General features: G+C 74.1%; 47 protein-coding genes and 1 tRNA gene. 25 read left to right on the forward strand and 23 right to left on the reverse strand.

The features are described 5' to 3' along the window. Window positions 1-24 precede the first annotated feature (24 nt). The 4 genes from ACH9D2_RS07840 to ACH9D2_RS07855 form a co-directional block, all read right to left on the reverse strand. Window positions 25-1,005, reverse strand: coding sequence for a ribose-phosphate diphosphokinase (locus ACH9D2_RS07840; RefSeq protein ID WP_396362278.1), 981 nt, complete (start codon window positions 1,003-1,005; stop codon window positions 25-27). Window positions 1,006-1,007: 2 nt separating this feature from the next. Next, window positions 1,008-2,579, reverse strand: a complete 1,572-nt coding sequence (gene glmU / locus ACH9D2_RS07845; RefSeq protein WP_396362279.1) for a bifunctional UDP-N-acetylglucosamine diphosphorylase/glucosamine-1-phosphate N-acetyltransferase GlmU — start codon at window positions 2,577-2,579, stop codon at window positions 1,008-1,010. A gap of 126 nt (window positions 2,580-2,705) precedes the next feature. Beyond that, a tRNA-Gln gene (locus ACH9D2_RS07850) sits at window positions 2,706-2,778 on the reverse strand. 62 nt (window positions 2,779-2,840) lie between these two features. Continuing rightward, the gene (locus tag ACH9D2_RS07855) at window positions 2,841-3,608 is read right to left on the reverse strand and encodes a hypothetical protein (protein WP_396362280.1); all 768 of its coding nucleotides are present in this window, start codon (window positions 3,606-3,608) and stop codon (window positions 2,841-2,843) included. Window positions 3,609-3,948: 340 nt separating this feature from the next. On the opposite strand from ACH9D2_RS07855, the gene ACH9D2_RS07860 reads away from it, so the two are divergent. Both ACH9D2_RS07860 and ACH9D2_RS07865 read left to right on the forward strand, forming a co-directional pair. After that, window positions 3,949-5,790: an ATP-binding cassette domain-containing protein gene (locus ACH9D2_RS07860; protein ID WP_396362281.1), complete on the forward strand. Its 1,842-nt coding sequence runs from the start codon at window positions 3,949-3,951 to the stop codon at window positions 5,788-5,790. A gap of 4 nt (window positions 5,791-5,794) precedes the next feature. Continuing rightward, the gene (locus tag ACH9D2_RS07865) at window positions 5,795-7,039 is read left to right on the forward strand and encodes an aminoglycoside phosphotransferase family protein (RefSeq protein WP_396362282.1); all 1,245 of its coding nucleotides are present in this window, start codon (window positions 5,795-5,797) and stop codon (window positions 7,037-7,039) included. Window positions 7,040-7,129: 90 nt separating this feature from the next. On the opposite strand, the gene ACH9D2_RS07870 is transcribed toward ACH9D2_RS07865, so the two are convergent. Together ACH9D2_RS07870 and ACH9D2_RS07875 are read right to left on the reverse strand one after the other, a co-directional pair. Next, on the reverse strand, window positions 7,130-7,258 hold the full coding sequence (locus ACH9D2_RS07870) for a hypothetical protein (RefSeq protein ID WP_396362283.1): 129 nt from the start codon (window positions 7,256-7,258) through the stop codon (window positions 7,130-7,132). Further along, complete coding sequence (locus ACH9D2_RS07875) at window positions 7,255-8,406, reverse strand: ScyD/ScyE family protein (protein WP_396362284.1); 1,152 nt, start codon at window positions 8,404-8,406, stop codon at window positions 7,255-7,257. The genes ACH9D2_RS07870 and ACH9D2_RS07875 overlap by 4 nt, the downstream gene beginning before the upstream one ends. A gap of 191 nt (window positions 8,407-8,597) precedes the next feature. Between ACH9D2_RS07875 and ACH9D2_RS07880 the strand changes: the two genes are divergently transcribed. Continuing rightward, window positions 8,598-10,208, forward strand: a complete 1,611-nt coding sequence (locus tag ACH9D2_RS07880; RefSeq protein WP_396362285.1) for a hypothetical protein — start codon at window positions 8,598-8,600, stop codon at window positions 10,206-10,208. A gap of 3 nt (window positions 10,209-10,211) precedes the next feature. On the opposite strand, the gene ACH9D2_RS07885 is transcribed toward ACH9D2_RS07880, so the two are convergent. Together ACH9D2_RS07885 and ACH9D2_RS07890 are read right to left on the reverse strand one after the other, a co-directional pair. Beyond that, a complete protein-coding gene (locus ACH9D2_RS07885) occupies window positions 10,212-10,658 on the reverse strand; it encodes an adenylyltransferase/cytidyltransferase family protein (RefSeq protein WP_396362286.1) in 447 nt (148 codons plus the stop codon). A 167-nt stretch (window positions 10,659-10,825) separates the two neighbouring features. Then, complete coding sequence (locus ACH9D2_RS07890) at window positions 10,826-12,049, reverse strand: acyltransferase family protein (RefSeq protein ID WP_396362287.1); 1,224 nt, start codon at window positions 12,047-12,049, stop codon at window positions 10,826-10,828. A gap of 398 nt (window positions 12,050-12,447) precedes the next feature. Here ACH9D2_RS07890 and ACH9D2_RS07895 point away from each other — a divergent pair, with 398 nt between their 5' ends. From ACH9D2_RS07895 to ACH9D2_RS07925, 7 genes are all read left to right on the forward strand, one after another. After that, window positions 12,448-13,161: a hypothetical protein gene (locus ACH9D2_RS07895; protein ID WP_396362288.1), complete on the forward strand. Its 714-nt coding sequence runs from the start codon at window positions 12,448-12,450 to the stop codon at window positions 13,159-13,161. Window positions 13,162-13,194: 33 nt separating this feature from the next. Then, window positions 13,195-17,325 (forward strand): fibrinogen-like YCDxxxxGGGW domain-containing protein, encoded by a 4,131-nt coding sequence (locus ACH9D2_RS07900; protein ID WP_396362289.1) that lies wholly within the window; start codon window positions 13,195-13,197, stop codon window positions 17,323-17,325. Next, window positions 17,322-18,146 (forward strand): CDP-alcohol phosphatidyltransferase family protein, encoded by an 825-nt coding sequence (locus tag ACH9D2_RS07905; RefSeq protein ID WP_396362290.1) that lies wholly within the window; start codon window positions 17,322-17,324, stop codon window positions 18,144-18,146. Before ACH9D2_RS07900 ends, ACH9D2_RS07905 begins: the two co-directional genes overlap by 4 nt. Then, the gene (locus ACH9D2_RS07910) at window positions 18,136-19,101 is read left to right on the forward strand and encodes a glycosyltransferase (protein WP_396362291.1); all 966 of its coding nucleotides are present in this window, start codon (window positions 18,136-18,138) and stop codon (window positions 19,099-19,101) included. Before ACH9D2_RS07905 ends, ACH9D2_RS07910 begins: the two co-directional genes overlap by 11 nt. Window positions 19,102-19,108: 7 nt before the next feature. Further along, complete coding sequence (locus ACH9D2_RS07915; protein WP_396362292.1) at window positions 19,109-20,383, forward strand: O-antigen ligase family protein; 1,275 nt, start codon at window positions 19,109-19,111, stop codon at window positions 20,381-20,383. Then, window positions 20,380-21,906: a lipopolysaccharide biosynthesis protein gene (locus tag ACH9D2_RS07920; RefSeq protein ID WP_396362293.1), complete on the forward strand. Its 1,527-nt coding sequence runs from the start codon at window positions 20,380-20,382 to the stop codon at window positions 21,904-21,906. Before ACH9D2_RS07915 ends, ACH9D2_RS07920 begins: the two co-directional genes overlap by 4 nt. Before the next feature lie 169 nt (window positions 21,907-22,075). Beyond that, window positions 22,076-23,437 carry a hypothetical protein gene (locus ACH9D2_RS07925; protein WP_396362294.1) on the forward strand — a complete coding sequence of 454 codons (1,362 nt, stop codon included), beginning with the start codon at window positions 22,076-22,078 and terminating at the stop codon, window positions 23,435-23,437. Between the two features lie 70 nt (window positions 23,438-23,507). Here the strand turns inward: ACH9D2_RS07925 and ACH9D2_RS07930 are convergent, their stop codons facing one another. Together ACH9D2_RS07930 and rsmA are read right to left on the reverse strand one after the other, a co-directional pair. Continuing rightward, entirely contained in the window at window positions 23,508-24,455 is a 948-nt protein-coding gene (locus ACH9D2_RS07930; RefSeq protein WP_396362295.1) for a 4-(cytidine 5'-diphospho)-2-C-methyl-D-erythritol kinase, read from the reverse strand. Continuing rightward, window positions 24,452-25,354 (reverse strand): 16S rRNA (adenine(1518)-N(6)/adenine(1519)-N(6))-dimethyltransferase RsmA, encoded by a 903-nt coding sequence (gene rsmA, locus ACH9D2_RS07935; RefSeq protein ID WP_396362296.1) that lies wholly within the window; start codon window positions 25,352-25,354, stop codon window positions 24,452-24,454. The genes ACH9D2_RS07930 and rsmA overlap by 4 nt, the downstream gene beginning before the upstream one ends. Before the next feature lie 271 nt (window positions 25,355-25,625). Between rsmA and ACH9D2_RS07940 the strand changes: the two genes are divergently transcribed. Beyond that, window positions 25,626-26,522 (forward strand): DUF559 domain-containing protein, encoded by an 897-nt coding sequence (locus ACH9D2_RS07940; protein WP_396362297.1) that lies wholly within the window; start codon window positions 25,626-25,628, stop codon window positions 26,520-26,522. Window positions 26,523-26,725: 203 nt separating this feature from the next. Here the strand turns inward: ACH9D2_RS07940 and ACH9D2_RS07945 are convergent, their stop codons facing one another. After that, the gene (locus tag ACH9D2_RS07945) at window positions 26,726-27,739 is read right to left on the reverse strand and encodes a TatD family hydrolase (RefSeq protein WP_396362298.1); all 1,014 of its coding nucleotides are present in this window, start codon (window positions 27,737-27,739) and stop codon (window positions 26,726-26,728) included. A 123-nt stretch (window positions 27,740-27,862) separates the two neighbouring features. Here ACH9D2_RS07945 and ACH9D2_RS07950 point away from each other — a divergent pair, with 123 nt between their 5' ends. The 3 genes from ACH9D2_RS07950 to ACH9D2_RS07960 are packed head-to-tail and all read left to right on the forward strand — an operon-like array spanning window position 27,863 to window position 32,573. Next, entirely contained in the window at window positions 27,863-28,813 is a 951-nt protein-coding gene (locus ACH9D2_RS07950) for an AAA family ATPase (RefSeq protein ID WP_396362299.1), read from the forward strand. After that, window positions 28,810-30,174 carry a DUF58 domain-containing protein gene (locus tag ACH9D2_RS07955; RefSeq protein ID WP_396362300.1) on the forward strand — a complete coding sequence of 455 codons (1,365 nt, stop codon included), beginning with the start codon at window positions 28,810-28,812 and terminating at the stop codon, window positions 30,172-30,174. The genes ACH9D2_RS07950 and ACH9D2_RS07955 overlap by 4 nt, the downstream gene beginning before the upstream one ends. Next, the gene (locus tag ACH9D2_RS07960; RefSeq protein ID WP_396362301.1) at window positions 30,171-32,573 is read left to right on the forward strand and encodes a transglutaminaseTgpA domain-containing protein; all 2,403 of its coding nucleotides are present in this window, start codon (window positions 30,171-30,173) and stop codon (window positions 32,571-32,573) included. Before ACH9D2_RS07955 ends, ACH9D2_RS07960 begins: the two co-directional genes overlap by 4 nt. A 102-nt stretch (window positions 32,574-32,675) precedes the next feature. Here the strand turns inward: ACH9D2_RS07960 and ACH9D2_RS07965 are convergent, their stop codons facing one another. Then, window positions 32,676-33,518: a formate/nitrite transporter family protein gene (locus ACH9D2_RS07965; RefSeq protein ID WP_396362302.1), complete on the reverse strand. Its 843-nt coding sequence runs from the start codon at window positions 33,516-33,518 to the stop codon at window positions 32,676-32,678. 641 nt (window positions 33,519-34,159) lie between these two features. On the opposite strand from ACH9D2_RS07965, the gene ACH9D2_RS07970 reads away from it, so the two are divergent. Together ACH9D2_RS07970 and ACH9D2_RS07975 are read left to right on the forward strand one after the other, a co-directional pair. Next, window positions 34,160-34,924 (forward strand): lysyl oxidase family protein, encoded by a 765-nt coding sequence (locus ACH9D2_RS07970; RefSeq protein WP_396362303.1) that lies wholly within the window; start codon window positions 34,160-34,162, stop codon window positions 34,922-34,924. Next, complete coding sequence (locus ACH9D2_RS07975) at window positions 34,918-35,958, forward strand: hypothetical protein (protein ID WP_396362304.1); 1,041 nt, start codon at window positions 34,918-34,920, stop codon at window positions 35,956-35,958. Before ACH9D2_RS07970 ends, ACH9D2_RS07975 begins: the two co-directional genes overlap by 7 nt. A gap of 356 nt (window positions 35,959-36,314) precedes the next feature. Here ACH9D2_RS07975 and rsmI read toward each other — a convergent pair whose 3' ends face one another. Further along, complete coding sequence (rsmI, locus tag ACH9D2_RS07980) at window positions 36,315-37,232, reverse strand: 16S rRNA (cytidine(1402)-2'-O)-methyltransferase (RefSeq protein WP_396362305.1); 918 nt, start codon at window positions 37,230-37,232, stop codon at window positions 36,315-36,317. A 78-nt stretch (window positions 37,233-37,310) separates the two neighbouring features. On the opposite strand from rsmI, the gene ACH9D2_RS07985 reads away from it, so the two are divergent. Further along, complete coding sequence (locus tag ACH9D2_RS07985) at window positions 37,311-38,954, forward strand: phospholipid carrier-dependent glycosyltransferase (RefSeq protein ID WP_396362306.1); 1,644 nt, start codon at window positions 37,311-37,313, stop codon at window positions 38,952-38,954. A gap of 88 nt (window positions 38,955-39,042) precedes the next feature. Here the strand turns inward: ACH9D2_RS07985 and ACH9D2_RS07990 are convergent, their stop codons facing one another. From ACH9D2_RS07990 to ACH9D2_RS08010, 5 genes are all read right to left on the reverse strand, one after another. Continuing rightward, window positions 39,043-40,077 carry a TIGR01906 family membrane protein gene (locus ACH9D2_RS07990; protein WP_396362307.1) on the reverse strand — a complete coding sequence of 345 codons (1,035 nt, stop codon included), beginning with the start codon at window positions 40,075-40,077 and terminating at the stop codon, window positions 39,043-39,045. 221 nt (window positions 40,078-40,298) lie between these two features. Next, window positions 40,299-41,690, reverse strand: coding sequence for a L,D-transpeptidase (locus ACH9D2_RS07995; protein WP_396362308.1), 1,392 nt, complete (start codon window positions 41,688-41,690; stop codon window positions 40,299-40,301). 91 nt (window positions 41,691-41,781) lie between these two features. Continuing rightward, the gene (locus ACH9D2_RS08000; RefSeq protein ID WP_396362309.1) at window positions 41,782-42,099 is read right to left on the reverse strand and encodes a hypothetical protein; all 318 of its coding nucleotides are present in this window, start codon (window positions 42,097-42,099) and stop codon (window positions 41,782-41,784) included. Between the two features lie 116 nt (window positions 42,100-42,215). Beyond that, window positions 42,216-42,851, reverse strand: coding sequence for a DUF3499 family protein (locus tag ACH9D2_RS08005; protein ID WP_396362310.1), 636 nt, complete (start codon window positions 42,849-42,851; stop codon window positions 42,216-42,218). Window positions 42,852-42,865: 14 nt separating this feature from the next. Further along, entirely contained in the window at window positions 42,866-43,396 is a 531-nt protein-coding gene (locus tag ACH9D2_RS08010) for a WhiB family transcriptional regulator (RefSeq protein ID WP_396362311.1), read from the reverse strand. A gap of 355 nt (window positions 43,397-43,751) precedes the next feature. On the opposite strand from ACH9D2_RS08010, the gene ACH9D2_RS08015 reads away from it, so the two are divergent. Beyond that, a complete protein-coding gene (locus ACH9D2_RS08015) occupies window positions 43,752-44,495 on the forward strand; it encodes a TIGR03089 family protein (RefSeq protein WP_396362312.1) in 744 nt (247 codons plus the stop codon). Window positions 44,496-44,505: 10 nt separating this feature from the next. Here ACH9D2_RS08015 and ACH9D2_RS08020 read toward each other — a convergent pair whose 3' ends face one another. After that, window positions 44,506-45,144 (reverse strand): GtrA family protein, encoded by a 639-nt coding sequence (locus tag ACH9D2_RS08020; protein ID WP_396362313.1) that lies wholly within the window; start codon window positions 45,142-45,144, stop codon window positions 44,506-44,508. Window positions 45,145-45,476: 332 nt separating this feature from the next. Between ACH9D2_RS08020 and ACH9D2_RS08025 the strand changes: the two genes are divergently transcribed. From ACH9D2_RS08025 to ACH9D2_RS08040, 4 genes are all read left to right on the forward strand, one after another. Further along, window positions 45,477-46,592 carry a 5-(carboxyamino)imidazole ribonucleotide synthase gene (locus ACH9D2_RS08025; RefSeq protein WP_396362341.1) on the forward strand — a complete coding sequence of 372 codons (1,116 nt, stop codon included), beginning with the start codon at window positions 45,477-45,479 and terminating at the stop codon, window positions 46,590-46,592. 136 nt (window positions 46,593-46,728) lie between these two features. Beyond that, window positions 46,729-47,214 (forward strand): 5-(carboxyamino)imidazole ribonucleotide mutase, encoded by a 486-nt coding sequence (purE, locus tag ACH9D2_RS08030; RefSeq protein ID WP_396362342.1) that lies wholly within the window; start codon window positions 46,729-46,731, stop codon window positions 47,212-47,214. A 64-nt stretch (window positions 47,215-47,278) separates the two neighbouring features. Further along, window positions 47,279-48,892 (forward strand): LCP family glycopolymer transferase, encoded by a 1,614-nt coding sequence (locus tag ACH9D2_RS08035; protein WP_396362314.1) that lies wholly within the window; start codon window positions 47,279-47,281, stop codon window positions 48,890-48,892. Between the two features lie 55 nt (window positions 48,893-48,947). Next, window positions 48,948-49,967: a peptidoglycan bridge formation glycyltransferase FemA/FemB family protein gene (locus tag ACH9D2_RS08040; RefSeq protein WP_396362315.1), complete on the forward strand. Its 1,020-nt coding sequence runs from the start codon at window positions 48,948-48,950 to the stop codon at window positions 49,965-49,967. 93 nt (window positions 49,968-50,060) lie between these two features. On the opposite strand, the gene ACH9D2_RS08045 is transcribed toward ACH9D2_RS08040, so the two are convergent. Together ACH9D2_RS08045 and glpX are read right to left on the reverse strand one after the other, a co-directional pair. Next, a complete protein-coding gene (locus ACH9D2_RS08045) occupies window positions 50,061-51,236 on the reverse strand; it encodes a hypothetical protein (protein WP_396362316.1) in 1,176 nt (391 codons plus the stop codon). A 212-nt stretch (window positions 51,237-51,448) separates the two neighbouring features. Beyond that, window positions 51,449-52,396 (reverse strand): class II fructose-bisphosphatase, encoded by a 948-nt coding sequence (gene glpX / locus ACH9D2_RS08050; protein ID WP_396362343.1) that lies wholly within the window; start codon window positions 52,394-52,396, stop codon window positions 51,449-51,451. 263 nt (window positions 52,397-52,659) lie between these two features. Between glpX and ACH9D2_RS08055 the strand changes: the two genes are divergently transcribed. From ACH9D2_RS08055 to ACH9D2_RS08065, 3 genes are all read left to right on the forward strand, one after another. Beyond that, a complete protein-coding gene (locus tag ACH9D2_RS08055; RefSeq protein WP_396362317.1) occupies window positions 52,660-53,361 on the forward strand; it encodes a DUF4245 domain-containing protein in 702 nt (233 codons plus the stop codon). After that, complete coding sequence (locus ACH9D2_RS08060; protein ID WP_396362318.1) at window positions 53,358-54,008, forward strand: carbonic anhydrase; 651 nt, start codon at window positions 53,358-53,360, stop codon at window positions 54,006-54,008. The genes ACH9D2_RS08055 and ACH9D2_RS08060 overlap by 4 nt, the downstream gene beginning before the upstream one ends. Window positions 54,009-54,086: 78 nt before the next feature. Further along, window positions 54,087-55,508 (forward strand): aspartate ammonia-lyase, encoded by a 1,422-nt coding sequence (locus ACH9D2_RS08065; RefSeq protein WP_396362319.1) that lies wholly within the window; start codon window positions 54,087-54,089, stop codon window positions 55,506-55,508. A gap of 124 nt (window positions 55,509-55,632) precedes the next feature. On the opposite strand, the gene ACH9D2_RS08070 is transcribed toward ACH9D2_RS08065, so the two are convergent. Next, window positions 55,633-55,878, reverse strand: coding sequence for an acyl carrier protein (locus tag ACH9D2_RS08070; RefSeq protein WP_396362320.1), 246 nt, complete (start codon window positions 55,876-55,878; stop codon window positions 55,633-55,635). Between the two features lie 155 nt (window positions 55,879-56,033). Beyond that, the gene (locus tag ACH9D2_RS08075) at window positions 56,034-57,209 is read right to left on the reverse strand and encodes an MFS transporter (protein WP_396362321.1); all 1,176 of its coding nucleotides are present in this window, start codon (window positions 57,207-57,209) and stop codon (window positions 56,034-56,036) included. Between the last annotated feature and the right edge of the window lie 10 nt (window positions 57,210-57,219).

Here is a 57,219-nt window from a genome sequence, read left to right on the forward strand (position 1 = left end):
CGTCGGCCGGGGCTCCGGACCGGTTCAGGACCTGCCGTCGAAGAGGCTGGTCACGGAGCCGTCCTCGAAGACCTCCTGGATGGCGCGGGCGATGAGCGGGGCGATCGAGAGGACCGTGAGGTTCTCGAACTGGTGCTCCGGCGGCACGGGCAGGGTGTCCGTGACGACCACCTCGATGGCGCCGCACGTGGACAGCCGCTCCACGGCGGGATCGGAGAACACGGCGTGGGTCGCGGCGATGATGACGTCCTTGGCGCCCTTCTCGCGCAGCACCTGCACGGCGCCGGAGATGGTCCCGCCGGTGTCGATCATGTCGTCGATCAGCACGCAGGTGCGGCCCTCGATCTGCCCCACGACCTCCTTGGAGGTGGCCTGGTTGGGCCGGGTGATGTCGCGGGTCTTGTGCACGAACGCGAGCGGGCACCCGCCCAGCAGCTCGGTCCACTGCTCCGCGACGCGCACGCGGCCGGTGTCCGGGGAGACCACGGTGACGTTGTCGACGTCGACGACGGAGCGCACGTGGTTGGCCAGCAGCGGGATGGCCATGAGGTGGTCCACGGGACCGTCGAAGAAGCCCTGGATCTGCGCGGTGTGCAGGTCCACGGACATCAGCCGGTCCGCGCCGGCGGTCTTGTAGAGGTCCGAGATGAGGCGGGCCGAGATGGGCTCGCGGCCGCGGTGCTTCTTGTCCTGCCGGGCGTAGGGGTAGAACGGGGACACCACGGTGATCGACTTCGCCGAGGCCCGCTTGAGGGAGTCGATCATGAGCAGCTGCTCCATGATCCACTGGTTGATCGGGGCCGGGTGGGACTGGATGAGGAAGGCGTCCGTGCCGCGCACCGAGTCACCGAACCGCACGTAGGTCTCGCCGTTGGCGAAGTCGTAGGCGTCCGTGGGCACCAGCTCCGTGCCGAGCTCCGAGGCGATGCGCTCGGCGAGCTCCGGGTGGGCGCGCCCCGAGACCAGGACCAGCTGCTTGGCACCTGCGTTGGTGATGGCGGTCATTGTTACTCGCTTTCCTCAGTGGTGTCCCCGGCCGTGGCGTGCGCCGTGGTGTCCGCGCCGGTTCCTGCGCTGGAGTGCCCGGGAGTCCCGGGGCCGGTCGCGGCGCCGTTGCCCAGGGCGCGCGCGGCGGCCTCGGCCGCGGCGGTGCCGGGACGGTGCTCCACGACCCAGTTCTCGACGACGCGCTGCGCGCCCTCGGTCAGGGCCAGGGCCCCGGGCGGCACGTCCTTGCGGATCGTGGTGCCCGCCCCGGAGTACGCGCCGTCGCCGATGTGCACGGGGGCCACGTACATGTTGTCGGAGCCCATCCGGACGTGGTCGCCGATCACGGTGCGGTGCTTGCGCACGCCGTCGTAGTTGACGAAGACCGAGGCCGCCCCGATGTTGGAGTGCTCGCCGATCGTGGCGTCGCCCACGTAGGACAGGTGCGGGACCTTCGAGCCGGTGCCGATCCGGGAGTTCTTGGTCTCCACGAACGTGCCGATCTTGCCCTCGTCCGCGAGCACCGTGCCGGGGCGCAGGTAGGCGAAGGGGCCCACGCTCGCGCGGGGGCCGATCACGGAGCCGGAGCCGTGCGTGCGCACCACGTGGGCGCCGGGGCCGACCTCCACGTCCGTGAGGGTGGTGTCCGGGCCGACGACGGCGTCCTCGCCCACCCGGGTGCCCCCGTGCAGCTGGGTCCCCGGCAGGATCGTGGCGTCCGCGGCGATGCGCACCTGCACGTCGATCCAGGTGCTGGCGGGGTCCACGACGGTCACGCCGTTGCGCATGTGCGCCTCGAGGATCCGGCGGTTGAGGTGGGCGCCGAGCTGGGCGAGCTGCACGCGGTCGTTGGCGCCCTCGACCTCCCAGCGGTCCTCGATCTTCAGCGCGTCCACGGCGTGGCCGGCCTCGCGGGCCAGCAGCGGGACGTCGGTCAGGTACATCTCGCCCTGGGCGTTGTCCGAGGTGACCTTCGCGAGGCTGTCCCGCAGGACGTCGGCGTCGAAGGCGAAGATGCCGGAGTTGATCTCGGCGACCGCCAGCTCGGCCTCGGTGGCGTCCTTGGCCTCCTTGATCTCGCGGAACGAGCCGTCGGCGTCCCGCAGGATCCGGCCGTAGCCGCCGGGCTGCTCGTGGTCCGCGGTCAGCACGGTCACCGCGTTGCCGCGCTCCTCGTGGTGGGCGACCAGCGTCCGCAGGACCTCCGGGGTCAGCAGGGGGACGTCGCCGTAGGTGACCACCACGGTGCCGGCCAGCCGCTCCTGGGCGTCGAGCGCCTCCACGGCGGCCTGGACCGCGCGGCCCGTGCCGGGGACCTCGTCCTGGTCCACGATCAGCGCCTCGGGGTCCTGCTCGAGGACGTGCGGGGCCACCAGGTCCCGCTCGAAGCGCACCACGGCGGCCAGCCGCCGGGGGTGCAGGCTCCGGGCGGCGACCAGGCAGTGCCCGACCATGGAACGACCCCCGATCCGGTGCAGGATCTTGGGGGTCTTGGACTTCATGCGCGTGCCCTTGCCGGCGGCCAGGACGATGACGGCGGCGGGCCCGACGGCCGCCCCCGGACGGTTCGCAGGGGTCTGGGGGGTGCTCACGGCGGGATGCAGCTCCTCGGTCGTCGATCGTAGAGAGGAGCCGGTGGGCTCACCGGCTCCGTCTCTGTTCCGTCTCACTAGCTCTCGGGCTCTTCGGCTTTCGAGCGTCCTGGCGGGATGCGGACGTTCCGCCTCTAGGACTCGAACCTAGACTCCACGGCTCCAAAGGCCGGGGTGCTGCCGATTACACCAAGGCGGAGCACCGCCGTGGAACGGCAGTGGTGCACGCGGTGCACAGGCAGTCACCCTACCACTCGGGCGTCAGGCCCCGGCCGCTCCGGGACGGCCCAGGATCACGATGATCCGTGCCGTGGCGGCGGCCTCCCGCAGCTCCGGGACGGCGGAGAACAGCTCCTCGACCGTGTCCTCGTCCACGCCGGAGACGATCAGCGGGGCGAGGTCCAGCAGGGGCCGCATCCGCTCGAACGCGGCCGCCGGCCCCTCCCCCGCCTCCGAGGACGCCGCCACGTTCCAGGCCACGGACGCCAGGTAGTGCGAGTCCACGTCCAGGGCCCCTGCCTCGCGGGCGCGCTCCAGGTACTGGACCAGCTCGACCTCGTCCGCGGTGGCGCCCTCCGTCTCGAGCAGCAGGTGCACCCGGTGGCCCGAGGCGGCCTCGGCGAGCGCGGCGAGCATCGAGTAGATGCGGTCCTCGCTGCGGCCCCGTCCGCTGACGCCGGCCCGCGGTACCACGAGGTACTCGGCACCCACGCCCGAGGCCAGCGAGAGGTGGTCGTCGAGGACCGCGATGACGCCCTCGTCCGGGATGTCCTCGTCGATCGAGATGTCCGCCCGGATCATCAGGGGGTCGGCGCCCGCTGCGCGCAGGGCCTCCCCCACCTGCCGCTGCGGCACCGAGCCGAGGTGGCGTCCGACCAGCTGGCCGGGTCCTGCCGGGATCTCCACCGGCCCGGGGTGCTCCGTCACGGCGCGGACGGCGGCCTCCAGGTCCGGAATGCCGTCCAGCCGGGTGCCCAGGGGACGCGTGCTCGGGATCGAGGAGGATCGCTCCGTCGGGTTCTGCTCCATGGCCTCATGTTCTCACCCGCGGTTGGGTCGCCGCTGAAAAATTTCTGTTCGCACACCCACCGTCCCGCCGCCGAGCCCCCAACTTTTGTGCCCTCCGTCCGCCGAGTCCCCAACCACGCCGCAGATCCCCACGATCATTCCTGGGGATCCGCGGCACGAGTGGGGACTCGGCGCAAAAGCACTCGGAGGCTTGGGTGCTCGGCGCACCAGGAGCTCGGGCGAGTGGGGGCTCGGCGCACCAGGAGCTCGAGCGAGTGGGGGATCGGCGCACCACGGGCCCAACAGGGTGGAGGTCGGGGCAGCGGGTGAGCGCGGGCGGGCACGCGAGTACCCTTGACGGGTGGCACATCTACTCGGCGGCGAGAACCTGCATCTGGAATTCCCCACCAAGACGGTCTTCGACGCCGTCAGTCTCGGCATCGACGAGGGCGACCGGATCGGCATCGTGGGCCGCAACGGCGACGGCAAGTCCACGCTCATGAAGCTGCTCGCCGGACGGCTGAAGCCGGACGGGGGCCGCGTGACCGTGCGCTCGGGCGTGCAGGTCGGCATGCTCGACCAGGCCGACGTGCTGGACCCGGAGCTGACCGTGGGGCACGCCGTCGTCGGCGACAGCGAGGAGCACGAGTGGGCCGGGGACGCGAAGGTGCGGGACGTGCTCGGCGGGCTGGTCAAGGACCTCGACTGGGACGCGAAGCTCGGCGAGCTCTCCGGCGGGCAGAAGCGCCGCGTGGCGCTCGCCGCCCTGCTGGCCGGGGACTGGGACGTCATCTTCCTCGACGAGCCCACCAACCACCTCGACGTGGACGGCATCACCTGGCTGGCCCGCCACCTCAACAACCGCTGGCCCAAGAACCAGGGCGGCCTGGCCGTGGTCACCCACGACCGGTGGTTCCTGGACGCCGTGTGCACCGACACCTGGGAGGTGCACGACCGGACGGTCGAGCCCTTCGAGGGCGGCTACGCGGCGTACGTCCTGCAGCGCGTGGAGCGGGACCGGCAGGCCGCCACCGTGGAGTCCAAGCGGCAGAACCTCATGAAGAAGGAGCTGGCGTGGCTGCGCCGCGGCGCGCCCGCCCGCACGGCCAAGCCCAAGTTCCGCATCGAGGCCGCGAACCAGCTGATCGACGACGTCCCGCCGCCGCGCGACACCGTGGCGCTGTCCCAGCTCGCGGTCTCCCGGCTGGGCAAGGACGTGGTGGACCTCGAGAAGGTCTCCGTCTCCTACCCCACCGAGGACGACGGTCCCCGGGAGGTGCTCCGCGACGTCACGTGGCTGATCGCCCCCGGGGAGCGCACCGGCATCCTGGGCGTCAACGGCGCGGGCAAGTCCACGCTGCTGGGACTGGTCACCGGCGAGGTGCAGCCCACGAGCGGACGGGTCAAGCGCGGGAAGACCGTGCGGATCGCGACCCTGACCCAGCAGCTGTCCGAGCTGGAGGACGTGGCCGAGGACCGGGTCTCGGACGTGGTCGCGTCCAAGCGCACCACCTATCTGGCCGACGGCAAGGAGATGACGCCGGGCCAGCTGCTGGAGCGGCTCGGCTTCACCAACGAGCAGCTCGCCACCCCGGTCAAGGACCTCTCCGGCGGGCAGAAGCGGCGCCTCCAGCTGCTGATGATCCTGCTCGACGAGCCCAACGTGCTCATCCTCGACGAGCCGTCCAACGACCTCGACACCGACATGCTCACCGCCATGGAGGACCTGCTCGACACCTGGCCGGGCACCCTGCTCGTGGTCTCCCACGACCGCTACCTCCTGGAGCGGGTCACCGACCAGCAGTACGCCGTGATCGACGGCCGCTTCCGGCACCTGCCCCGCGGCGTGGAGCAGTACCTGGAGCTCGCCTCCCAGTCCCGCACCGGCACCGCCGCCGGCTCCGCGAGCGCCACGAACCCGATGGCGGCCACGGGGGCGGCGTCCTCGAACGGGACGACGACGGAGGGCGGGCCCAAGCTCTCCGGCGCACAGACCCGTGCCGCGCAGAAGGAGGTGGGCGCGATCGAGCGGAAGCTGGAGAAGCTCACCCAGAAGGTCGACACCCTGCACGCGGAGATGGCCGCGCACGACCAGTCCGACTACACCGGGCTGGGCAGGATCACCGCCCGGCTGACCGCGGTCCAGGACGAGATCGAGGAGCTCGAGCTGCGCTGGCTCGAGCTGTCCGAGGACCTGGTCTAGACCCGTGGCGGGCCCGGAGCAGGTGGCAGTGGCCCTGCTCACGGGCTCCGGGATGGGCCCGGTCCTCGCGGACGCGCTGCGCCCGGCCGGTCTGTCCGTGCAGCGCTGGACCCGGCGGCGCGTCCACCACCGTCCGGGCGCCGGGGTCACCGCGGTCTACGACGTCGTGGCCCTGGCCGGTGCGCGGCGGGCCGCCGAGGTCGTCTGCGTGGGCACCGCCGCCCCGCCCGAGCGCTCCTCCACCGCCGCGGTGCGGATCCGGCACGAGGGCGTGGAGCTCGTCGCGTGGCGGCACCCGCACGACCCCTGGCTGCCCGGTCTGCCCTGGGCCTGCTCGCCCGAGGCCGTGGGGCGGGAGGTGTTCTCCTCCGCCGTGGCCGCCGAGCTCACCGAGGTCTCCTACCGGCCCACCCGGCGGGCGGTGCTGCGCACGGACCACGGGTCGCAGGTGCGCTACCTCAAGGTCCTGCGGCACGACCGGGCCGCGGCCCTGCACGCCCGGCACCGGATGCTGCTCGAGGCGGGACTGCCCGTGCCGGCGCCGGACGGCGACCCGGTCCGGGACGTCGTGGTGCTCCGCCGGCTGCCCGGCGCCCCGCTGGCCGCGTCCGTGCGGGACGACAGCGCCGCCGCGCTGCGCCCCGAGCACGTGCTGGCCCTGCTAGACGCCCTGCCCGCCGCCGCGCTCGAGCTGCCCGCCCGTGCCTCCTGGACGGACCGGGTCCTGGACTACGGGCACGCGGCCGCGGTAGCCCTGCCCGAGGAGCGCGCGCGGATCGAACGGCTCGCGGCCGCGATCGACGGCGCCCGCCGGGCCACGGACCCCGGCCCGACGGTGCCCGCGCACGGGGACCTCTACGAGGCCAATCTGCTCGTGGGTCCGGACGCCCGCGGGGGGTTCGGGCCGGTGACGGGGCTGCTGGACGTCGACACCGTGGGCCCCGGCCACCGCGTGGACGACCTCGCCTGCCTGGTCGCCCACCTCTCCGTCCTGCCCACGGTCCACGACCGCTACGCGCACGCACCGGCCGCCGCGGAGCGCCTGCTCGCCGGCTTCGACGAGGTCGTGGACCCCGCCGCGCTGCGCGTGCGCTGCGCCGGGGTGGCCCTGTCCCTGGTGGCAGGCGCCCGCCGCTCGGGCGGCCCACCGCACCGGGCCCGGCGGCGCCTGGAGATCGCGGAGCGGTTCCTGGTGAGCGCGCAGCAGCAGGGATCCGAAGCCGAGTCGCGATCGGGCGCCGCGACCTGACCGACGCGTGACACGACGACGGCGGTGGCGGGATCGCGCCGCGCCACCGCCGTCGTCGTTCCTCCTGGATCGGTCCGCTCCGTTGCCGGGCTACTCCCCCGCGGCCTCCAGACGGTAGGCGTCCGAGAAGTCCAGCTCCCAGACCGCTCCGCCGCCGACGGCTCCGAACGGGTTCATCGGTCCCGCCGCGATGCCCTCGGCCGTGGCCACGCTGTTCACCGAGGCGTAGACCTCGCCGTGCCGGCCGGTCNGGTCGCCAGACCGGCCGGCAGCGGGACGTCGACCGCGTACCGGGCGGCGTCCTCCTGGTGCCGGTGCAGGACCACCACCTGCCCGGGCACCGTGCCCGGGGTCGGCGGCGCCTCCTCCGCCGGGGTCTCCCCCGGGGGCATCGGCGGGGTCGGCCCGAAGAGCTGCGAGACGTAGAGGTGCTTGCCGTCCACGGCCACGCCGGTCACCGCGGTGAAGCCGTCCCACCGGTCCAGCTCGGTGCCGTCCGCGGAGAACTGCACGACCGAGGCCTCACCCGGCCGGACCGAACCCAGCCCGCCCACGTAGACGTTGCCGTGCTCGTCGGCCGTCAGGGACGTCGGCACGAACTCGGCGGGCCCCTCGGGGTCGTCCGTCCCGTCGGGCAGGACGGTGGTCGGCCACGTGGCCCATGCGGTGATCTCGTACTCCGGCGGGGAGTCCTCCGTGGCGGTGGAGAAGTCCGGCTCGACCTTCCAGACGGTGTTCGCCCCGGCGTCGGCCACGAGTGCGTAGCCGTCCGGCGACGCCTCCTCGTCCTCGTCCACGTACAGGATCGCGTACGGGTTGGAGTCGACCTGCGCGCCGTCGGGGTTCAGCTCCTCCTCGGCGGCCTGCAGGTCGGCGTACGGGATCAGATACTTCTCCCCGGTCTCCTCGGTGCCGGCCACGAGCATCGCCCCGCCCCGGGCCTCGAACACCGAGAGGTCGATCCGCTCGGGGTCGTAGCCCGCCATGATGTACTGCCCCGCCACATCCGTGGCGTCCGCGCCCGCGGGCCCCTCCGCGAAGGTCCCGTCCGGCGCCGCCACGGACAGCAGCCCCTCGACGGCGGTCGACACCGTGGGCGTCCCCCGTCCCGGGTTCTCGATCAGGGTGACGGCACCACTCGGTCCCGCGCACCGGGCGCCGACGCACTCCGTGCCGCCGCGGCCCGCCTCGGCCACCACCAGGGCTCCGTCCTGGTCCCAGTTCAGCTGCCGCGGATTGTCCAGCCCGTCCGCGACCACGCGCGGCCCGGACGGTGGGTCCTCCCCGTGCGCGAGCGCCGCCGGCAACGGCCCCGCCAGCACCACGACGGCCGTGACCACGCCTGCTCCGAGTCTCTGTCCTGCCATGACCCACCCCCGGTCGGATCCTCCCGCGCGCCAGCCGCGCGACAGCCCCAGGCTAGGACCGCGGTTCCGCCCCCACCAGGAACGATCCCCAACCGTGACCACCTCTTGACCTACGCGCGGGTACACGGCGGGACGCCGTCACACTGGCCCGTTCCTTGACTCCTCCGGGGCCCGGGCGTGGACTCGAGAGCATGGAGACCCTGCCGGTGCCCCGCACCTCGCCCGTCCCGTTCCACCGCCGCCTGCCGACCCTGCTGACCCTTCCGGCCCTGCTGCTCGTCCTGCTCGTCGCGCTCGTGGGTGCCCTGCTCACTGCCCCTGCCGCCGGAGCCGCCGAGTTCCGCGGCGAGGACAGAGTGGTGGTGGCGGCCGACGAGGTCGTGGACGACGACCTGTACGTCACCGGGGAGACCGTGGTGGTCGACGGCACCGTGCGCGGCGACCTCCTGGTCGCCGGCGGGTCGGTGACGATCAACGGCACGGTCGAGGGGGACCTGATGGCCGCGGCCCAGACCGTGGTGATCGAGGGCACCGTGGGCGACGACGCCCGCGTGGCCAGCCAGGTGCTCCTCCTCGGCGAGCAGGCCCGGGTGACCGACGACCTGATCACGGCCGGCTACAGCCTGGAGACCCGCCCCGGCGCCGAGATCGGCGGGGACGTCCTCCTCGGCGCCTACCAGGCCCTGCTGGCCGGCGCGGTCGACGGCGACGTGACCGCCGGGGCCGCCGCCCTCGCCCTGGCCGGCACGATCGGCGGGGACGTGCAGGCGGACGTGGGCTCCGTCGACGAGGTCGGGGCCGCGTGGGCGCCCACGACCGGCGTCGCCGTGCCCCAGGTGGACCCCGGGCTGACCCTGACCGACGCGGCGCGCCTCGGCGGGGACCTGTCCTACCGGTCCGGGACAGAGGGCGAGATCGCCCCGGGCGCCGAGATCGCCGGGGAGGTCGTCTACGAGCCGGTGGCCGTCGAGGAGGAGGCGGCCGCTCCCACCGGCGCGCTCGCGCTGCTGATCGCCGGTCTGCGCCTGTTCGTGACGCTGCTCCTGGTCGGGCTGCTCGCGCTGTGGCTGCTGCCCCGGACCATGACCGGCGCGGCGGGCGCGCTCCGGGCCCGGCCCTGGCTCAGCCTCGGGTGGGGAGCGCTGGCGATCGCGGGGACCGCGGTCGCCGTCCTCGCCGTGCTCGTCGTGTCGATCCTGCTGGCCATCGCGCTGGGCTGGCTGACCCTCGCCGGGCTGGCCGCCGCGGTGGTGGCCGCGGGCGTGGTCCTCGACCTCGTGCTGGTCCTGGGGCTGGTGCTCGCCGTGGCCCTGTTGGCCCCGGTGGTGGTCGGCTACACCGCGGGCGGTCTCCTGCTGCGGGACACCGCCCCGCAGCACTTCGGCAAGCGCGTGCTGGCCCTGGCCCTCGGCCTGCTGATCTACGTGCTGCTGCGGGCCGTGCCCTTCCTGGGTCCCGTCGTCGCCCTGCTCGTGGCGCTGTTCGGTGTGGGCGCCCTCGTGGTGTGGGCCTGGGACGCCGCGCGCCGCAACCGGGCGCGCCGGCGCGCGGACCGGGGCGGCTATGCCGGCGCCGCCTCCGGCGACCCGCAGCGCACCGGTTCGTGGCAGGCCGGCCCCGGGCACACCCCGCAGGCCGGTCCGCAGCGGCTGGGCCCGCCCTCGGGGCAGCCGACCCCGGGACAGCCGCTCCAGGGGCACTCTCCGGAGGGACCCCGTGCGGAGGGGTCGCCGCAGCAGACGCGGCCGCCGTGGTCCGGCGACGGCTCCGGGCGGCAGGACCCCCCGGAGCCGCCGCGCTGATCCTCAGCCCACCGGGACCGAGAGCACCTCGAGGGCGGCCCGCAGCTTCGTGGAGGACGTGTGCACCGTGTACGGGAAGTACACGACCTCCACGCCCACCGCCGCGAACTCCCGCTCGAGCCGTTCCCCCTTCGGGGTGCCGCGCCAGTCGTCACCCTTGAAGAACACGTCGAAGCGCAGCTGCTCCCAGGTGTCGAGCTTGTCCAGCAGTCTTTCGGCGTGGACCTGGTCCACGTAGCGGATGTGCTCGACGATCTCCATCCGCTCGCGCAGGGAGACCACGGGCCGGTGGCCCTTGGTGATCTCGATCAGGTCGTCCGAGACGACCCCGGCGATCAGGTGGTCGCAGTGCTGCTTCGCCTGGCGCAGGATGTTCAGGTGCCCCACGTGGAACAGGTCGAACGCCCCGGCCGCGTACCCCACGCGCGGTGCGTGCTTGTCGGTGCTCATGTCAGTCATTCCCCCCTCGGGATCCTGCCGGAGCCTCCTGTGCCCCGGCCCGGTGGACCGCCCGGACTGCGCCGGGGGGTCCCTCTCGGTCTGCTCGCCGCGGGCCCCGGAGGGGCGCGGCGGAAATCTGTGGGCCCTCCGCCCGGAGCGGACGGGCCGGTGCGGACTCAGCCGGACGGCTGCCCTGCGGGTTGCTCGTACGGTTGTCCGGCTGTCCGCTCAGCCGTCTGCCCGGCAGCGTCCCCGCTCGACGGCACGGCGGCCTGCCCGCTCGACGGCACGGCGGCTTGCTCTCCGAACTGCTCCTGCGGGACCTGAGCGACCGCTGCTGCGGGGCGCCGGCCGGTCCGGCGGCGGTGGTGCCAGCGGGCCACGGGCTCCTCGACGAACCACCAGCAGGCGATGCCGGCCATGGTGCCGACCACCACGCGCAGGGCCACCCCGGCCGGGCCCGGCATCTCCCCGAGCAGGGCGGTCAGCGCGTGCCCGGTCCCCAGGTGGAGCAGATAGATGCTGTAGCTGGCCAGACCCAGCAGCTGGACGGGCTTCCAGCGCATGACCGCCAGGGCCCGGGACCCGAGCCGGCCGCTGGGACCGTGCAGGCCCCAGAGCACCACCAGGCAGGCCGCGACCGCCTGCGCCGTGTAGCGCACGGTCTCGCGGAAGAGCTCGTCCCGGATCAGCAGCGACCCGAGGTAGAGGAGCACGGCCAGCACCAGGACCCGGTCCCGGCCCCACCACGCCGGGGCGCCGGCCGCGCCCCCGGAGGTGCTGCGGGCGTACCAGACCGCCGCGAGCACCCCGATCGCGATGGCCTCGAGCCGGGTGTCCGTGCCGAAGTAGATCCGGTCCGCGTCGGCCCCGCCCAGGTGCAGGGCCACCCGCGCGCCCGCCGAGGCGAGAGCGGCGGCCCCCGCCAGCACCGCGAGCGCGAGGGCCGGCCGGCGCCGGCCCACGAGCAGCAGCCAGATCAGCGCGAACGCCACGTAGAACTGCTCCTCGATGGACAGGCTCCACACCACGATCGACCCGGGCAGGACGTCCACCTGGGAGTCCGTGTAGCGCCAGTTGAAGAAGAAGAAGACCTGGCCCAGGAAGTCCCCCAGGTTCACCGGCCGCACCAGCCACGCGTACAGGGCGGTGGGCAGCACCAGGGCCACGAGCAGCGGCGGGGCCAGCTTCAGGGCCCGCCGGCGGTAGAACCCCGCGAGGTCGAAGCCACCGGTGCGCCGGTGCTCCTTGAGCACCAGGTGCGTGATGATGAACCCGGAGATGACGAAGAAGATCGTCACCCCGCTCCCGCCCGGCACCAGCTCGAGCCCGGCGTGCGCGAGCACCACGAGCATCACCGCGGCGGCCCGCATCGCGTCGAGATGCGCGAACTGCCGCACGGGCAGCTGTGCCCTCAGACGCCGGCGCGCCCCTGCTGGTACCGGTACTGGTGTCTCCCCCGCCACAACGTCCCCCTGCGTTCGCCGGACGCCGCGCTCCCCCGAGCGGCGGCCGTCCCGTGCTGCGTCCGGACCCCCTGGTTTGCTTCAGGGAATTCCGGTGATCGCCCCACCCTACTGCGGAGAAACCTGCGTTTGCATCCGAAATTGGGGAGCACAAAAGGGGACATCGAAATCCGTTTCCGATCGTTAATGCCGGGGTTAGACTCCATGCGATCCAATGAATCCGGGCGGGGGGTCGTCCGGAAGGCCGCGGGGGTCCCTCGACCCACAACCCGCGGCGGATCACCGCGGCGCCGGCCATCGGCGCCGGGAATCCAGATCTGGGGGGAGCTGACATGATCCTTGACCTGTCGTGCACATCGAGCACTCGAGGTCCTACCGTCCGTACCGCGCACCAGCTGCTGGGCGGGCTCCTGCTCGCCGGGCTCCTGGCCGGCTGCGGCGCCGCCGGCGCCACCGACGACCCGGCGGCCGAGGCCCTGGAGGCCAACACCGTGGTGGAGCTGGAGACGCCGCAGGAGGTCCGCGCCAAGGACCTGCCCTCGGCGGCGCCCGTGGCCGCCGACGCTCCGGAGGTCGAGCAGATCCAGGCGGCGCTCGAGGCCCAGGAGGCCTTCGTCCCGTCGGACGAGCCGGCCGCGGCGGACCCGGGCGACCCGCAGTCCTCCGCCGAGCTGGACGCCCGGCAGGAGCCCGCCGAGCTGGACCCGGCCGCCGTGGCGGTGGCCGAGGAGGCCACCGCCGGCGCCGCGCTCCAGGAGGTCCTCGCGTCCCTGGCCGAGTTCGAGCACCAGGGCTGGGAGCAGCGCGGCGCGCCCGTCGTCGTCGGCGACCCCGTCTCCGCCCCGCTGCCCACGGACGAGGGCGAGGCCGTGCGCGTGACGGTCTGCCTGGACTCCTCCGAGGTCACCGTCGTGGACCGCGACGGCGTGGTCGTCAGCGGCAAGCAGAAGGGCCGCAAGGCCCTGCACAACTACGACCTCTTCCGCCAACCGGGCGAGTCCTGGCAAGTCGTCCAGCACGGCTTCCCCGACGACCCGACCTGCTGATCCGTCCGCACGAACCTGTTGAGGAACCACACCATGGGAAACACGAACACCCCGCCCCGGGCGGACCGGGTCCGGCGCCGGGCGCGCACGGCCCGCACCAAGGCGACCCTGAGCATCGGCACCGTGATGGCCGTCGCCGCGACGCTGCTGACCTTCGCCCCGGTGGGCGCCGCCGAGGCGCCCCCGGTGGACGGCAAGTCCGCGGCCTCGGCCGCGGCGTCCTGCTGGGAGATCAAGCAGAAGGACCCGAAGTCGGCCTCCGGGGTCTACTGGCTGGTGACCCCGGCCATGACCGCGCCCGAGCAGTTCTACTGCGACCAGGTGACCGACGGCGGCGGCTGGGTCATGGTGGGCCGCGGCCGCAACGACTGGAAGGAGTACTACCAGGGCGTGGGCACGCCCAAGGACGTCTCCTCCACCGTCACCGGCACGGCGGCCTTCGCGCCCAAGCAGCTGTCCTCGGAGACGGTCGACGACCTCCTGAACGGCCAGCGGCCCGACTCCCTCGACGACGGCATCCGGCTGCGCCGCGCCCGTGACGCCGCGGGCACCACCTGGCAGGAGGGTCGCATGAAGGTCTCCGCCAAGCCGTACTGGAACTGGGCCTTCGGCTCCCGCACCCCGGTGACCTCCTGGTCGTTCGCCTACGGCGGGAGCGTCGCCTCCGGGACCGGCGGGACCACGCACGACATCGGCACCACCGGCACGGCCCGCATGCGCTTCGTCGACACCGCCGAGACCAGCTGGCAGCGCGGCTTCCGCTACGGCGACGAGATGCTGGGCAGCAACACCGCGACCACCTACCTGTGGTCGCCGGCCACGGGCGGCAAGGGCGCCATGCCCTTCACGCAGGTGTACCTGCGGCCCAAGGTCACCCAGCAGGCCTTCACCGGCAAAACGGTCCCCGACACCGGCACCGCCGCGATCGCCCAGCGGGCGCTGCCCAACAGCGGCGCCGAGCCCACCAAGTGGGGCGCCGTGGAGCGCGCCGACGGGCAGGACGGCGAGATGAACACCGAGGTGCAGGCCCTCGAGCAGATCGGGAGCACGGTCTTCACCGGCGGCAACTTCAAGGCGATGCAGCGCACCCAGGGCGGCACCGGGCGCGTGGCCCAGGCCTACCTCGCGGCCTTCGACGTCAACTCCGGTGAGCTGCGCACCGACTTCCGCCCGGTCTTCGACGGCCAGGTGAAGTCCCTCGCCGAGCTGCCGAACAACCGGCTGGCCGTGGGCGGGCGCTTCAGCACCGTCAACGGCGTGAGCTCCCCCGGCTTCGTGGTGCTCGACGCCACGACCGGCAAGATCGACACCGCCTGGAACCTCAAGGTGGAGAACCTCCTCACCGGCGGCGTCCTGCAGGTCCGGGCGCTGGACGTGCAGGGCGACTGGCTCTACCTGGGCGGCGCCTTCACCCACCTCAGCGGCGGACAGGCCACCGGCAAGGTCTACGCCCGTGCCGGTGCCCGCGTGAAGATCTCCACGCGCACCCCGGACGCCTCCTGGAACCCCGAGTTCAACGGCACCGTGACGAGCGTGGACGCCTCCGCGAAGGGCGACCGGCTCTACGCGGCCGGGTACTTCAACCAGTCCCAGAGCACCTCGGCGTTCCGGCTCGCGGCCGTGCGCTCCACCGCCGGCGCCGCACTGGACACCTGGACCTGGGAGCCGTCGATCGCCATCGACTACGCCAACCCCGGTCAGAAGGGTTTCCAGCTGGCCGTGCGCGAGCAGGGGTCCACCGTGTGGGCCGGCGGCGCCGAGCACAGCATGTTCGGCTTCGACCGCTCGAGCTTCCAGCGCACCTCGACCGGCATCACCACCGCCGGCGGCGACATCCAGGCGATCACCTCGACCGACAACACCGTCTTCGGGGCGTGCCACTGCTTCAACTGGTTCAACGCCGGCGCCACGAAGTGGGACCGGCTCTCGACCCAGCCGACCACGGTCGCCGACCGCATCAACGCCATCGGCGCCTGGGACGCCGGCAGCGGACGCTACCAGCCCGGCTTCAACCCCGAGATCAAGGGCTTCGGCGGCTGGGGCATCTGGGCCACGATGATGGACAGCAACGGGGTCCTGTGGACCGGCGGCGACGTCAACCGCAGCATCTCCTCCACCGGCTCCCCGCAGTGGTCCGGCGGCTTCCTCCGCTTCGCCCCGCGGGACGCCAAGGCCCCGGCCGCTCCCTCGGGCCTGAAGGTCGGCCGGGACGGGGACTCCGACGCCCTCTCCTGGACGGCGGCCCCCGAGGCCGGCGTGACATACCAGGTGCTGCGCAACGACCGGCCGGTCGGCACCGCCACGGGCACGAGCCTGAAGGTCCCGCACGTGGACGCCGCCCGGTACGCCGTGCGCGCGGCGGACGCCGCGGGCAACGTCTCCGCCTCCACCCCGGTGGTGGTGGCCGGCACGCAGCCAGCCCCGGCGCCGCAGCCCGAACCGCAGCCGGAGCCGGAGCCCGGCACCAGCACCCTGATCGCCGAGGGCGCCACGTGGAAGTACCACCACAACCGTGACGTCTCGCCCGGTGCGGGCTGGACGTCCGCCGGCTTCGACGACTCCGCGTGGAAGCAGGGCTCGGCCGTGCTCGGCTGGGGCGACGCCTCGGTGAAGACCACGCTCGTGGCCGACGGCACCCGCCCGATCGTCACCCAGTTCCGCCGCACCGTGGACGTGGCCGACGCCTCCAAGGTGGCGAAGCTGACCATCACGACCCGCGCCGACGACGGTGTGGCCGTCTTCGTCAACGGCAAGGAAGTGGTCCGCTCCAACGTCGCCGACGGCTCGCTCGAGGACCACCCGTGGGCCCTGGCCCCGCGCCGGACCGCCACCGCCGTGGCCGAGCCGGTCGTGGTCGAGGTGCCCGGATCGGCGCTGAAGACCGGCAAGAACGTGATCTCGGCCCAGATGCACTCCAACTGGACGAACACCACCGACGCCAGCTTCGACCTCTCCGCCGTGGCCACCGCCGGCACGCAGCCGGCGCCGCCCGCCGAGGAGGAGCCGCCCGCGGAGGAGCCCCCGGCCGAGGAGCCCCCGGTGGAGGAGCCGCCCGCCGAGGAGCCTCCCGCCGAGGAGCCGCCCGCCGAGGAGCCCCCGGCCGAGCAGCCGGCCGATCCGGACGCGCTCGTCGCCGAGGGCGCCACGTGGAAGTACCACCACGACCGCGCCAACCCGCCGGCCCGCGGCTGGGCGTCGACGGACTTCGACGACGCCTCCTGGAAGCAGGGCTCGGCCGTGCTCGGCTGGGGCGGCGACCAGGTGAAGACCACGCTGGTGGCCGACGGCACCCGCCCGCTGACCACCTACTTCCGCCGGTCGGTGCAGGTGGCCGACGCCTCCACGGTCGAGAAGCTCACCCTCACCACCCGGGCCGACGACGGCATCGCCGTCTACGTCAACGGGGAGGAGGTGACCCGCAGCAACCTGCCCGACGGGCTGCTGTCCTCCGGGACGTACGCGACCGCCCCGCGCCGGACCGCCACCGCGGTGGCCGAGCCCGTCACGGTGGAGGTCCCCGGCTGGATGCTGCGCGACGGCAAGAACGTCATCGCCGCCGAGATGCACTCCAACTGGACCAACACCACCGACGCCAGCTTCGACCTGAAGGCCGTGGCCACCGAGGGCGAGCAGCCCGAGGCGCCCGCGGTGCTGCCCGACGTCATCGCCCGCGGGGCCGAGTGGTCCTACCGGCACGAGGACTCGGCGCCGGAGGACGACTGGCAGGAGGCCGGCGCGGTCACGGGCTGGCTGAAGGGGAAGGCACCGTTCGGCTGGGGCACCCCGGTGACCACGGAGCTGACCACGGACGGGCGCCGGCCGGTGGCCACCCAGTTCCGCAAGGAGTTCACGGTGGCGGACCCGGCGGCGCTCGGGGACCTGCAGCTCACCACCCGGGCCGACGACGGGATCGTGGTGCGGGTCAACGGCAAGGAGGTCGTCCGGTCCAACATGCCGGAGGGTTCCCTCGACTGGACCAGCTACACGCTGGGCGCCCGGAGCACCGCCGCGGCCCTCGCCGATCCGGTCACCGCCGTGGTGCCGGCCTCGGTCCTGAAGGCCGGGGTCAACGTGATCAGCGTCAGCATGCACCTCGACTACCGGGCGACCCCGGACGCCAGCTTCGACCTCGAGCTGGCACCCCGGCCGAAGGACGCGGCATGAGCACCACCACCGGCAGCGCCGGCGCCCCGCGGCGCCGGCCCACCTTCCCGGAGGCCCTGGCCGGGCTGCGCGCCGCGCAGAAGCCCGGCCAGGGGGTCCCGGCGTACACCCGGTGGGTGAACCGCCCGCTGGCCCGCTACGCCGCGGCCGAGGCCGCCGCGGCGGGGCTGACCCCCAACGGGGTGACCGCCCTCAGCGCGGTCCTCTCCGCCGCGGGGCTGGCCGTGCTCGTCGCGGCGCCGCCGGCCCCGGCCACGGGCGTCGTCGTCGCCGTGCTCCTCGCGGCCGGCTACGTCCTGGACTCCGCCGACGGGCAGGTGGCCCGGCTCACCGGCACCGGCTCGCCGGCCGGGGAGTGGCTCGACCACGTGGTCGACTCCATCCGGACCCCGGCGCTCCACCTGGCCGTGGCCGCCGCCGCCCTGCTGCACCCGCGGCCCGAGGCCTTCCCGGCCACGGCCCTGGCGGTGCTCGCCGCGCTGTTCGTGCTCGTGGAGGTCGGCCAGTTCATGAGCCAGATCCTCGCCGAGCAGCTGCGGCGCAAGGGCGGGATCGCCGGGCCGCCCACGGGCGGGACGCTGCGCTCCTTCCTCAACCTGCCCACCGACGCGGGGGTCACCTGCTGGATCTTCCTCCTCTGGGGGATCCCCGCGCTCTTCCTGCCCGCCTACGCGATCCTGCTGGCCGCCCTCGCGGCGATCAGCGCGGTCTCCATGCGGCGCAAGTACCTGGGCCTCACCGTCCGGCCCGCCGACACCGATCCGGACGCCGACGCCGTCGGCGCCCTCCCGACCGACAGGAGCACCCGCCATGTCCGCTGACGTCCTCGCCCCGGCCGCGACCACCGCCGCCGGCTTCCGCACCGAGCACCCGTCCGTGTCCGTCCTGATCGCCACCGCCGGGCGACCGCAGATGCTGCGCGAGGCGGTCCGCGCGATCGTCGAGCAGGACTACGCCGGCCCGCTGCAGGTCGTCGTCGTCTTCGACCGCATCGAGGTCGACCCGCTCGCGGACGTCACCGTCCCGGCCGGGGTGGACCTGCGCACCGTGCCCAACACCCGCTCCCCGGGGCTGGTGGGCGCCCGCAACACCGGCATCCACGCGTCCACCGGGGAGATCATCGCCTTCTGCGACGACGACGACGTATGGGCCCCGCGCAAGCTCAGCCGGCAGGTCGCGCACTGGCAGCGGCACCCGGAGGCCTCGGCGATCGCGGGCGCGATCGACATCGTCTCGCACGAGCGCACCATCCGGCGCGTCCCGCAGGCCGTGGCCACGTTCCCGGAGCTGCTGGCGGACCGGATGATGGAGATCCACCCCTCCGCGCTGATCTGCCGCCGCGCCGACCTGTACGGGCCCGTGGGCCTCGTCGACGAGGACCTGCCCTCCTCCTACGGGGAGGACTACGACCTGCTGCTGCGCCTGGCCCGGCACGCCCCGGTGCACTCCGTGCCCGAGACCGTGCTGACCGTGCGCTGGGACCGGCCCTCCTTCTTCCGCCAGCAGTGGGGGGACATGGCCGACGCCCTGACCTACATGCTGCGCAAGTTCCCCGAGTTCGAGACCTCGGACCAGGGCACGGCCCTGCTCGCGGGTCAGGTGGCCTTCGCCCACGCCGCCCGCGGCGACCGCCGGGAGGCGGTGCGGTGGGCGCGGGCGGCGCTGCGCCGGGACTCCCGGCAGCTGCGGGCGTGGGGCGCCCTGGCCGTGGCGACGGGCGCGATCAGCGCCGAGCGGCTGCAGAACGCCGTGTCCTTCTTCGGCAGAGGGGTGTGAGGCGGTCGTGGCGCTCCTGACCTCGTCGGTGGTGCGGCCGGCGCCGGTGCGCCGCACCACCGGCGCCCTGCCCGCCTGGCCGCTGCTGGTCCTGTTCTGGGGGCTGCCCCTGATCTGGGCCTCCGGCGCCCTGCAGTTCGCCCCGGCGCTGCTCGCCGTGGCCATGCTCTTCCTGCTCGTGCTCCGCCGTGGTGTCACGGTCCCGTGGCCGGCGTGGGTGCTCGGCGTGTTCCTGCTGTGGATGGCGGCGAGCTCGGTGCAGATCGAGGGGTTCGGCTCCTGGATGGGCTTCGCGCTGCGCTGGGTGAACATCTTCGCCGCGCTGATCTACTTCGTCTACTACTGGAACGCCCGGGAGACGCTGGACCACCGGCGGTTCCTGCGGGCCGCCGTGGTCGCGTGGGCCACGCTCGTGGGCCTCGGCCTGCTGACGTTCGTGATCCCCGAGGCGCGGCTGACCACCCCGATCGGCCTGCTGCTGCCGGAGGGCATCACCTCCAACGCGCTCGTGCAGAACTTCTTCTTCCCGCCCCTGGCGGAGGTCCAGCTGCCCTGGGGGGCGCCCGAGCCCTACAACCGGCCGGCCGCCCCGTTCCCGTACACCAACGGGTGGGGCTCCGGGTTCGTGCTCCTCACGCCCCTGGTGCTCGCCTACCTCACCACCGTCCGCTTCCGCGCCCGGCACCTGCTGATCGTGGCCGGGCTGCTGGCCTCGCTCGCCCCGGCCGTGGCCACGACCAACCGCGGCATGTTCCTCGGCATCGCGGTGGCGCTCGGGTACGTGATGGTCCGGATGGTCCTGCGGGGCCGGATCGGGGTGGCCCTGGCCGGTGTCGTGGGCGTCGCCGCCGTCGGCGGGTGGCTCGTGGCCAGCGGCGCCGTGGAGCGGATCCTGGGCCGGCAGGAGTACAGCGACAGCACGGGCACCCGGTCCGACCTGTACCGTGACACCTTCCTGGCCACCCTGGAATCGCCCCTGCTGGGCTACGGGGCGCCCCTGTACGACGAGACCGTCGGCATCGAGATGGGCACCCAGGGCTACGTCTGGACCCTCATGTTCTGCTACGGGCTCGTGGGCCTGGGCCTGTTCGTGGCCTATCTGCACGGGACCACGCTGATGACCCTGAAGGTCCGCACCACCACCGGGATGCTCGTGCACTCCGCGCCCGTGGCCGCGTGCATGTTCTTCACCTACTACGGCCTCGACGCGGTGCAGTTCATCCTGATCAGCCTGAGCCTGGCCGTGCTGCTGCGCTCCCGGCGCTACGGGGAGGGGCTGTGACCCCGCAGCCGCTGGCGCGCTCGGGCTCGCTCACCTTCGCCTTCGTGGTCACCGGCGCGGGTCTGGCCTTCGCCGCCACGCTGGTGGTCTCCAACGCCTCGGGCGCGGCGGCGGCGGGGCAGTTCTTCCAGGTGGTGGCCGTGCTGGCGATCGCCACGACCCTGTCCACCTTCGGCGCCGACACCGGGCTGGTGCGGGCGGTCCCCGCCCTCACCGCCCGGGGCCAGGCCTCCGCGGTGCGCGGAGTGCTGCGGATCGCGGGGCGGCCGGTGCTCGTGCTCGCCGTGGGCGTCGCCGGCACGGCGGCCGTGCTCACGGCCCTGCCGGGGGTCCTGCCCGAGGGCGTCGGCCCCGCCGTCCTGCTGGCGGCGCCCTTCCTCGTGCTGGGGGCCGTGCTCAACCTCGCCTTCGGCGCCCTGCGCGGGCTGCACCGGGTGCCGACCTTCTCCTTCCTCCAGAACGTGGTGCTGCCCTCGCTGCGGGTGCTCGCCGTGCTCGCCGTCGTCGTCGCCGGCGGCGGGCTGCTCGCCCTGACGGCGGCCTGGACGGTGCCGGTCGCCGTGGTCGCCGTGCTCGCCCTCGTGCTGCTGCGCCGGTACCTCCGGGACCTTCGCGACGAGCCCGGGGCCGCTCCCCCGCCGGGGACGGGAGTCCAGCGGCGGGCGTTCTGGTCCTTCTCCTCCGCCCGCGGCGTGACCGCCTTCGTCGAGGCGCTGCTCGAGTGGCTCGACGTGCTGCTGGTCGCCGCGTTCCTGGGTCCTGCCGCGGCGGGCGTCTACGGCGTGGTCAACCGGTGCATCCGCGTGGGCGCCATGCTCGACCACACCGCGCGCATCGTCACCGGCCCGTCCATCAGCGCGGCACTCGCGGTCGACGACCTCGCCACCGCCCGCTCCGTGTTCACCCGCACCACCGCGGTGCTCGTGGCCGGCGCCTGGCCCTTCTACCTGACCCTCCTGCTGTTCGGACCGGTCGTCCTGTCCTTCTTCGGCGAGGGCTTCGAGTCCGGCTACCCCGCGATGCTCGTCATCGCCTCCGCCATGCTCCTGGCCGTCTCGGCCGGCGGGGTGCAGTCCCTGCTGCTGATGGCCGGGCGCAGCCGGTGGCAGCTGATGAACAAGTCCGCCGCCCTGGCCGTGGCGGTGGCCCTGAACCTGTGGCTGATCCCGCAGTGGGGCCTCGTGGGGGCGGCCACGGCGTGGGCGGCGTCGGTGCTCACCGACACGGGGCTGGCCCTGTTCCAGTCCGTGCGGCTGCTCGGCATCTCCCCGCGCTGGTCCGTGGTGGGCGCCATCGCCGCGGCCGCGGCGGTGCTCACGGGAGGAGGCGGGCTGCTGGTCCGCGCCCTGCTCGGGACGAGCCCCACCGGACTGTTCGTCCACCTCGCGCTGACCGGTCTGCTCGTGGCCGGCGCCGGTGCGGTGTTCGTGCTCCGGAGCCGGTCCGCCGTCCGGGGGACGGACTCCGAGGCCTGTGGCCCGAAGAGGCCACGGAGTTCCAGGGACCTGCTGTGGTCCCGTTGAGTTTGCATCTGTAACATTCAAATCGATCGACATCGGATCAGGACGCCGCCGGCCGGGCTGGACTCGGCAGCGCTTCCCGAGGCCCGGGTCGGCCACCCGCCGGGGGGCGGAGGCCGGCCACGACCGCTCCGACCGAGACGACACGCGATCCACCAGGGGGGAAATCCACATGAGCGAGACACTGAACACCATCGGCGCCGATCGGCGCCGGACCCGGGACGACACCGTCCGGACCCGGCCGCGCCGCCCGGAGCCGGCGGACCCGACGCCGCCGTGGCGCCGCGTCCTGCGCCGGTGGCCCACGATCCTCAGCACCTGGCTCATCGTGCTGGCCGCCGCCCTCGTGGCGGGTCTCCTGTGGCCGCCGACCTACCAGGCCACCGCCTCGATGACCGTCACCCCGAGCGCGGTGAACCCGCTCACGGGCGACTCCGGCTTCGAGGAGGTCGAGATGCAGACGGAGATGGCCACGATGGCCTCGCAGCGCATCACGTTGCGCGCCGCCGCCCTGCTGCAGGACGTCCCCGTCGAGGAGGCGGACCCCGCGCTGGCCGAGGACCTGCTCGAGCGGCTGTCGACCACCGCCCCGGACGACACCCAGGTGCTCCGGGTGACGGTGACCGCCGAGGACCCCGAGCAGGCCGCCGAGCGGGCCAACGCCCTGGCCACCGCCTACCTGGCCGACCGCGGCGAGGACGTGCAGACCACCGCCGACGACACTCTGGCGCGCATCGACAAGTCCATCGCCGGCCTCGAGCGCAGCGACGACGACTCCTCCAGCCTGCGGCAGCTGCGCGAGCAGCGCACCGCCCTCGCCCTCATCGCCCCGACTCCGGGCCGCGTGATCAGCGAGGCCACGCCGCCGCAGGAGCCCTCCTCCGCCGGTCTGCTGCTCTTCGTGGCCGGCGGACTGGTCGGCGGACTGGTTCTCGGCGCCCTCGCCGGCGCCCTCCGGGAGCGGGCCGACCGCAGCGTGCGGCGGCCCGACCGGCTCGCCGACGCAACCGGCTCGCCCGTGGTGGTGCTGGCCTCCGAGGAAGACGAGAACGGCGCCCTCGAGCTGCTGCGCCGGCTCTCCCAGGACGAGGACCGCGCGGTGCCGCGGCCGGGCTCCCGGATCGCCGTGCACTCGACCCTGCCCGGCCAGGCCGCGGTCGTCGTGCAGGCCCTGGACAACGTGGTCTCCTCGTGGGGCGGCACCGTGGAGATCGTGGGCGCGGACACGCTCACGGACTCCGTGGGCCCGCTGGGCGACACGAACTGGCTGGGCATGGACGACACCACGCCCTCCCTGCTCGTGGCCACGGTCCAACCCCGCGCCGGGGCGGCCGAGCTGGCCGCCCTGACCGACCGGGTCGACGGCGTGGTGCTGGCCGTCGAGCCCCGTGGCCGGCTGCGCCGGTTCCAGGAGCGGTTCGAGCGGCTCAGCGGCCGCGGCGCCGCGGTCGTCCCCGCGTTCGTCGTGCAGCGTCAGGTGCGCCCGAGCGCGGACCCGGTGCCGGCCCAGGACGCCTCGCCGCAGCGCCACTGATCGTCCGCCGGCGCCGCCTGGACCCGGGAGGTCAGGTCAGATCCAGGCGCCGGCGGCCGGAAGCCAGGGGTCAGGGAGCACGCACCGCGAGAGCGGGCGCTCCCTGGCCCCTGAGCACGTCCGCGAGGTCCCCGGCCGCGGCGGCGTCCGCCACCAGGTGCGCCACCGTGGGCCCGGACCCGGAGACGAAGCCCGCCAGGGCGCCGGCGGCCGCACCCGCGGCCAGCACCGGCTCCAGCTGCGGGGCGAGCGAGAGCGCCGCGGCCTGCAGGTCGTTGGCCAGCAGCGGGGCCAGCTCCTCTGCCGCGCCGGCGCCCAGGACGTCCTCGAGCTCCGCCGGCAGCCGGGGCGGCGGGACGTCCTCGTGCGCGCGCAGGCGGTCCAGCTCGGCGTAGACGGCGGGCGTCGACAGTCCCGCCCCGGCCGCCACGAGGACCAGGTGCAGCGGGGCGCCGACCGCCACCGGGCGCAGCCGCGCCCCCGTCCCGGTGCCCACCGCCGCCCCGCCGGTGAGCGCGAACGGCACGTCGGCGCCGAGACCGGCCGCGAGCTCGAGCAGCGCGTCGTCGTCGAGCGCCGGACCCCCGGAGACCCGGGCGGCGAGCCGGTTCACGGCGAGCAGCGCCGCCGCGGCGTCCGCGGAGCCCCCGCCCATGCCGCCGGCCACGGGCACGGCCTTGTCGATCTGCAGGTGCAGTCCGCCCACGAGCGGCGGGAAGCGCGCGAGCACGGCCTCGGCGGCGCGGACCGCGAGGTTGGACCCGTCGGTGGGCACCGCGTCCAGGGAGAACGTCCCCTGCTCGATCTGCTGGGCCACGAGCGAGCCGGGGACCGCCGCCACGCCCACGGTGGTGCCGGCGCCCCGGGTCAGCGTGGCCGTGACGGTCTCCCCCGTGCTCACCGCGCAGTACAGGCTCGCGACGTCGTGGTAGCCGTCCGGGCGCGGCGGGCCCGCGGCGAAGAACAGGTTGACCTTGCCGGGCGCGGCGGCGCGCTCCGTGGGCGGCATCGTGGTCATCCGCCGCGCACCCCGGCCGTCAGTCCCGCGGCGGCGCCGGCCTGCGCGATCCGGGCGAACTCGTGCACGTCCAGCTTCTCGCCGCGCTCGCCCGGGTCGATCCCGGCCGCCTCGAGGATCTCGCCGGCCGCCGCGGCGGAGCCCGCCCACCCGGCGAGGGCGGCCCGCAGGGTCTTGCGCCGCTGGGCGAAGGCCGCGTCCACGGCCGCGAAGACCAGCTCCCGGTCCACGTCCGCGACCGGCTGCTCGCGGCGCACGAAGCGCACCAGCCCCGAGGCGATCTTCGGCGCCGGCCAGAACACGTTCTTCCCGATGGTCCCGGCCTTGGTGACCTCGGCGTACCAGGAGGCCTTGACCGACGGCACCCCGTAGACCTTGGAGCCCGGTGCCGCGGCCAGCCGGTCCGCGACCTCCTCCTGCACCATCACCAGCCCGCGGCGGATCGAGGGGAAGCGGGCCAGCAGGTGCAGCAGCACCGGCACGGCCACATTGTAGGGCAGGTTCGCCACCAGGGCGGTCGGCTCGGCGGGCAGCTCCTCGACGCGCATGGCGTCCTGCTCGAGCACGGTCAGCCGGCCCGCCAGCTCGGGGCGCAGGCGCTCCACGGTGTGCGGCAGCTGCGCCGCCAGCGGCGGGTCGATCTCCACGGCCACGACGCGCTCGGCGGCGTCCAGCAGCCCGAGGGTCAGCGACCCCAGGCCGGGCCCCACCTCGAGCACGGTCTCGTGCTCGCCCAGCCGCGCGGCGGCGATGATCCGCCGGATCGTGTTGGGGTCGATCACGAAGTTCTGCCCGAGCGTCTTGGTCGGCCGGATGCCGAGCTGCTCCGCGAGCGCGCGGATCTCCGCGGGCCCCAGCAGGGCGCGGGCGGCGGGCTCTGGCGCGGTGGATTCTGTCACCGGGACATCGTATCGGCCCCCTGCCCTGTCCCTCCTCCTGCCGCTACCCCGACCGCCGAGCCCCCACTGTCGCTCCGTGTCCCCACGAATCGGCATGGGGAGATGCGACTGCATTGGGGAATGGGCGGGGTCGCGGCGGGATGGCGGCGGGGTCGCGGCGGGGACGCCATCTCCGCTCCCCATTGCAGTGCTGGCTGTCCGATCCGATCTCTTGTTCCTCCGCACGGCGATGCCGCGCCACCGGGGGCTCCGGCCGATCTATCAACAGGGCATGACCGACCTCATGAGTCTCACCCAGCTGCACGACACCGGCCTCAGCGGCCACGAGATCCGGCGCCGCCTCCGCGACGGAGAGCTCCACCGGGTCCACCCGGGGTACTTCACGACGTCGGAGGCCTACCGGCGGCTCAGACCCGAGGAGCAGTCGTTGCTCCGGCACCGGGCGCTCAGCCGCGCCGCTTCCGTGCCGCCGGTGTTCTGTCTCGCCTCGGCCGCCCTGGTGCACGGCCTCGGCCTCCGGCGCGTCCCGGCCCGCCTGCACACGCTCACCCGGCCAGGACAGGGAACCCACAACGGGTACGCCGGCGTCGTCAGGCACCAGGAGCCGCTGCCGGAGTCCGACGTCGCCACGGTCGACGGGCTCCGGGCCACATCGGGCGAGCGAACACTCCTCGACTGCGCCCGGCTGCTCCCTTTCGCCGACGCCGTGGTCCTCGCCGACCAGGCGCCCCGCTTCGGTCTCACTCGGGTCCGGCTGGAGAACCGTCTCCTGGAGTGGGCGGGCCGGCGGGGCGTGCGCAGAGCCCGGTGCGTGCTGGACGCCATGGACACGCGCTCCGAATCCGTGGGTGAGACCCTCACCCGGCTCATGCTGGCGGAGTCCGCCCTGCCGGCGCCGGAGCTGCAGTGGGTGATCGTGGGCCGGACGGGGTCCTACCGGGCCGACTTCGCGTGGCCCGAACAACGACTGGTGCTCGAGTTCGACGGCGAGTGCAAGTACGCCGACTCAGCCGCCACCGTGATCCGCAACGAGCGGCGGCGCGAGGTCGAGATCCAGGAGCAGGGATGGACCGTCATCCGGGTGGGGTGGCACGACGTCGTGCGCGCTCCCGCCGCGACCGTCGCCCGGATCGAGGCCGCACTGCGCCGCTCGCCCGGATCCCGCTGACCCCCGCGGCACCCCCGCTGCACCGCGGCACCGCTGTTGCACCGCTCCGATGCACCCCTGTTGCACCGCCGAGTCCCCATGCCGCTTCTGTTTCCCCACGAACGTTCGTGGGGAAANCGAGGACGCCAGAGCGTGGGGACTCGGCGACGTGGGCGGCTGGGAGGGTGTGGTGGGAGGGTGTGCTGGGCGGAGGGCGGGCGGGATCAGAACTGCCCGTACACCTCGACCGTGTTCGCCCAGAGGCGCTCGCACAGCGGCTCCAGCTCCTGCTCCAGGATCCCGGCCATGCCGCGCACCGTGTAGTTGACCACGTAGCTGGCGTTGGGCCGGCCCCGGTAGGGGTGCGGGGTGAGGAACGGCGCGTCGGTCTCGGTGAGCACCAGCTCCGGGCGGGCGGTGCGCAGCGCGGCCCTGAGGTCGTGACTGTTCTTGAAGGTGACGGTGCCGGAGAAGGACATGTACCAGCCGTGCTCGTTGCAGATCCGTGCGAGCTCCTCGTCCCCGGAGAAGCAGTGGAAGACGGTGCGCTCGGGGGCGCCCTCCTCCAGCAGCACGGCGACGACGTCGGCGTGGGCGTCCCGGTCGTGGATCTGCAGCGCCTTGCCGGTCTCCTTGGCGAAGCGGATGTGCTCCCGGAAGGACGCCTTCTGGTGCTCCCGGCCCTCCCCCTCGGTGCGGTAGTGGTCGAGACCGGTCTCGCCGAAGGCCCGGACCCGCTCGTGGTCCCCCAGCTCGCGGACCGCGGCGAGCGCCTCGTCGAGGGTCCCGGCGGCCGCGAGCTTCGGCACCTCGTTGGGGTGCAGCGCCACCGCGGCCAGTACCCGGGGGTCGGCGCGGGCCGCGGCCACGGCGAAGCGGGAGGACGGGACGTCGCAGCCGACCTGGACGAGCCCGCCCACCCCGGCGAGGGCGGCGGCGTCCGCGGCGTCCCGGACCGAGACCTGGACCTGGCCGTCCTGCAGGTCCAGGTGGGTGTGGTTGTCGACCACCGGGTGCGGCAGCGGCTCCGGCGCGGGCGGGTAGGCGAGGTTGCGGCGGCGCCCGTCGTCGGCCTGGGCGGAGCGGCGCCGGGTGCCCTCCCCCGCGGGGACGTCCTCGGGCACGGCGTAGTGCTCGGGGTCGTAGGCGGCGGGTGCCCCGCCCGGGGCGGGAGCGGGCCGGGCGGCGGGGTCCGGCCACAGGGACGCGGCGAGGAGGGTGGCGTTGGGGTCGGTCACGGGCGGCACCTCAGGGAGAGTCGGGGAACAGGACGGGGAACACGCGGCACCGACCAATCTACGAGCTGCGCCCCGTGCGGACATACTGGGAGCTGCAGACGCGAGCAGGAAGCCGAGGAGACCATGCAGTCCTTCCCCCAGTACACGCAGGCGATCCTGGACCGGATCAACACGGTGATCGACGGCAAGCCCGAGGCGGCGCGCACGGCCCTGAGCGTGCTGCTGGCCGGCGGGCACCTGCTGGTCGAGGACGTGCCGGGCGTGGGCAAGACCATGCTGGCGCGCACGCTGGCGAGCGCGATCGGCGGGACGGTCTCGCGCGTGCAGTTCACCCCGGACCTGCTGCCCACGGACATCACGGGCGTCTCGGTCTACGACCAGGCCCGGCGGGAGTTCGAGTTCAAGCCCGGGCCGGTGTTCGCCAACGTGGTGATCGGGGACGAGATCAACCGGGCCTCGGCCAAGACCCAGTCCGCGCTGCTCGAGTGCATGGCGGAGGGTCAGGTCACGGCGGACGGCACGACCTACCGGCTGTCGACCCCGTTCATGGTGGTGGCCACGCAGAACCCCGTGGAGATGGACGGCACCTTCCCCCTGCCGGAGGCGCAGCGGGACCGGTTCACGGCCCGGATCTCGATGGGCTACCCGGACACCGAGGCCGAGATGCTGATGCTCTCCGACCACGGCGGCGGCTCCCCGCTGGAGGGCCTGCAGCCGGTGGTCTCCCTCGAGGACGCGGCCCGCCTGGTGGCGCACGTGCGCGGGATCCACGTCTCGGACGCGGTGCGCGCCTACGTGGTGGCCCTGGGCCAGGCCACGCGCTCGCACCCCCAGATCCGGCTGGGCGCCAGCCCCCGGGCGCTGCTCCAGCTGCAGGCCGCGGCCCGTGCGGAGGCGGCCCTGAGCGGGCGCGAGTACGTCCTGCCCGACGACGTGCGGGCGGTCGCGGTGCCGGTGCTCTCCCACCGCCTGATCCTGGACCGCCGCGCCGGCACGGACTCCGCGGAGCAGCTGGTGCGGGCGGTGCTGGACGAGGTGCGGGTCCCGGCCGAGCCCACCCCCCGGACCCGATGAGGCGCCGGCCGGAGCCGACGGCGGAGGGCGAGCGGGCGGAGCAGCCCGTGGACTCCCGCGCCCGGTTCACGGGGCGCGGCTGGGCGTTCCTCGGTGCGGGTGCGCTGTGCCTGCTGCTGGCCACCTGGCTGGGCCGCAAGGACGTGCTCGCCCTGGCCCTGTTCCTGGGCGGGGCCCCGCTGTTCGCGGCCCTGTCCCTGTACGTGGTCAAGCCGAGGGTGCTGCTCAAGCGCGGTGTGGACCCGGCGCTCGTGACGGCCGGGGACTCCGCCGTGGTCCGGCTGCGCGTGCGGCACCGGACCCGGCGCGGCGGGACGGTCACCGGGGCGGTCGCCGTGCACGAGACGGTCCCCGAACCGCTGGGCGGGGACCGTGAGCTGAGCGTCGAGGCCGGCGGGGAGCCCGCCGCGTACACCGTGCGGCCGCGCCGCCGCGGCGTGTACGCCCTCGGACCGGCCACCGTGCGGGTCGCGGACCCCTTCGGGCTCGCCGCCGAGCTGCTGGACGCCTCCGAGCGCACGTCCCTGCACGTGGCGCCGGACCCCGTGGAGCTGCCGGAGATCAGCGCAGACCGGCTGCGGGAGTCCGGCACCGACCCGTCCAGGACGGCGATGCCGCAACCGGGCCCGGACAACGTCACCACCCGCGAGTACCGCCACGGGGACCCCATGCGGCGGGTCCACTGGGCCGCCTCCGCCAAGCACGACCGGCTGATGGTCCGCCAGGAGGACCCCCGCAGCACCCGCCGCCTCACCCTGGTCCTGGACCGCGACGAGACCTCCTGGCCCGGGGAGCGGCTGTGGGCCGGCGTGCTCCCCAGCACCGCCGAGTTCGAGTGGGCCGTGTCCTTCACCGCCGCCGTGCTCGAGCACCTCACGCAGCGCGAGACCGCCGTGCACGCCCTCGACGCCTTCGGCCGCCCGCTGCCCCGCGGCGGGGAGGACGACGACGTCGCTCCCGCCCGCACCCGTGCCACCGCCGTCACCGACGACGGCGCCGAGGACGCCCGGCACGGACTGGCGCGGGTGCGTCCCGAGCCCGCGCCCGCCGGGGCGGAGGACGGCGTGCCGGCCGAGGACGCGCTGGCCGACCGGTTCGACCGCGACGGCCTGGTCCACCCCGTGCTGCTGGTCTCGGGGGACCTCTCCGCGGCGGCCGCCGAGCGGGTCCTGGGCGGCACGCAGCGGGCCGCCGCGGGCAGCGCGGTGCTCGTGGCCTCCTCCCCGGACCGGGTCCCGGACGGGGCGGAAGTGCTCGAGGCGGCGGGCTGGTCCGTCGTCGTCGTGCCCGCGTCCGCCGCGCCCGAGGACGCGTGGGCTCAGCTGGGCACCGGGGCCCGCACGACCGGGGCCGTCCGATGAGCGCCGCCGTCCGCGCCCCCTCGGCCCCGAGCCCCGCCGCCGGGCCGCCGGAGGCATCAGAGCCGGACCGCCGCCCGGCGCGCGCCGCCCTGGGACTGGCCGGCACGGTCCTCGTGGCGGTGTGGCTGTCCCTCGTGGCGCTGAGCGGCGTCCTCGACGGCGCGGGCTGGATCCCGGGGACGGTGCTCGCCGCGCTCGCCGTGGTCGCCGCGACCGCCACGTCCCGGGTGCTGCGGCTGCCGGGCGCGCTGGCGCCCCTGTTCGGCGCCGGCGCCCTGGTGCTCGTGCTCACGGTGCTGTTCCTGCGCGAGCCCGCGCTGCTCGGCCTCGTTCCCACCCCCGGGAGCCTGTCCCTCGGCGCGGAGCTGTGGCGGGAGGCCGCCGGGGTCGTCGCGGAACGGCCCGCCCCGTATCCGGAGGCCGCGGCGCTCGCATTCGTCGCGGCCCTCGCGACGGGCGTCGTGACCCTGTTCGTGGACACCGTGCTCGTGGCGCTGCGGCTGCCGGGGATCAGCGCGCTCGGCGTGCTCGCGCTGCTGGTGGTGCCCGCCCTGGTGCTCCCGGAGAGCGTGGGCGCGGCCGGGACGGCGGCCGCCGTGCTCGCCGCCCTGGTGCTGCTCGGCGGCGGCCGGCGCTTCGGCGCGGTGCGGGAGCCCCGCACCGCCGCGGCGCCGGGCAGCTGGCCGCGGGCCCTCGTGGTGGGCGCCGGCGTGCTCGCCGTGACCCTGCTGGTCCCGGGGCTGGTGCCCGGCTTCGTCAACGGCGCGTTCCCCCAGGGCAGCGGCCTGGCCGGCGAGCGCGCCTCCGGGGTGGGCCCGCTGCGGGCCGTGGGCCAGGACCTGCGCTCCGCGGAACAGCTGCCGCGCCTCGAGTACACGACGAGCACGGGCGAGCCCGAGCTGCTGCGGGTGCTCACCCTGGCCGACTTCTCCGGCGCGGAGTGGTTCCCCGACGCCACCGGGCTGGACCCCGGGCTCGAGGACCTCGGGCCCACCCCGTTCCAGCCGGTGGGCGACGGGCCCGAGCGCACCGCCGCCGTGGAGCTGCGGGACTGGTCGGAGCGCTGGTTGCCGCTGCCGTGGGTCCCCGTGGACGTGACGGGGCTCGAGGACGGCGACTGGGCCTGGAGCCCCCGGGACCTCGCCGTGCACGGAGAGCAGGTCCCCCCGGAGGGCGCTGCCTACGAGGTCCGCTCGATCGCGCCCGAGCCCACGTCCGCGCGGCTGCGCGAGGCCCCCGCCGCGCCGGAGACCCCGGAGCTCGCCCCGTTCCTGGAGCTGCCCGCAGAGACCCCGGCCGCCCTCCGGGACGCCGCCCGGGACCGGGCCGGGGACGCCCCCACGGCGTTCGACCAGGCCCTCGCCCTGCAGGAGTGGCTGCGCTCCGACGAGTTCCGCTACGACGTGGACGTCCCGCTCGAGCAGGGCTACGACGCCGGCGGCATGGGCTCCCTCGAGGAGTTCCTGGCCGTGCGCGCGGGCTACGCCGGGCACTTCGCCCCGGCGATGGCCGTCATGGCCCGCGAGCTCGGCATCCCCGCCCGCGTGGCGGTCGGCTACCTCCCGGCCACCGGACCGGAGGGATCGCCAGGTGCCGCACCGGGCGCCGAGGAGCCTTTCGGGGACGCGGCGGACCCGGGCGCCTTCGAGGTCCTGCCGCGCGACGCGCACGCGTGGCCGGAGCTGTGGTTCGAGGGGTCCGGGTGGGTGCGCTTCGAGCCGACCCCCGGCACCGGCGACCTCCCCGGCTACGCCGCCGAGGGGTCGCAGGACGGGGACGGTCAGTCCCAGGAGGGCGAGGGCACCGCCGAGCCCACCGGCGCACCGACCGACGCCCCCACCCCGGCGAGCACGGCGGACAGCCCCGAGACGGACGCCCCCTCGGCCGAACCGACGGCCGTGCCGACTCCGGAGGCCTCCGCCGCGCCCGTGCCCGAGGAGGACGCCGCCCCGGCGGCGTGGCTGCTCTGGCTGGGCGGAGTCCTGGCCGCCGCGCTGCTGGCTCTGCTGGCCGCCCTCCCCCGGCTCCTCCGGTCCCGGCGGCGCCGGCGCCGGCTGCGGGTCCTGGGCGACGCGGGGGCCCCGGCGTCGCAGCGGGCCCTGGCGGGATGGGCGGAGGTCGAGGACCTCGGCGTCGACCACGGGCTCGGCCGCGCCGCCGCGGAGACGCCCCGGGCGTACGTCGACCGGCTCGGGGCCGTGGTGCCGGCCGCCGCGGCGCCGCTGGGACGCCTGGGCCGGGACGTCGAGCGGGCCCTCTACGCCCCGGGCACCGCGGCGTGGTCGCCCGAGGCCGGGCCGGAGGACGTCACGGCGCTGCGGGCGGGTCTCGCCGAGCGCGGCGGACCCGGTGCCCGGCGCGCCCGGTGGCTCCCCCGGTCGGTGACGACCCGCCGCTGACCCCGGCACATCGCCGAGTCCCCGGGGGCTCGCAGTTCCCTCCGATCGACCGGGGGAGCTGCGAACCCCCGGGGGACTCGGCGCGGCAGCAGGACGATGCGCTCACGCGACCGGGACGCGATCCGCCCGCGGGGCAGGGCGGGCCCGGGCGGCCCCGGTGCGGGCGTGGGTGGCGTAGAGGGTGAGCCCCACGAACGTCAGCCCGCCCACGAGGTTGCCGAGCACGGTGGGGATCTCGTTCCACACCAGGTAGTCCAGGACGGAGAAGTCCCCGCCGAGCAGCAGACCGGAGGGGAAGAGGTACATGTTGACGATCGAGTGCTCGAAGCCCATGTAGAAGAACAGCATCACGGGCATCCACATCGCGATCACCTTGCCGGAGACGCTCGTGGACATCATCGCGGCGACCACGCCGGTGGAGACCATCCAGTTGCACAGCACGGCCCGGACGAACAGCGTGAGCATCCCGGCGGCGCCGAACTCGGCGTAGCCGACGGTGCGGCCCTCGCCGATCTCGCCGATCTGCTGACCGACCTCGTCCGGGGGCAGGGAGAAGCCGTAGGTGAAGATGATCGCCATCATCACGGCCACGGTGAACGCGCCGGCGAAGTTGCCCACGAACACCAGGCCCCAGTTCCGCAGCATCGAGCGGACGGTGACGCCGGGACGCCTGTCGATGAGCGCCAGGGGCACCAGCGTGAACACACCGGTCAGGAGGTCGAAGCCCAGCAGGTACAGCAGGCAGAAACCGACCGGGAAGAGCACGGCCCCGAGCAGCGGCTGGCCCGTCTGCACGGTGACCGTGACGGCGAACGCCGCGGCGAGCGCGAGGATGGCCCCGGCCATGAACGCCCTGATCAGGGTGTCGCGGGTGGACATGAAGACCTTCGCCTCTCCGGCGTCGATCATCTTCGTGACGAAGTCGGCGGGCAGCACGTAGGACATGGCATGGCTCCGTTGTTCGACGGACAGGAGGACGCCGGGGCCCGCGCCGCACGTGCCCGGATCCCGGCACCCCCGAGTCTGGCCGGGCCGTGTTTCCGGACCGTGTCGCCGTCCGCTCCCGCTGGTCAACTCGGCCTCACCGGGGCGCGGCCCCCGTGTGAGACCCGTCCGGGGCGCCGTGACCGGGCCGCTCCGGAGCGGCCCGCCGCCAGGGCATGTCTCATCCGCAGCCGTCCGGCCGGAAGCCGGCCGGCGCGGAGCCGGCGCGGCCATGGCTGCGTGGACGGTACACCGCCTGCTGCTCCGCCATGAGCTCGTCACCCCGGCGCGCTGCTCGACGGACCTGGCCGGCCGGCTCGGCCTCCGGAAGGAGCACTGCCTCGAGAGCGGGGTGCTGGACGTGTTGCCACGGCAGCGAGAAGCCTCCCGCGATGCCAGGTGAGGGACAGCTGCTCGGTCTCGTGCCTTGACGACTTCACGTTCACAAATGCATAGTGATGCCTGACGTCAGCCGCGTCCTTCGCGGCGACCGGGGGAAATCTGAATCGGACGCGCCCGCGTGCGAATGGCCGTTGGCTGCGCCGGAGCGGTGCGGTTCCGACCGCGTAGGGGGATATCAAGTCATGGGGACTTCTCGGGCTGTGCTCGCCACAGCTGCCACCGCTGCCACCGCCTTGCTGCTGGGTGCAGTGACGCCGGCGACCGCGGATCACGGCTCAGCGCCGCACCGTGTCGCGGGGCCGGAGGATCGGCTGCCCGACCTGCAGATCGAGCCGTTGAGCGACCTCCGCGTCCAGATCCTCGAGGGCCGTCGCGTCCTGCGGTTCACCGCTGTCATCGCCAACCGCGGTGACGGGGCGCTCGAACTGACGGCGAGCAGGACCAGCACCTCAACCCAGGAGATGCCCGTCGTCCAGCGCATCTACCAGCGGGACGGTGGCTACGAGTCCGTCCCGACCGATGCGGTGGTGAGCTATGCAGTGGCAGACAAGCACAGCCACTGGCACCTGCAGCACGCTGCCCAGTACAGCCTGCGGGTGCCCGGCGAGGAGCATCCGCGTGTCGCGCACAAGGAGGGCTTCTGCCTCATCGACGACGTTCGCCTGCCCGGCGCCTCTGCTGCTGAACCTGCCGAGTCTGCCGAATATCTCGGCTGCGAGGAGGGCCTGACGGAGAGTCGTTCGGTGACGCAGGGCATATCGGTCGGTTGGGGCGACCCGTACTCGTTCGACGTGTGGGGTCAGTGGATCGACCTGACCGGGCTGCCTCTGCCAGGACGCTACTGCGTGGAAGCCACCGCTGATCCGCGCGGGCTGCTGGCGGAGACCGACACGGGGAACAACACCACCACGACGCTGGTCGACCTCACGTCCGACGACGTCAAGGTCGTGGACACCGGGTGCTGAGCCGCACATCACCGCCCGAGATGCCCCCGGCCCCGGAAGGGTCTGCCGGCGCTCGGGCCCTGGAGATCATTCGCGCCGTGCATCCCAGCGCAGCAGGTACCAAGGAGAACATCACACCGATGCAGAAGCCCACATCCGTATCCCGCGCCCGGGCCGGCCTGTGCCCGGCACTCCTGTTGGCGATGACCCTGACGGCGTGTGCGCCCGAGACGAGCGCGCTCGAGCCGCCGGGCGGGCCGGCGGCCACTGAGGTGCCGACGCAGGCGGCCCCCGGCCAGGGGTCGCCTGAAGACCAGTTGCTGTCACCGCCTCCGCAGTCCATCGAGGTGGCGTGGACGGAGCTTCCCGGCAAGTTCCAGGAGATCGGCGTCGGTGGCATCGGCGAAGACCCGTCGGTCTGGGCGCTCAGCGATCAGCCCTGGCCCGGTGGCCCTGAGGTCAACTGGTGGAACGGCGACGGATGGGATGCCCTCGGGCGGGATGCTGCTGCTCTCGACGTGGGCCCGAGCGGGTACCCATGGATAGTCGACTCCGAGGGCCGCATCTTCGAGTGGGACGGCTCGGACTGGATCGACCGGCCGGGAAGCGCCCGCGACATCGGCATCGGGGCCGACGGCTCGGTCTGGATCGTCGGCACCGACCCGGTGCCGGGCGGCTACGGCATCCACCGGTGGACCGAGACGGGCTGGGAGCAAGCACCCGGTGGCGCTGTCGCCATCGACGTCGCCACGCAGGGCGATGCCGCCGTGGGACACCAGAGCGAGCCGTGGATCATCGACGAGAACAACCGCATCTCCCGCTGGACCGGCTCCGAGTGGGCGCAGCAACCCGGAGAGGCCCGGGACATCGGGGTGGGCGCCAACGGAGCCGTGTGGATCATAGGGACGGCTTCGGCGCCCGGGGGCCACAGCATCGCCACGTGGAACGGTGAGGGCTGGGCCTCCGCGCCCGGCGGCGCCGTGAGGATCAGTGTCGACGCCGACGGTTTCCCCTACGTGGTGACCGACGACAACCGGCTCTTGCGCGGGACGTGACCCTGCGCTGATGCCCCGGGCGCGGCCGGGGCCCACGAGCACCGCCAGAGGACTTCCGGCGTCATCGACCGGACAGTGGATCTTCGTCGACAGACCGCCACGGGAGCGGCCCACCTCGTGATCAGCCGGCTCTTCGGGAAGATTCGTGCCGTTCGAGCCTGCCCTTCTGCTGCGCACGACGTTCGTGGCGTGCTGAGGGGACCGGTCGACGGTGGAGTCCACCGACACCGCCCAGTCGATCAGTTCGACCCCCTGCGCCTCGGTCGGCAGCGCGGCCGGCACCCGGTCCCAGGTTCCGTCCGCGCTGCAGCGCGGCGCCGCACGGTCCGCCAGGGTCCGAACTGCCCGTGCATGTCCTAGCCCTTGCGGGCGGCCAGCACCGTCTCGTAGAGCTCCCGCTTGCCCACGCCCGTGCGCTCGGCGACGCGCCCGGCGGCGTCCTTGAGCCGGGTGCCGCCGGCCACGAGCGTCTCGACCTCGGCCACGAGGTCCTCGGGACGGGCTGCCTCCGGGGCGGGGGCACCGGCGACGACGACGGCGATCTCCCCGCGCACCTGCCCCTGCCCGCACCAGTCGACGAGCTCGGCGAGCGAGCCCCGCACGACCTCCTCGTGCAGCTTGGTGAGCTCCCGGGCGACGACCGCCCGGCGGCCGGCCCCGAACGCGTCCCGCAGCGCGGTGAGCATGACCTCGAGCCGGTGCGGGGCCTCGTAGAAGACCATGGTGCGCCGCTCGCCGTCGAGCTCGGCCAGCCGGGTGGCGCGCTCCGAGGACTTCCGGGGCAGGAAGCCCTCGAACGTGAAACGGTCCGTGGGCAGGCCGGACACGGCCAGCGCCATGAGCACCGCCGAGGGGCCGGGGATCGCGGTGACGGTCAGGCCCTCGGCGGCCGCGGCCTCCGCGAGCCGGTAGCCGGGGTCGGAGACGGTGGGCATCCCGGCGTCGGAGAGGACCAGCACGGTGCTGCCGGCACGGACGGCGTCGAGCAGCTCGGCGACCCGGCCGGCCTCGTTGTGCTCGTGGTGGGTGAGCACCCGCCCGCGCGTGGTGACGCCGAGGCCGGCGGTGAGCCGGCGCAGCCGCCGGGTGTCCTCGACGGCGAGCACGTCCGCGGTCTCGAGGGCCGCCCGCAGCCGGGGCGGCGCGTCGCCGAGGTTGCCGATCGGGGTGCCCGCCAGGACCACCTGCCCGGGGCCCACGGCACCGCCCTCGGAGCCGGCGTCGGAGCCGGCGGGGGCGTCGGTGGGGTCGTCGTCGTGGGGTTGCGTGTGCACGGGTCCACTCTACGGCGCGCTCCGCGGGGCTCCCCCGGGGGTCCGCGGCCGCCGGGACGCGTCCCCTACGATGACACCGTGAGTTCCTCGGTGCGCGCCCCAGTCCTGGCCCCGGCGCCGCGGCCGGCGGCGCCGGTGAGCACCCTGCGCGGGTCCCTGGCCCCCGCCGCGCTGCGGGAGCGTCTGCTGCCGGCCCCCGCAGCGGTGGCCCGTCTCGCGTGGCTGGCCCCGCTGCTGGTGGTCCTGCTCGGCGGGCTGCTGCGCTTCCACCGGCTCTCCCACCCGGACGCGATCGTCTTCGACGAGACCTACTACGTGAAGGACTCCTACTCCCTGCTGCTGCACGGCTACGAGCGGCAGTGGCCGGAGGGGGCGGACGAGCTGTTCGTGGCGGGCACCCCGCCCGAGGCCCTGGAGACCCCCTCCTACGTGGTCCACCCGCCGGTCGGGAAGTGGCTCATCGCGTTCGGCATGTGGCTGTTCGGCGCCGAGGACCCCCTGGGCTGGCGCTTCTCCGCGGCCCTGGTCGGCACGCTCTCCATCGCGCTGGTGTGCGCCGCCGGGTGGCTGCTCTTCCGCTCGGTCACGGTGGCCACGCTGGCGGGGCTGTTCACCGCGGTGGACGGGCTGCACCTGGTGCAGTCCCGGCTCGCGATGCTGGACGTCTTCCTGATGTTCTTCGTGCTGCTCGCCTTCGTCCTGCTCCTGCTGGACCGGGAGCACGGGCGCCGCCGCCTGGTCGCCCGGCTGGGCGTTGCCCCGGGTGGCGGTGTCCCGGACGCGGAGCTGCGGCGCCGCCTGGAGTGGGGGCCGTGGCTGGGCGTGCGCTGGTGGCGGATCGCGGCGGGCGTGGCCTGCGGGCTCGCGGTCGGCGTGAAGTGGAGCGCCCTGTTCCTGGTGGCCGGGCTGGGCGTGCTCACGGTGCTGTGGGACCTCAACGCCCGCCGGGTGGCCGGGGTGCGGCGCTGGCTGCCGGCCGGGGTGCTCAAGGACGGCGTGCCCGCGTTCTTCGCGCTCGTCGGGACGGGCCTGGTGGTCTACGTGTCCGCCTGGGCGGGCTGGTTCGCCTCGACGGACGCCTACCACCGCACCTGGGCGCAGCAGCACCCGGGCGAGGGTCCCCAGTGGCTCCCCGCGCCCCTGCGCTCGCTGTGGGCCTATCACTCCTCCGCCTACGGCTTCCACAGCGGCCTGGGCACCGACCACTCCTACGAGGCGCTGCCGTGGCTGTGGCTGACCCTGGGCCGGCCCACCTCCTACTTCTACGAGGACCCGGAGCAGGGCACGGCCGGGTGCGCGGTCGAGCACTGCTCCCAGGCCATCCTCAACATCGGCAACCCGCTCCTGTGGTGGACGGCGATCGCCGCCGTGCTCGTGGCCGCGTGGCTGTGGGCGGTGCGGCGGGACTGGCGTTTCGGGGCGCTGACCGGCGTGTTCGCCGCCGGGTACCTGCCCTGGTTCCTGTATCCCGAGCGCACCATGTACTACTTCTACGCGCTGCCCGTGCAACCGGCCCTGATGCTCGTGCTCGCCGGCATGCTCGGCCTGATCCTGGGACGGCCCGGGGACACCGTGCGGCGCCGGCGGGCGGGTCTCGCGGTGGTGGGCGTGTTCACGGCCGCGGTGCTCCTGCTGAGCGCACACTTCGCGCCCGTCTGGTACGCGGAGACCGTCGAGTACGCCCAGTGGCGGGAGCGGATGTGGTTCGACGCCTGGATCTGATCCGCCGCACGCGGCGCGACGCCCGGCCAGGGTCCTCGCTCAGGGTCCTGGCTCAGGTTCCGGCCCGGGGTACGGCGCCGGGCGCGGTTCAGCGACCGGCCAGCCGCCGCTTGAGCTCCTGCCGCCGGCGCACCCGGTCGAAGGCCCGGTGCCGGCGGAAGGCGGTGGGCCAGGTGGCGATCATGACCGCGAGCGCACCCAGCAGGGCGAACCCTGCCACCGCGATCGCCGCGTCCACCCAGAACTGGGTGGGGTACAGCCGGATGAGGGTGTCCGAGGCCCGGAACGTCCAGGACCCGTCCGCGAAGAAGAGGGAGTGGAACAGCGCGAAGAACTGCTGCCAGCCGAGCACCGCGGCGACCGCCAGCACGACCAGCAGCGCCACGGTCAGCCACGAGCCGAAGAACAGGGCGCCGGAGGCGGCCCCCGGGGCCTTCGCCCGCAGGTACAGGCACGAGACGAGGCCGAGCAGCGCCAGGACCGCGACCACGGCGAGCGCGCTCTGCAGCACGATCTTCACGTCGGTCATGTGCGCGACCTCGGAGCCCAGGAACAGCTGGGCGCCGTCCGCGTCCTGCAGCCCGCCGAGGAACCCGGGAGGGGCCCAGTTCATGACGTAGTCCAGTCCGTAGGAGCCGAAGACCATCCGCTCCTCGGTGGAGAAGCCGTAGGAGTCCGCCGGGAAGCCCGGCCGGTGGTACTCCGCCCACAGGAACAGGGGCGTGGCCACCACGCGCACCGCCGCGGCGAGCAGCGCCAGCGGGAGCACGAGCACCAGGAGGACCTGCTGCAGCCGCGGCAGCCGCGGCTCGTCCGCGAGGGCGTCCCGGCGCAGTGCGGCCCGGCGGCGGGCCTCCGCGTCCGGGTCGTCGTCCCCCGCGGCCTCGTCGGCCCCGACGGCGCGGGAGCCCCCGCCCGGACGGCCGGGCGCACGGCGCTGCCCGGCGCCGCGCTCCTCGCCGTGCTCGCTGTGGCGAGCGTCGTCGTGCTCGTCGTCGTGGGCGGTCTCCGCGGGGACGACGGCGGGGAGCAGGCCCGTCCACACGGGTTCCTCCCGCCGGTCCTCGTCCGCGGGCGGCTCGGCCTGCTGCCAGGGGGCCTTGTCGTTGCTGGGGGTGGCCACGGGCGGGTCCTTCGGTCGGTGGGGGTCGGGGGTCCGGGGCGGGCGGGTCCGCTCCGGACGGTCCCGATCCTACCCACCGTCGGCGCGGCTCCGCCGCACGGGCCCTCCCGCCGGTTTCCTTGCCGGTTTCCTCGCCGGTCTCCCCCAACCGTCCCGCCCGCCGGGAGCTCGGCCGTGGGAGCACGGCGGCGGCGCGGCGACGGGAGCTCAGCGGCGGACGCTCACCAGTCTCCCTGCCAGTCCTCGTCCGCGTAGTGCTCGAGCGGGATGTTCCAGTCGCCGAACCCGTCGTCGGGGTCGGCCTGCGGGTAGCCGGTGCCCACGACCTCCACGACGTCGCCGGGGCGGAACACGTCGTGGATGAACTTCGCGCCCTCGGGGGGCATGCCCACGCACCCGTGGGAGACGTTGGCGATCCCCAGGACGGGCATCGCAGAGGGCAGTGCCTGGTGCACGAACTCGCCGCTGGCCGTCAGCCGGGACACGTTGGAGGCCCAGAACGTCTCGTACCAGTGTGGGTCCCCCGGCTGCAGGTCCAGGGAGGAGGCCGTGAACAGGTACTCCGGGGCCTGTTCCATGATGACCTTCTGGCCCGTGGTCGAGGGCCAGTCCGCGTTGCCCAGGGTCACGGGGTACGTCCCCGCCACCTTGCCGTCCACGTAGGCGGTCAGTGTCTTGGTCCCGTTGTCCACCCGGGCGTAGTGTTCGGCGCCGGTCGAGAAGCTTCGGCGCAGGTCGTGGTTGCCCACCATCCCGTGGCCCACGTCGAGGCCGAGCAGGTCGAGGGAGACCGTGATCTCCGCGCGCGGCGCCCACTTCTCGGCGGGCCGGTAGCGGACCATCGTGTCCGAGTACCAGCGGAAGGCGCCCGCCCGGTCGCCGCCGCCGTCCACGGTGACGGCCTCCTCGACCTGCTCCTTGTTCGCGACGGGCTCGGAGAAGGTGAACTGCAGGACCTGTCCGGTGCCGTAGACCCCGCCGTCGACGACGTTGAGGCGGGCGTCCACCTCGTTGGCCGCGAGCACGGTCGTGAACGTGCTGGTGCCCGTCGTGGACACGGCCCCGGACGTGGCGCTCCAGTGCAGCTCGTAGGGGGTGTCGAAGTCCAGGACCTCGGTGCTGGTCCAGGTGCGCCCGTCGGCGGAGAGCTCCCCCGGGACGGGGTCGCCGCCCGGGGCGGGAACGAGCACGACGTCGGTCAGCTCGCCCCGGTCGGCCCGGACCACGACCGGTTCCACGGGATTGTGCTCGACGGCGGCGTCCGCGGGGGCGACGGCGACCTCGGCCGGCGCGGCCGTGGCCGGCCGGCCGGTGGACGGCGGGCTCGTGGACGGCGGGCTCGTGGACGACGGGCTCGTGGACGACGGGCTCGTGGACGACGGGCTCGTGGACGACGACGAGGCCGGCGCGGCCGGCTCGCCCGCGAGAGCCCCGGAGGCCTGGCCGCAGCCGGTGGCGAGCAGGACCGTCACGGCGCCCAGCGACAGCAGGCGCCGGAGGGCCGGCGCCGGGCGCGGAGCAGGGAGCGCGGGATCCGGGCAGGTGGACAGGGGCATGGGGAACGGCACCTCGGGCGTCAGGGGGAGGGGGGAACGCTGGAGAACTGCTTCCACGATAGGTCCACCGGCCGCACAGGACCCCACCCGCGACCCTTGGGTCACGAATGTTAACGCCTCCGTGACCCCCTGCGGCGGGCCCGGAGCCTCAGCTCCCCGGGGTCAGGCAGGCGATGCCGTGGGTGATGGGGTAGACCGGGTGCACGCCGTCGCGGAACGGGCGGTCGCTCATCAGCCGGTCGGCGTCCACGGGGATCAGCGTCCCGCCCGTCAGGGGGCACCGCAGGATCTCGGCCAGGCCGGGGGTCAGGGCGAGCGCCACCGGGGACTCCGGCTCGGGAGCCGCCGGCGCCCAGGGAACCGGGCGGCGGACGGCCGGTGCCTCGTGGCGCCGGGCTGACCTGCTCTCGTGGCGGGTCTCGGGGTGGAGATCGTGCGTCGGCTGCGTCGTTGCAGGGACAGTCATGGGGGGACTCCTGGTGCTCCGGGGGGAAGAGCTTCCCGCACCGGACAGGTGCGGTCTGCCGCTCATCCTAGGGGCAGCGCACCGGCGGGGTCCGGAACCGGGCGGGGACGCGCGGTTCAGGCCTCGGGACGGGCGGAGCCACCGCGCGCGGAGGGCCGGCGCAGGTGGGCCCGATGCAGAGCGCCGGGCATCGGGACGTCGTGCCACGCCACCGCGGGGTCCGGCTCCGGGACCGCCCTCCGGGCACCGGCCGGAGCGGCAGGCCGGGAGGTCTCCGGCGCGGGCGCCGGAGTCTCCGCCGCTCCGCCGCCCGGGTCATCCGTCCACCGGCCCGTGCGGGGGCTCTCGGGGCGAGCCGGGCGCGGGGCGGACGGTGGCGGCACCGGTGGGCGCGCGACGGACGGTCGTGAGGAGGACGGTCGCGGCAGGGAGACGTCGCGCAGCACCGTCCGCGGACGGTCGCGGACGGGCGCCGGGGGATCGGCCTCACGGACGGCCTCGGCCACGGCGCCGATGTCCTCGCGCCGGGCCCGGGCCTCCGGCAGCTCGAGTCGGACGACGCGCCAGCCGCGGGGCACGGTCAGCCGGTCCGCGTGCACGGCGCACAGGTCGTAGGCGTGGGGCTCGGCGTGGCCGGCGAGCGGGCCGACCACGGCGGTCGAGTCCGAGTACACGTAGGTGAGGGTCATGACCGCATCCCGCGTGCAGGTCTGGCGGGAGCAGAGACGGGTGGCGCTGCCGGAGGAGGTCATGGCCCGAAACTACCTCAGCGGGCGAGACGGCGCAGGCGGCGGCGCTCGCGCTCGGAGAGCCCTCCCCAGATGCCGAACTTCTCGTCCTTGCTCATCGCGTAGTCGAGGCACTCGGCCTGCACGGGGCAGGCCTCGCACACGCGCTTGGCGTCACGCGTGGACCCGCCCTTCTCGGGGAAGAAGGCCTCCGGGTCGGTCTGGGCGCACAGCGCGTCGGTCTGCCACGCGAGCTCGCCCTCGTCCTCGTCCACGGCGTACAGCCCGGCCACGGCGCTCCAGTCGGAGCCCTCGTCGGAGGCGGGCGCCTCGAGCAGGTCGAGAACGGGCGCCGCTCCCTCGCCGGAGAGGTTCTGGACGGCCTCGTGGGCCCTGAGGTAGGCGGTGGCCTGGTCCTCGAGGCTGCCGCCCACCCGGCGGACGTGGCGCTCGGCGGCCCGCGGGTCGGCGGGGTCGACGAACCAGTCCTCGGGCACCGAGCGCATGCTCCGGCGACGGGCGCCGAGGGGGGTGGTGTCCACGACCTGCTGTCGTGCGGCCTCTCCCATGACTTTCCTTCCATCCGACACGATTGCCCGGGCCTGGCATACTGCGGGGGGCGCCGGCCCGTTGCATCCCGGAGAACGTATCCTTGCTGATCGTCTGCCGGACTTCCTAATTACACGTGTGTAACTACTACTGCGTCAACCCTCGCCGGGAGGGCGCCCTTGCCACCCTAACGGGGATGAATGCCCTTGGGAGTAGACGTTTTTCCACGTCACGGTGCGATTTCTGGAACTCGCACCGGGCGTGAAGAATGCGACCCCACGCATATGCCAGGCCGCCCCGACCGGGGGCGGGCACCCACGAGGAGGAACCATGGACATGCCGATCCCCCGCTCTGTCCCCCGTTTGATGGACAGGATGCGGAGCAGCAGCCGCCCCGCCCTGATCTGGTACGGGCAGGACGGCGAGCGCGTGGAGCTCTCCGGGCGGGTCCTCGACAACTGGGTGGCCAAGACCGCGAACCTGTGGGTGGACGAGCTGGACCTCGAGGCGGGCGACGTCGTGGCCCTGGGCGACGAGGTGCACTGGCGCAGTCTCGCGGTCGCCCTGGGCACGTGGACCATGGGAGCGGCGGTGCGGGCGGTCGATCCGCTCGAGGGCGCGGCCGAGCCCGGGGACCGGGCCGTGGCGGGACTCGTTGACGCGCAGGGGACAACCCCGCCGCTGCTGGACCGGGTGCCGCCCGGTGCGCGGGCGGTGGTCCTGGACCGGCCGGCGCTCTCGCTCGGCTACCGCGGCGAGCTGCCGGGCGGGGAGGTCCTCGACTACTGCGCCGAGGTCCGCTCCCACGCGGACGTCTACGACGGCTTCGAGGAGCCGGCGCCGGAGGGCGGCGCGCTGCGGGCCGCGGGCACCGACGGGTTCCTGGCGCACGGCCGGCTGCTGCCGGCCGCGGCCGAGCTCGCGTCCGGGCGGGAGGGCGCGTGGGGCACCGCCGCTGCGGTGCACGTGCCGGGGCGGCGGACGGACGCCGAGTTCCTGCTGCGGGTGCTGGCCGTGCTGGCCGGGGGCCGGGCCGTGGTCGTCACCGACCGCCCGGCGGACGCGGCCGACGAGGCGTGGCGGTCCGTGCTGGCGGCCGAGAACGCCGTGGTGTTCTGAGCCGGTCGGTTCAGCGGCCCTCGACCGGCTCCGTGTCCTCGTGGGCGTCCGGGCCGGGGCGCACCGCACTCCCCGTCCGGGGGTGCTCGTGCTCCCGGAGGTGGTGCCCGTGCTCCCGCTGGGGGTGCTCGGCGCCCTCTCCGGCCTGACGTCCCGTGATCAGGGCGATCTCGAGAGCCGCGGTGTCCGCGAAGTTCGGGTCCTCGTCGAGCTCCTCGGTGAACACCCAGAAGCGGTAGGCGAAGTACCGGAAGACCGTGCCGAGGACGGTCCCGATGATGGTGCCGGACACGAAGGAGGCGTAGGCGCTGGTGAGGCCCAGCACGTAGTAGCTGAAGCCGAGGCAGCCGAGCTCGATGGCCATGCCGATGCCGTTGGCGATGAGGAACTGGATCAGCTCGCGGCGCTTGTCCGACTGGCGCTTGTGCCGGAACGTCCACAGCCGGTTGGCGACCCAGGCGAAGACGATGGCCACGGCCGTCGCCACGAACTTCGCCTTGAGGTGGCCGTCCTCGAAGACCGTGTGCATCAGGATCCAGGTGAGCGACGCGTTGATGACGAACGCGAGCGCGCCGACCACACCGAACTTCATGAGTTCCTTGACGAACAGGTGCCACAGGGCATCGAAACGGTCGACGAGACGGTTCACGCGGCTTCAGGTCTCCCAGGTGGTGAGTCGGTGGGCGCCGGCCGGCGCAACGGTCGACGAGCACGGGAGAGCACCCGCGGCGGACCTCGGCACATCTTACCTCGCCCCTCCCCCGCGGCACCGGAGAGTTGCAGCACAGTCCTCCGGCCGCTCCCGGACACGCGCGCGGACGGCGGCCGGGACAGGCGCCGGGACGGCCGGGCAGGACGGCCCGGAAGGCCGGGGGCGACGGCGGGCGGGGAGGGACCGACGGAGCGGGATACCCTGGTCGGGTGAATTCTTCTGTGACCGTCCCTGTCGTCGGCGTCGTCGGAGGCGGGCAGCTCGCCCGCATGATGGCGCCCTCCGCCACCGCCCTGGGGATCGAGCTGCGCGTGCTCGCCGAGGGCCCCGACGTCTCGGCGGTCGCCGCCGTGCCCACCGCGCCCGTGGGCGACTACACCGACCTCGAGGTGCTGCGCCGGTTCGCCCAGGGCGTCGACGTCCTGACGTTCGACCACGAGCATGTGCCCACCGAGCACCTGCGGACCCTGCTCGCCGAGGGCGTCGACGTCCGCCCGGGCCCGGACGCGCTGGTGCACGCCCAGGACAAGCTGTGGATGCGCGCGGCCGTGGAGCGCCTCGGACTGCCGAACCCGCGGTGGGAGGCGGTCGCCGACGTCGAGGAGCTGATCGCGTTCGGCGAGCGCACGGGCTGGCCCGTGGTGCTCAAGACGCCGCGCGGCGGTTACGACGGCAAGGGCGTCATGGTGCTCGGCACCGCCCAGGACGCCCGCGGCCCCGAGCCCGCGCAGTGGTTCGCCCGCACGGACGGCCCCCTGCTGGTGGAGGAGAAGGTCGGGTTCTCCCGCGAGCTCTCCGCGCTCGTGGCCCGCACCCCCTCCGGCGAGGTGCGGGCGTGGCCGGTGGTGGAGTCGATCCAGGTGGACGGCGTGTGCGACGAGGTGCTCGCGCCCGCCCCGGAGTTGCTGCCCGAGGTCGAGGCCGCGGCCGCGGACGCCGCCCGGACACTGGCCACGGAGCTGGGGGTGACCGGGGTGATGGCCGTGGAGCTCTTCGAGACCCCCGGCCGCGGCGCCGGTTTCCTGGTCAACGAGCTGGCCATGCGCCCGCACAACTCCGGGCACTGGACCATGGACGGGTCCGTGACGAGCCAGTTCGAGCAGCACCTGCGCGCCGTGCTGGACCTCCCGCTCGGGGACACGGGGCTGATCGGCGGGGCCGCGGTCATGAAGAACTACCTGGGCGGGGCGAACCAGAACCTCTTCGGCGCCTACCGGGCGGCGATGGGCGCGGAGCCCCGCGCGAAGATCCACAACTACGGCAAGGCCGTGCGGCGCGGGCGCAAGATCGGCCACGTCAACGTCACCGGCGCCGCGGACGAGATCCCGGAGCTGCGCCGGCGGGCCTCCCGCGCCGCGGCCGTGCTGCGGGACGGGCAGGCCTGACCAGCGTGCCTCCCACGGCCCGTCCAGCCGGGACGGATAGCGTAGTCCCCGACCGGACCGCGATGGCGGCCCCGACCCGCCGAGCAGCCCAGGAGCACCAGTGAACGAGAAGCAGCAGCCCGTCGTGGGCGTCGTGATGGGCTCGGACTCCGACTGGCCCGTGATGGAGGCCGCCGCCACCGCGCTCGAGGAGTTCGGCATCCCGTACGAGGCCGACGTCGTCTCCGCCCACCGGATGCCCGCCGAGATGATCGAGTACGGTCAGCGGGCCCACGACCGGGGGCTGCGGGTGATCATCGCCGGTGCCGGCGGCGCCGCCCACCTGCCGGGGATGCTCGCCTCGGTGACGCCCCTGCCCGTGATCGGCGTCCCCGTCCCCCTGAAGACCCTCGACGGCATGGACTCGCTGCTGTCCATCGTGCAGATGCCTGCGGGCGTCCCGGTGGCCACCGTCTCCATCGGCGGGGCCCGCAACGCCGGTCTGCTGGCCGCCCGGATCCTCGCCGCCGGCGCGGACCCGCAGGCCGAGGGCCTGCGCGGGCAGCTCCTGCGCTTCGCCGCCGAGCTCCGGCAGACCGCCCACGAGAAGGGCGCCGCACTGCGCACCCGCCTCGACCGCTGACCCGGCCGCCCCGCTCCTCCCCTGCCGCCCTTCCCCTGCCCGCCCTTCCCCGCCGGAGCTGCCCGTGAACGGCCACACCCCCCGCGCTGAGCACGATCCCCGCCCGCCCCACGACCCGACCGCCGCGGGCTCCCCGTCCCGGGAGCTCCCGCCCGGCGCCGTGACGGCCGTGCGGGGTGTCGACGACGCGGCCGGCCCGCCCCGGCTGACGGATCCGCTGCGCCACCCCCAGCACGCCGGGAACGGCACCCGGGCCCGGCGCGCCTGGACGCTGCTGCTGTCCACGCTCGTGGTCCCGGGCAGCGCGCAGCTCGTCGCGGGCCGGCGGGCCACGGGGCGCGCCGCGCTCAAGGTCGACGTGGTCGCCTGGGCCGCGGCCGCCCTGGCGCTCGTGTGCCTGGTGCTGTGGCGGACCCCCCTGATCTGGTTCCTGACGAACTCGTTCACGTCCCTGCTCGTGATCGCCGGGCTGGTGGCCCTGGCGCTCGGGTGGGCGTTCCTCTTCTTCGACACGTTCCGGCTCATCCGCCCCGGCCTGCTGGTGCGGCGGACCCGCCGGGCGGTGGCCGCGGCCACGGTGGCGCTCATGCTCCTCACCTCGGGCGGGCTGGCCTACTCCGCCTACCTGCTGTCCGTGACGCGCGGGGCGGTCTCGGACGTCTTCGGGGGCGGGCTGCCCTTCCGTCCCTCGGACGGGCGGTACAACATCCTCCTCATGGGCACCGACTCCGGGGAGGACCGCTCGGGCCGCCGTCCCGACTCGATGACGGTGCTCAGCGTGGACGCGGACTCCGGGCGGACCGTGACCATCTCCCTGCCGCGCAACCTGCAGAACACGCCCTTCCCCGAGGACTCGCCGCTGGCGGACGTCTACCCCGAGGGCTTCAACTGCGGTGACGAGTGCATCCTCAACGCCCTGTACACCGACGTCACGAACAACCACGCCGAGCTCTACCCCGACGCCGACGACCCCGGTGCCCAGGCCATGAAGGACGCCGCGGAGGGCATCCTCGGCATCGAGGTCCAGGCCTACGCGATCGTCGAGATGAACGGCTTCGAGCAGCTCGTGGACGCCCTCGGCGGGATCACCATCGACGTCGGCGGGCGCGTGCCCATCGGCGGCGGCACCGATCTGGTCACGGGTCTGCCGAACGAGATCTTCGGGTACATCGAGCCGGGCGTCCAGCACCTGGACGGCTACCACGCCCTCTGGTACGCCCGGTCCCGCGAGGGTGCCACGGACTACGACCGCCAGGCGCGCCAGCGCTGCGTGCAGGCCGCGATGCTCAAGCAGCTGAACCCCGTCAACGTGCTGACCCGGTTCGAGGACCTCGCGGCGTCCGGGACGCAGGTCGTGGAGACCGACATCCCGCAGAGCCAGATCGGCTCGTTCGTGGACGTGGCGCTGAAGGCCAAGGAGCACGAGCTGGTGCAGTTCGCCGCCGGGCCGCCCTACTACGACCCGTCCTTCCCCACCTACCCGGACTACGACCGGTTGCACGAGGACGTCGACCAGTTGCTCGAGGAGGCCACGGACCGCGGTGCGCGGGACGCGGAGGCCCTGCCGGCCGGGACGGCGGTGGGTTCCGGGATCGCGATGACCGTTCCCGTCCCGGCGGCGACGCCCCTCGTGGGAGCGCAGGAGCTCACCCCCAACGGCACCTGCTCGGTGCCCTGACCGGTCCGGTCCGCGGGTCGCCGGCGGCGCCCGGACACCCCGGTACAGTGGGGGCGTGGCGAACATACTGCAGTCGAACGCATGGGCCGGATTCCAGCGGAACCTGGGGCACAAGGTGTTCCAGGCCTCCGGGGACGGATGGCGCTACCTCGCGGTCCTCGAGGGCGGCCGGACCGGCCGCTACCTCTACTGCCCCTACGGCCCCGAGGCGCGGACCCCGCAGGCCTTCGAGGCCGCGCTCGACGACCTCGCCCGCACGGCACGCGCCGAGCGGTGCTGGTTCGTGCGGGTGGAGCCCGTCGACGCCGCGGTGACGGACGGGCTCGAGACGCCCGAAGCCTCCCTGCGCCGGCGCGGGCTTCGCCCGGCGCCCCGGCAGGTCCAGCCGGGGCACACGCAGGTCATCGACCTGACCCAGGACGAGGACGCGATCCTCCAGGACATGAAGTCCACCAACCGCAACCTGCACCGCAACATCGCCAAGAAGGGCGTGACCTTCACGACCTCGACCGACCCGGAGGACGTCGACGTGCTGCTGGGCTTCCTCGAGGCCACGGCCGAGCGCAAGGACTTCGCCCGCCAGCAGGACGCCTATCTGCGCGAGGCCGCCCGCAGCCTGATGCCCGTGGGCGCGGCGGCCCTCTACGTGGCGCGGCTGAACGGGGAGCCCATCGGCGCCTCCCTCGTCTACGACTCCGACGACACCCGCACCTACGCCCACGCCGCGATGGACTTCCAGCACCGCAAGCTCTCGGCGGGGATCCCGCTGGTCGTGCGGATGGTCCTCGACGCCAAGCAGAAGGGTCTGAGCCGGTTCGACCTCTTCGGCACCGCGCCGGAGGACGCCGGCCCGGACCACGCGTGGCACGGCTTCACGAAGTTCAAGAGGTCCTTCGGCGGCCGCCCGGAGTCCTACCCCGGGACCTGGGACCTGCCCCTGAGCCGCGGGAAGTACACGGCGTACACCGGCGTGCGCGCCGCCCGGGAGACCGTGCTCTCGGCCCGCAACAGCCTCCCCGGCCTGCCGGACCGGCTCCGGAAGGCCGTCGCCGGGGCGCGCCGCAGGGAGGCCTGAGCACTCCCCTCGACGGGACGGCCGGACACCGGAGGGACCGGCACCGCACGGACCGGCACCGCAAGGACCGGCACCGCACGGACCGGCTCGTCGTCAGCGGCCCGCGGCGTCGCGCAGGGCGGACATCCCCTCCGTGACCACGCGGCGGGTGAGGTCCCGGGCCCGCCGGCCACGGCCCTTGGCCGGGCGTCCCGCACCGTCGTCGGTCTCGGGCACGTCGTCCGGCTCCCCGCGGTCGGGCGACGACGCCGGGACGGACTCGCCCAGGCCCAGCTCCGCGGCGACCGCCGTGCCCGTGGCCTCGGCCGCGGCATCGGCGACGTCCTCCGTGAACTCCCCGGCCGGGCCCCGCCCCAGGGGCTTCTCCCAAGGGCCCAGCACCGGCCGTTCCGCCTCGGCCAGCTCGCGGATCACCAGCGGCACCTCCGTCTCGTCCGGGTCGCCGCCGTCGAGCCGCTGGACGCGTCGCTTCTGCAGCTCCACGATCCCGGTCAGCAGCAGGGCGTCGTCCACGCCCAGGTCCCGCCCCCGGCGGGTGAAGCCGAGCCGGTAGATCATCGCCAGGCCGCGCGTGTGCACGAACCACAGGTAGCCCAGGGCCGCCTCACGGCCGTCCTCGGCGGCCTCGGTGGCCACGAGCAGCAGCGAGTCCTCGCCCAGGTCCTCGAGCAGCTGGGTGATGAGCCGGGTGCGCAGGCCGATGTTCGCGAGGACCCGGCTGCCGGCCGTGACCTCGCGCACCGTCACGCCCGGGGTGCGCAGGGCCGTGCGGCACCGCTCCAGGGTGGCTTCCGAGAGCCGCCTCGAGAGGTCCCGCTCGGTCTCCCCCAGCAGCACCTCCAGCCGCCGCGGCTCCTCCGGACCGGCCCCTGCGGCGGGGCGGGCGAACCCGGCGGCTTCCAGGGCCTCCTCGGCGCCCGGGACGCGGAGGGTGTCGGCCTGGAAGCGCAGCAGCACGGCCGAGTGCTCCTCCCGCGCCCAGCCGGCGAGCGCGGCGGCGACCACGGGCAGGTCCTCGGGCCGGTGGACGTGGCAGTGCACGGTCCCGGCGACCACCCGCTCGGCCTCGGAGCGCAGGTAGAGCTGGGCGTAGCCCACGGTCCGCTGCTCGGCGTCGTGGACCATGACCCGGTCGACCCGCAGACCGGGGCCCTCGGCGGAGACCTGCGCCTCGCCGATGCCCCACAGCTGCTGCGGGTGCCCGCCGGTCACCCGGACGGTGGCGTCCCAGGTCTTGCGGTTGGGGCAGGGGCTGACCGTGGTGCTCACGTGGGGATCCTCCTCGTCACCCGGGCGCTCCGCCCCGGCTGGGGGACCGCGGTCGGCGCCCGCAGTTCGGCTTCCAGTCTAGAGCCGGGAGGGGTCCCGGCAGGTGCCGGACACGGTGTGACCGGGCACGACAGGACCCCCGCGCCGATGGACGGTGCGGGGGTCCTGGGTCACGACCGCGCGGGCCGCGTCCTGCGGGCGCAGGGCCGGGCTCAGCGGCGGGCGTACTTCTCCCACTTGGAGGCGAGGTGCTCCGCCTCGACCATCCGCACGGTCCCGGAGCGGGAGCGCATCACGATGGACTGGGTGGTGATCTGCGGGCCGCGGTAGCGCACGCCCCGCAGCAGGTCACCATCGGTGATGCCCGTCGCGGCGAAGAAGCAGTTGTCCGAGGTGACGAGGTCGTCGGTGCTCATCACGGCGTCGAGGTCCAGCCCGGCGTCAAGGGCCTTCTGCTTCTCGTCGTCGTCCGTGGGCGCCAGCCGGCCCTGGATGATCCCACCGGTGGCCTTGACGGCGCACGCGGTGACGATGCCCTCCGGGGTCCCGCCGATGCCCATCATGACGTCCACGCCGGTGCCCTCGCGGCAGGCGGCGATCGCTCCGGCCACGTCTCCGTCGAGGATCATCCGGGTGCGGGCGCCGGTGGCACGGATCTCGTCGACGAGCTTCTGGTGGCGCGGGCGGTCCAGCACGCACACGGTGAGCTGGTTGATGTGGATGCCCTTGGCCCTGGCCACGAGGTGCAGGTTCTGCTTGACGGGCAGGCGCAGGTCCACGAAGTCCGCGGCCTCCGGGCCCACCACGAGCTTGTCCATGTAGAAGACCGCGGAGGGGTCGAACATCGACCCGCCATCGGCCACCGCGATGACCGCCAGGGCGTTGTTCATGCCCAGCGCGGTGAGGCGGGTGCCGTCGATCGGGTCCACGGCGACGTCGGAGGACGGCCCGGAGCCGTCGCCCACCTGCTCGCCGTTGAAGAGCATCGGGGCCTCGTCCTTCTCGCCCTCGCCGATGACCACGGTGCCGTTGAAGTGCACGGTGGAGAGCAGTGCGCGCATGGCGTCGACCGCCGCGCCGTCGGCGGCGAGCTTGTCGCCGGCGCCGACCCACTGCCCCCCGGCGATCGCCGCGGCCTCGGTCGTCCGCACCAGCTCCATCGCCAGGTTGCGGTCGGCCACGTTGTTGGGGGGCGCCTGGGTCGTTCCGGTGGATTCTTCGGCCACGTTGTTCCTCACCTTCGAGTTGACGTTCTGCGGGACCCCCGGGCCGGGCTCGGCCGCGGGCGCGGTCCACGTCCCGCCCAGCATATCGCCCGCTCCCCCGCAGGCCGCGACCCGCGCCACGTCCACGACCGGGGGCGGACGGGCCAGGCGGACGGGGCGGGGCGGACAGGGCGCGGCGGACAGGGCACAATGGACGGGTGAGCTCCTCGACCCCCGACCGTCCCGCCGAGCGCCCCGCGCCCGAGCACCCCGCGGCCGCAGGCCCCGGCACCGCTCCCGGTCCCGACGCCCCGGAGCAGCCGCTCCCGCAGATCACGGAGAAGCAGGCCCGGCGGCTCAACGCTCCCGTGCAGGGGATGATCATCTCGATGGCCGTCCTGCTCCTGCTCGTCCTGCCGTTCGTGTGGCTCCAGCCCCGCCCCGACGCCCAGCCCTACCGGCCGGACGTCGACGTGGCGCAGGAGGCGGACTACGTCGCGGACGAGGCGCCCTTCACCCCGGTCGTGCCGGAGCCCGGCGAGGGCTGGACCGCCAACTACGCCCGGTGGAACGGCGGCGCCGCCGAGGGCGTGCCCTACTGGGAGATCGGCTGGGCCACCCCGCAGGGCAGCTTCATCGGTCTCGTCCAGACGTCCCTGGCCAACCCCACGTGGCTGGCCCAGCAGACCGAGGCCGTCCCCGCCACCGCGGAGGTGGAGGCCGGGGGCGTGCCGTGGGACGTCCACGTCCGGGAGGAGTCCCGGAACCAGGACGTCCTGACCGTGTACACCGGAGAGGTCAACGGCTCCACCGTGGTGCTCAAGGGCGACGCGCCCGGCGCCGAGCTGGACCGGCTGGCCGCCGCTGTCGCCGATGACCTCACCGACGCCCCTGCCCCACGAACCACGGAGATGCCATGAACCCGGAGACCCGCCCCGAAGACACCTCGCCCCGCACCCCGGCCGCCGCCTGGCAGCGCCTGCGCGAGGGCAACGCCCGCTTCGTGTCGGGCGAGTCCCTGCACCCCAACCAGGACGCCTCCCGCCGGCAGTCCGTGGCGGGCGGGCAGAACCCGTTCGCCGTGATCTTCGGCTGCTCGGACTCGCGGCTGGCCGCGGAGATCATCTTCGACCTCGGCCTCGGGGACGCGTTCGTGGTGCGCACCGCCGGCCAGGTCATCGACGACGCCGTGCTCGGGTCGATCGAGTACTCCGTGGCGAACCTCGGCACGCCGCTGATCATGGTGCTCGGCCACGACTCCTGCGGGGCGGTGACCGCCGCGCACGATGTCGCCGGCTCCGGGCAGATGCCCCGCGGCTTCCAGCGGGACCTCATCGAGCGGATCATGCCGTCCGTGCTGGAGACGCAGCGCCACGGCCACCAGGACGTCAACGCGGCGGTCGTGGAGCACACGAAGCAGACGGCTTCGCGTCTCATGGAGCAGTCCCGCGTGATCGCGGACGCGGTCTCCAACGGGGACGTCGCCGTGGTCGGCGTCTTCTACCACCTGGAGGACGGCGAGGCGGAGCTCGTCCACGGGCACGGCACCTGGCTCCCGGGCCGCTGAACCGGGCCGTCCGGCCGGCATCCGTCACCGTGGGTCCGCCGTGCCGGACGTCATCTGCGGCTGTCCTAGACTGACGCCATGGCTGATACCACCGCAGAGACCACCGAGTACCGCATCGAGCACGACACCATGGGCGAGGTCCGCGTTCCCGCGAAAGCCCTGTACCGCGCGCAGACCCAGCGGGCGGTCGAGAACTTCCCCATCTCGGGCAAGCCGCTCGAGCCCCAGCACATCGTCGCGCTGGCACAGATCAAGAAGGCCGCCGCCAAGGCGAACGCGGAGCTGGGGGTGCTCGACGACGAGCGCGCCCGGGCCATCGCGGACGCCGCGGACAAGGTCGCCACGGGACAGTACGACGAGCACTTCCCCATCGACGTCTTCCAGACCGGTTCCGGGACGTCCTCCAACATGAACACCAACGAGGTGCTGGCGACCCTCGCCAACCAGGCGCTCGAGGGCACGGACGTCGAGGTCCACCCCAACGACCACGTCAACGCCTCGCAGTCCTCCAACGACGTCTTCCCGACCTCCGTGCACGTGGCCGTCACGGGTGCGCTGATCAACGACCTGGTCCCGGCCATGACCCAGCTCGCCGAGTCCCTCGAGAAGAAGGCAGCGGAGTTCCAGGACGTCGTGAAGTCCGGGCGCACGCACCTCATGGACGCCACCCCGGTGACCCTGGGGCAGGAGTTCGGCGGCTACGCCGCGCAGGTCCGCTACGGCATCGAGCGGGTGCAGTCCTCGCTGCCGCGCGTGGCCGAGGTCCCGCTGGGCGGCACCGCCGTGGGCACCGGCATCAACACCCCCGCAGGTTTCTCCGCCCGCGTGATCGAGCTGCTCGCCGAGGAGACCGGGCTGCCGATCACCGAGGCCCGCAACCACTTCGAGGCCCAGGCCAACCGGGACGGCCTGGTCGAGGCCTCCGGCCAGCTGCGCAACATCGCCTACAGCTACATGAAGATCAACAACGACCTGCGCTGGATGGGCTCCGGCCCCAACACCGGCCTGGGCGAGATCCTGATCCCCGACCTCCAGCCCGGCTCCTCGATCATGCCCGGCAAGGTCAACCCGGTGATCTGCGAGTCCACCATCCAGGTCTGCGCGCAGGTGATCGGCAACGACACCACGGTCTCGCTCTCCTCGACCAACGGCGCGTTCGAGCTCAACGTGGGCATCCCGGTCATGGCCTCGGCCCTGCTGGAGTCCGTCCGGCTGCTCGCGAACTCCTCGCGCGTGATGGCGGAGAAGATGATCGACGGGCTCGAGGCGAACGTGGAGCGCTGCCGCTTCCTCGCCGAGGCGTCCCCGTCCATCGTGACCCCGTTGAACAAGGCCATCGGCTACGAGGCCGCCGCGAAGATCGCCAAGCACTCCGTGGCGAACAAGATGACGGTGCGCGAGGCGACGATCGCCCTGGGCTACGTCGAGAACGGCCAGCTCACCGAGGAGCAGCTGGACCGGGCGCTGGACGTCACCACCATGACGGGCCCCAACGCCTGACCCGCCGCTCCCTCAGCACCGAGGGGCCGCGTCCGTCCGGAGATGCTGCGGCATGCCGGAGGGACGCGGCCCCTCGCGTCGCCGGGAAGCGGTTCCCACCCCTCGACGGCCCGGCCGCGGCGCGTCAGGGCGTCACGGCGGGCCCGGACTCGTCGGACTTGGAGAGCTCCTTGATGAACTCGTGGCACTTCTGGGCACGCTCGGCGTCCTGGCTCATCACCTGCTCGAAGAACTCGGCGATGTCGTCCCGGCCGGCGTTGCGGGCGTCCCGCACGTACTGGCCGTAGTCGTGGCCTGCCTTGAGCGAGTGGTACTGCACGGAGACCAGGTCGTAGGTCACGTCGTCGAAACCGGTCTGTCCTGCGGGCATGTCGATCCTCCTTGCTCGTTCGTGCTCGTCGGGTGGACGCCTCCGAGTCTAGGATCGGGTGTTCCGGGTCACAAGTAAGTACGCTTTTTGTCCAGGTGCGGTGCGGAGCGGCAGCCGCGCCCCGGAGGCCGGTCCGGTGCCCGACCGGCGGAAAGTCACCGCTTCCGGGCCAGGGCGGTGAGGCCGCCCAGGGCGCAGAGGCCGGCGGCCAGCACCGCCAGGGGGACCGCGCCGAGGACGTCCCGGGCCAGTCCGAAGCCGACGGAGCCGAGCGCCTGTCCGGTGGCCAGGGCGATGAAGAGCACGGACGTGCCCGCTCCGGCGCGGCCCGGCCAGACGTTCCGCGCCCAGAAAATCAGCACGCCGGACAGGCCCATGTACCCGGCACCGAAGACAGCCATGCTGACGCAGGCCGCCCAGGCACTGCCGGCCGCCACGGCCACCGCGACCCCGGCGCTCGCCACGGACAGGGAGCCGGCGCACCAGCACCAGCCGGCCCGCGTTCCCGTGCGCCGGACGAGAGCTCCCGTGAGGATCCCGAGGACTCCGCCCAGCCCCAGGGCGATCCACAGCCACCCGACCCGCTCCGCGGGCACGGAACCGGAGCCGGTGACCAGCAACGGCCCGAACGTCCAGACCAGGGACGACCCGGCGCCGGCGACCACCGCCGCTGCGCCGGGGAGGACGAGAAGCCGCCACGGGCCCCGGGCCGGGCCGGAGGACGGCCCCGCGGCGGGGCGATCGGCACCGGTCAGGTCGGCGCGGGCCCGGACGGGACACCACACCGCCGCCGTGGACACCGCGCACACCAGCGCCATGAACATCCAGGCCGAACCGAGCGAGGCGGCCACCGATGCCACCACGCCGGCCCCGATCACGCCCACGGCCGTGCCGGAGTTCACCACGGACTGCGCCGTCGCCGTGGCCCGAGGGTCGACGACCGTGTCGATGACCGGCACCAGGGCCGGGGAGGCGAAGCCCCCGCCCAGTCCGCCGATGAACACCGCGACCACGAACACCGCCGGGGTCGAGGCCACGGCCACCCCCAGGCACCCCACGGTGGCGGTGGTCCCGGCCAGCAGCAGTCCGGCACGAGGGCGCCGGTCGACCAGTCGGGCGGCCAGCACAGCGGCCAGCGAGTACGAGGTGAACTGCGCAGCCCCCGCCCAGCCGAGCACATCCACGAGATCCGGCCGCTGGGCACTCAGGGACGGCGCGAAGAGGCCCACCCCGAAGCGCGCCATGCCGTAGGTGGCGGCGATCAGCAGCATTCCCGCCGCCGCCGTTCCCAGACCGGCTCCGGCCCGGCGGTCCACGGTGGTTCCCGTCATTCCCGCACCT

The organism is Kocuria rhizosphaericola (assembly GCF_044462205.1).
GTDB lineage: Bacteria > Actinomycetota > Actinomycetes > Actinomycetales > Micrococcaceae > Kocuria > Kocuria rhizosphaericola.

Excerpts from the sequence above, each read along its gene's own strand:
- ACH9D2_RS07900 (WP_396362289.1), top strand. The coding sequence starts at position 13,195 with ATGGGAAACACGAACACCCCGCCCCGGGCGGACCGGGTCCGGCGCCGG.
- ACH9D2_RS08000 (WP_396362309.1), bottom strand. The coding sequence starts at position 42,099 with ATGACTGTCCCTGCAACGACGCAGCCGACGCACGATCTCCACCCCGAG.
- ACH9D2_RS07930 (WP_396362295.1), bottom strand. The coding sequence starts at position 24,455 with ATGACCACGATGCCGCCCACGGAGCGCGCCGCCGCGCCCGGCAAGGTC.
- ACH9D2_RS07840 (WP_396362278.1), bottom strand. The coding sequence starts at position 1,005 with ATGACCGCCATCACCAACGCAGGTGCCAAGCAGCTGGTCCTGGTCTCG.
- ACH9D2_RS08005 (WP_396362310.1), bottom strand. The coding sequence starts at position 42,851 with ATGACCTCCTCCGGCAGCGCCACCCGTCTCTGCTCCCGCCAGACCTGC.
- glpX (WP_396362343.1), bottom strand. The coding sequence starts at position 52,396 with ATGGAGCTGGTGCGGACGACCGAGGCCGCGGCGATCGCCGGGGGGCAG.
- ACH9D2_RS07960 (WP_396362301.1), top strand. The coding sequence starts at position 30,171 with ATGAGCGCCGCCGTCCGCGCCCCCTCGGCCCCGAGCCCCGCCGCCGGG.
- ACH9D2_RS08015 (WP_396362312.1), top strand. The coding sequence starts at position 43,752 with ATGCGGAGCAGCAGCCGCCCCGCCCTGATCTGGTACGGGCAGGACGGC.
- ACH9D2_RS07885 (WP_396362286.1), bottom strand. The coding sequence starts at position 10,658 with ATGAGCACCGACAAGCACGCACCGCGCGTGGGGTACGCGGCCGGGGCG.
- ACH9D2_RS08075 (WP_396362321.1), bottom strand. The coding sequence starts at position 57,209 with ATGACGGGAACCACCGTGGACCGCCGGGCCGGAGCCGGTCTGGGAACG.
- ACH9D2_RS07895 (WP_396362288.1), top strand. The coding sequence starts at position 12,448 with ATGATCCTTGACCTGTCGTGCACATCGAGCACTCGAGGTCCTACCGTC.
- ACH9D2_RS08070 (WP_396362320.1), bottom strand. The coding sequence starts at position 55,878 with ATGCCCGCAGGACAGACCGGTTTCGACGACGTGACCTACGACCTGGTC.
- ACH9D2_RS07880 (WP_396362285.1), top strand. The coding sequence starts at position 8,598 with ATGGAGACCCTGCCGGTGCCCCGCACCTCGCCCGTCCCGTTCCACCGC.
- ACH9D2_RS08010 (WP_396362311.1), bottom strand. The coding sequence starts at position 43,396 with ATGGGAGAGGCCGCACGACAGCAGGTCGTGGACACCACCCCCCTCGGC.
- ACH9D2_RS07925 (WP_396362294.1), top strand. The coding sequence starts at position 22,076 with ATGAGCGAGACACTGAACACCATCGGCGCCGATCGGCGCCGGACCCGG.
- ACH9D2_RS07965 (WP_396362302.1), bottom strand. The coding sequence starts at position 33,518 with ATGTCCTACGTGCTGCCCGCCGACTTCGTCACGAAGATGATCGACGCC.
- ACH9D2_RS07940 (WP_396362297.1), top strand. The coding sequence starts at position 25,626 with ATGACCGACCTCATGAGTCTCACCCAGCTGCACGACACCGGCCTCAGC.
- ACH9D2_RS07910 (WP_396362291.1), top strand. The coding sequence starts at position 18,136 with ATGTCCGCTGACGTCCTCGCCCCGGCCGCGACCACCGCCGCCGGCTTC.
- purE (WP_396362342.1), top strand. The coding sequence starts at position 46,729 with ATGGGCTCGGACTCCGACTGGCCCGTGATGGAGGCCGCCGCCACCGCG.
- ACH9D2_RS08065 (WP_396362319.1), top strand. The coding sequence starts at position 54,087 with ATGGCTGATACCACCGCAGAGACCACCGAGTACCGCATCGAGCACGAC.
- ACH9D2_RS07950 (WP_396362299.1), top strand. The coding sequence starts at position 27,863 with ATGCAGTCCTTCCCCCAGTACACGCAGGCGATCCTGGACCGGATCAAC.
- ACH9D2_RS08025 (WP_396362341.1), top strand. The coding sequence starts at position 45,477 with ATGATGGCGCCCTCCGCCACCGCCCTGGGGATCGAGCTGCGCGTGCTC.
- ACH9D2_RS07855 (WP_396362280.1), bottom strand. The coding sequence starts at position 3,608 with ATGGAGCAGAACCCGACGGAGCGATCCTCCTCGATCCCGAGCACGCGT.
- ACH9D2_RS08060 (WP_396362318.1), top strand. The coding sequence starts at position 53,358 with ATGAACCCGGAGACCCGCCCCGAAGACACCTCGCCCCGCACCCCGGCC.
- ACH9D2_RS07955 (WP_396362300.1), top strand. The coding sequence starts at position 28,810 with ATGAGGCGCCGGCCGGAGCCGACGGCGGAGGGCGAGCGGGCGGAGCAG.
- ACH9D2_RS07905 (WP_396362290.1), top strand. The coding sequence starts at position 17,322 with ATGAGCACCACCACCGGCAGCGCCGGCGCCCCGCGGCGCCGGCCCACC.